This is a genomic window from Mesorhizobium sp., assembly GCF_004963255.1.
GTDB lineage: Bacteria > Pseudomonadota > Alphaproteobacteria > Rhizobiales > Rhizobiaceae > Mesorhizobium.
Genome location: NZ_SUGA01000017.1, coordinates 32,680 through 87,597, shown reverse-complemented (window position 1 = coordinate 87,597; position 54,918 = coordinate 32,680). Strand labels below are relative to the sequence as shown.

The 54,918-nt window shown below is 63.1% G+C and carries 59 protein-coding genes and 1 tRNA gene (1 of these 60 only partly in view); 14 read left to right on the top strand and 46 right to left on the bottom strand.

The genetic code is table 11. The features are described from left to right. From E5X34_RS18745 to E5X34_RS18730, 4 genes are all read left to right on the top strand, one after another. Positions 1-467 carry the 3' portion of a glycerophosphodiester phosphodiesterase gene (locus tag E5X34_RS18745; RefSeq protein ID WP_292567708.1) on the top strand. Its footprint begins 262 nt before the window's first position, so only the last 467 of its 729 coding nucleotides appear in the window; the start codon falls outside the window, past its left edge; it ends in the stop codon at positions 465-467. Positions 468-520: 53 nt separating this feature from the next. Further along, on the top strand, positions 521-1,735 hold the full coding sequence (locus E5X34_RS18740) for a GNAT family N-acetyltransferase (RefSeq protein WP_292567706.1): 1,215 nt from the start codon (positions 521-523) through the stop codon (positions 1,733-1,735). A gap of 171 nt (positions 1,736-1,906) precedes the next feature. After that, positions 1,907-3,580: a sulfatase-like hydrolase/transferase gene (locus E5X34_RS18735; protein WP_292567704.1), complete on the top strand. Its 1,674-nt coding sequence runs from the start codon at positions 1,907-1,909 to the stop codon at positions 3,578-3,580. Between the two features lie 65 nt (positions 3,581-3,645). Next, positions 3,646-4,074, top strand: coding sequence for an HIT family protein (locus E5X34_RS18730; RefSeq protein ID WP_292567702.1), 429 nt, complete (start codon positions 3,646-3,648; stop codon positions 4,072-4,074). 12 nt (positions 4,075-4,086) lie between these two features. Here E5X34_RS18730 and E5X34_RS18725 read toward each other — a convergent pair whose 3' ends face one another. The 6 genes from E5X34_RS18725 to E5X34_RS18700 all read right to left on the bottom strand — a co-directional run bounded on the left by E5X34_RS18725 (position 4,087) and on the right by E5X34_RS18700 (position 9,435). Beyond that, entirely contained in the window at positions 4,087-4,437 is a 351-nt protein-coding gene (locus E5X34_RS18725) for an AzlD domain-containing protein (RefSeq protein WP_292567770.1), read from the bottom strand. Then, positions 4,434-5,171: an AzlC family ABC transporter permease gene (locus E5X34_RS18720; protein WP_292567699.1), complete on the bottom strand. Its 738-nt coding sequence runs from the start codon at positions 5,169-5,171 to the stop codon at positions 4,434-4,436. Before E5X34_RS18720 ends, E5X34_RS18725 begins: the two co-directional genes overlap by 4 nt. Positions 5,172-5,337: 166 nt before the next feature. After that, positions 5,338-5,964 (bottom strand): chloramphenicol phosphotransferase, encoded by a 627-nt coding sequence (locus tag E5X34_RS18715; protein ID WP_292567697.1) that lies wholly within the window; start codon positions 5,962-5,964, stop codon positions 5,338-5,340. A 65-nt stretch (positions 5,965-6,029) separates the two neighbouring features. After that, a complete protein-coding gene (clpA, locus tag E5X34_RS18710) occupies positions 6,030-8,495 on the bottom strand; it encodes an ATP-dependent Clp protease ATP-binding subunit ClpA (RefSeq protein WP_042642578.1) in 2,466 nt (821 codons plus the stop codon). Between the two features lie 6 nt (positions 8,496-8,501). Continuing rightward, a complete protein-coding gene (gene clpS / locus E5X34_RS18705; RefSeq protein WP_040972327.1) occupies positions 8,502-8,828 on the bottom strand; it encodes an ATP-dependent Clp protease adapter ClpS in 327 nt (108 codons plus the stop codon). 277 nt (positions 8,829-9,105) lie between these two features. After that, positions 9,106-9,435, bottom strand: coding sequence for a phasin family protein (locus tag E5X34_RS18700; RefSeq protein ID WP_042642580.1), 330 nt, complete (start codon positions 9,433-9,435; stop codon positions 9,106-9,108). Between the two features lie 288 nt (positions 9,436-9,723). Here E5X34_RS18700 and E5X34_RS18695 point away from each other — a divergent pair, with 288 nt between their 5' ends. Further along, positions 9,724-11,148, top strand: a complete 1,425-nt coding sequence (locus E5X34_RS18695) for a D-alanyl-D-alanine carboxypeptidase family protein (protein ID WP_292567695.1) — start codon at positions 9,724-9,726, stop codon at positions 11,146-11,148. A gap of 42 nt (positions 11,149-11,190) precedes the next feature. On the opposite strand, the gene E5X34_RS18690 is transcribed toward E5X34_RS18695, so the two are convergent. The 4 genes from E5X34_RS18690 to E5X34_RS18675 all read right to left on the bottom strand — a co-directional run bounded on the left by E5X34_RS18690 (position 11,191) and on the right by E5X34_RS18675 (position 14,142). Continuing rightward, positions 11,191-11,889 (bottom strand): molecular chaperone DnaJ, encoded by a 699-nt coding sequence (locus E5X34_RS18690; protein ID WP_292567693.1) that lies wholly within the window; start codon positions 11,887-11,889, stop codon positions 11,191-11,193. 100 nt (positions 11,890-11,989) lie between these two features. Further along, positions 11,990-12,424, bottom strand: a complete 435-nt coding sequence (locus E5X34_RS18685) for a DUF1489 family protein (RefSeq protein ID WP_292567691.1) — start codon at positions 12,422-12,424, stop codon at positions 11,990-11,992. A gap of 73 nt (positions 12,425-12,497) precedes the next feature. After that, positions 12,498-12,713 carry a hypothetical protein gene (locus tag E5X34_RS18680; protein WP_292567689.1) on the bottom strand — a complete coding sequence of 72 codons (216 nt, stop codon included), beginning with the start codon at positions 12,711-12,713 and terminating at the stop codon, positions 12,498-12,500. Positions 12,714-12,738: 25 nt separating this feature from the next. Next, a complete protein-coding gene (locus tag E5X34_RS18675) occupies positions 12,739-14,142 on the bottom strand; it encodes an L-serine ammonia-lyase (RefSeq protein WP_292567687.1) in 1,404 nt (467 codons plus the stop codon). A 178-nt stretch (positions 14,143-14,320) separates the two neighbouring features. On the opposite strand from E5X34_RS18675, the gene E5X34_RS18670 reads away from it, so the two are divergent. Continuing rightward, complete coding sequence (locus tag E5X34_RS18670) at positions 14,321-15,040, top strand: DUF599 domain-containing protein (RefSeq protein WP_292567685.1); 720 nt, start codon at positions 14,321-14,323, stop codon at positions 15,038-15,040. Here E5X34_RS18670 and E5X34_RS18665 read toward each other — a convergent pair. The 5 genes from E5X34_RS18665 to E5X34_RS18645 form a co-directional block, all read right to left on the bottom strand. After that, positions 15,013-15,810: a YdcF family protein gene (locus E5X34_RS18665; protein ID WP_292567683.1), complete on the bottom strand. Its 798-nt coding sequence runs from the start codon at positions 15,808-15,810 to the stop codon at positions 15,013-15,015. The two genes, E5X34_RS18670 and E5X34_RS18665, sit on opposite strands and share 28 nt — an antisense overlap. Before the next feature lie 30 nt (positions 15,811-15,840). Further along, the gene (locus tag E5X34_RS18660; protein ID WP_292567681.1) at positions 15,841-17,406 is read right to left on the bottom strand and encodes an amidase family protein; all 1,566 of its coding nucleotides are present in this window, start codon (positions 17,404-17,406) and stop codon (positions 15,841-15,843) included. Then, a complete protein-coding gene (locus E5X34_RS18655) occupies positions 17,406-17,864 on the bottom strand; it encodes a GNAT family N-acetyltransferase (protein ID WP_292567679.1) in 459 nt (152 codons plus the stop codon). The genes E5X34_RS18660 and E5X34_RS18655 overlap by 1 nt, the downstream gene beginning before the upstream one ends. Before the next feature lie 3 nt (positions 17,865-17,867). Beyond that, positions 17,868-18,155, bottom strand: a complete 288-nt coding sequence (gene gatC / locus E5X34_RS18650) for an Asp-tRNA(Asn)/Glu-tRNA(Gln) amidotransferase subunit GatC (protein WP_292567677.1) — start codon at positions 18,153-18,155, stop codon at positions 17,868-17,870. Positions 18,156-18,299: 144 nt separating this feature from the next. Beyond that, a complete protein-coding gene (locus tag E5X34_RS18645; RefSeq protein WP_292567675.1) occupies positions 18,300-19,007 on the bottom strand; it encodes a metal-dependent hydrolase in 708 nt (235 codons plus the stop codon). Between the two features lie 115 nt (positions 19,008-19,122). Between E5X34_RS18645 and ruvX the strand changes: the two genes are divergently transcribed. Further along, positions 19,123-19,605, top strand: a complete 483-nt coding sequence (gene ruvX, locus E5X34_RS18640; RefSeq protein WP_292567673.1) for a Holliday junction resolvase RuvX — start codon at positions 19,123-19,125, stop codon at positions 19,603-19,605. Here ruvX and E5X34_RS18635 read toward each other — a convergent pair. The 3 genes from E5X34_RS18635 to E5X34_RS18625 form a co-directional block, all read right to left on the bottom strand. Further along, positions 19,547-19,888: a DUF6105 family protein gene (locus E5X34_RS18635; protein WP_292567671.1), complete on the bottom strand. Its 342-nt coding sequence runs from the start codon at positions 19,886-19,888 to the stop codon at positions 19,547-19,549. The two genes, ruvX and E5X34_RS18635, sit on opposite strands and share 59 nt — an antisense overlap. Then, positions 19,888-20,448, bottom strand: a complete 561-nt coding sequence (locus E5X34_RS18630; protein WP_292567669.1) for a hypothetical protein — start codon at positions 20,446-20,448, stop codon at positions 19,888-19,890. The genes E5X34_RS18635 and E5X34_RS18630 overlap by 1 nt, the downstream gene beginning before the upstream one ends. 169 nt (positions 20,449-20,617) lie before the next feature. Further along, complete coding sequence (locus E5X34_RS18625; RefSeq protein WP_292567667.1) at positions 20,618-22,246, bottom strand: DNA alkylation response protein; 1,629 nt, start codon at positions 22,244-22,246, stop codon at positions 20,618-20,620. Between the two features lie 161 nt (positions 22,247-22,407). On the opposite strand from E5X34_RS18625, the gene E5X34_RS18620 reads away from it, so the two are divergent. From E5X34_RS18620 to dprA, 4 genes are all read left to right on the top strand, one after another. After that, the gene (locus E5X34_RS18620; protein ID WP_127304812.1) at positions 22,408-23,388 is read left to right on the top strand and encodes an aspartate carbamoyltransferase catalytic subunit; all 981 of its coding nucleotides are present in this window, start codon (positions 22,408-22,410) and stop codon (positions 23,386-23,388) included. After that, complete coding sequence (locus E5X34_RS18615) at positions 23,385-24,671, top strand: dihydroorotase (protein ID WP_292567665.1); 1,287 nt, start codon at positions 23,385-23,387, stop codon at positions 24,669-24,671. Before E5X34_RS18620 ends, E5X34_RS18615 begins: the two co-directional genes overlap by 4 nt. Before the next feature lie 184 nt (positions 24,672-24,855). Then, on the top strand, positions 24,856-25,437 hold the full coding sequence (gene plsY, locus E5X34_RS18610; RefSeq protein WP_292567663.1) for a glycerol-3-phosphate 1-O-acyltransferase PlsY: 582 nt from the start codon (positions 24,856-24,858) through the stop codon (positions 25,435-25,437). Further along, positions 25,434-26,561 carry a DNA-processing protein DprA gene (dprA, locus tag E5X34_RS18605; protein WP_292567661.1) on the top strand — a complete coding sequence of 376 codons (1,128 nt, stop codon included), beginning with the start codon at positions 25,434-25,436 and terminating at the stop codon, positions 26,559-26,561. The genes plsY and dprA overlap by 4 nt, the downstream gene beginning before the upstream one ends. A 30-nt stretch (positions 26,562-26,591) precedes the next feature. Here dprA and E5X34_RS18600 read toward each other — a convergent pair whose 3' ends face one another. After that, a complete protein-coding gene (locus E5X34_RS18600; protein WP_292567659.1) occupies positions 26,592-27,734 on the bottom strand; it encodes a hypothetical protein in 1,143 nt (380 codons plus the stop codon). A 95-nt stretch (positions 27,735-27,829) separates the two neighbouring features. Further along, the gene (locus E5X34_RS18595; protein WP_292228938.1) at positions 27,830-28,036 is read right to left on the bottom strand and encodes a hypothetical protein; all 207 of its coding nucleotides are present in this window, start codon (positions 28,034-28,036) and stop codon (positions 27,830-27,832) included. A gap of 224 nt (positions 28,037-28,260) precedes the next feature. On the opposite strand from E5X34_RS18595, the gene E5X34_RS18590 reads away from it, so the two are divergent. Beyond that, positions 28,261-28,578: a hypothetical protein gene (locus E5X34_RS18590; protein ID WP_292567657.1), complete on the top strand. Its 318-nt coding sequence runs from the start codon at positions 28,261-28,263 to the stop codon at positions 28,576-28,578. Between the two features lie 897 nt (positions 28,579-29,475). On the opposite strand, the gene E5X34_RS18585 is transcribed toward E5X34_RS18590, so the two are convergent. Next, the gene (locus E5X34_RS18585; RefSeq protein WP_292567655.1) at positions 29,476-30,201 is read right to left on the bottom strand and encodes a hypothetical protein; all 726 of its coding nucleotides are present in this window, start codon (positions 30,199-30,201) and stop codon (positions 29,476-29,478) included. 109 nt (positions 30,202-30,310) lie between these two features. Then, a tRNA-Lys gene (locus E5X34_RS18580) sits at positions 30,311-30,386 on the bottom strand. 280 nt (positions 30,387-30,666) lie between these two features. Here E5X34_RS18580 and E5X34_RS18575 point away from each other — a divergent pair. Next, positions 30,667-31,119, top strand: coding sequence for a BA14K family protein (locus E5X34_RS18575; protein WP_292567653.1), 453 nt, complete (start codon positions 30,667-30,669; stop codon positions 31,117-31,119). A gap of 142 nt (positions 31,120-31,261) precedes the next feature. Here the strand turns inward: E5X34_RS18575 and E5X34_RS18570 are convergent, their stop codons facing one another. The 16 genes from E5X34_RS18570 to E5X34_RS18495 all read right to left on the bottom strand — a co-directional run bounded on the left by E5X34_RS18570 (position 31,262) and on the right by E5X34_RS18495 (position 47,926). Continuing rightward, positions 31,262-31,738, bottom strand: a complete 477-nt coding sequence (locus tag E5X34_RS18570) for a DUF6882 domain-containing protein (RefSeq protein ID WP_292567651.1) — start codon at positions 31,736-31,738, stop codon at positions 31,262-31,264. 21 nt (positions 31,739-31,759) lie between these two features. Then, positions 31,760-33,253, bottom strand: a complete 1,494-nt coding sequence (gene glpK, locus E5X34_RS18565) for a glycerol kinase GlpK (protein WP_292567649.1) — start codon at positions 33,251-33,253, stop codon at positions 31,760-31,762. A gap of 91 nt (positions 33,254-33,344) precedes the next feature. Further along, positions 33,345-35,072: an ABC transporter substrate-binding protein gene (locus E5X34_RS18560; protein ID WP_292567647.1), complete on the bottom strand. Its 1,728-nt coding sequence runs from the start codon at positions 35,070-35,072 to the stop codon at positions 33,345-33,347. A gap of 78 nt (positions 35,073-35,150) precedes the next feature. Further along, positions 35,151-35,438: a DUF2160 domain-containing protein gene (locus E5X34_RS18555; RefSeq protein ID WP_126082598.1), complete on the bottom strand. Its 288-nt coding sequence runs from the start codon at positions 35,436-35,438 to the stop codon at positions 35,151-35,153. Between the two features lie 2 nt (positions 35,439-35,440). Beyond that, complete coding sequence (locus E5X34_RS18550) at positions 35,441-36,349, bottom strand: carbohydrate ABC transporter permease (protein ID WP_042642626.1); 909 nt, start codon at positions 36,347-36,349, stop codon at positions 35,441-35,443. 3 nt (positions 36,350-36,352) lie between these two features. Beyond that, entirely contained in the window at positions 36,353-37,219 is an 867-nt protein-coding gene (locus tag E5X34_RS18545; RefSeq protein ID WP_042642628.1) for a sugar ABC transporter permease, read from the bottom strand. Then, entirely contained in the window at positions 37,220-38,317 is a 1,098-nt protein-coding gene (locus tag E5X34_RS18540) for an ABC transporter ATP-binding protein (RefSeq protein WP_292567644.1), read from the bottom strand. It lies immediately after the preceding gene. Positions 38,318-38,327: 10 nt separating this feature from the next. Then, the gene (locus E5X34_RS18535; protein WP_292567641.1) at positions 38,328-39,407 is read right to left on the bottom strand and encodes an ABC transporter ATP-binding protein; all 1,080 of its coding nucleotides are present in this window, start codon (positions 39,405-39,407) and stop codon (positions 38,328-38,330) included. 39 nt (positions 39,408-39,446) lie between these two features. Then, positions 39,447-40,973, bottom strand: coding sequence for a glycerol-3-phosphate dehydrogenase (glpD, locus tag E5X34_RS18530; RefSeq protein WP_292567638.1), 1,527 nt, complete (start codon positions 40,971-40,973; stop codon positions 39,447-39,449). 127 nt (positions 40,974-41,100) lie between these two features. Beyond that, the gene (locus E5X34_RS18525) at positions 41,101-41,868 is read right to left on the bottom strand and encodes a DeoR/GlpR family DNA-binding transcription regulator (protein ID WP_292567635.1); all 768 of its coding nucleotides are present in this window, start codon (positions 41,866-41,868) and stop codon (positions 41,101-41,103) included. A gap of 125 nt (positions 41,869-41,993) precedes the next feature. Then, complete coding sequence (locus tag E5X34_RS18520; protein ID WP_292567632.1) at positions 41,994-43,406, bottom strand: pyridoxal-dependent decarboxylase; 1,413 nt, start codon at positions 43,404-43,406, stop codon at positions 41,994-41,996. Between the two features lie 92 nt (positions 43,407-43,498). Then, positions 43,499-44,230 carry a peptidase gene (locus tag E5X34_RS18515; protein ID WP_292567629.1) on the bottom strand — a complete coding sequence of 244 codons (732 nt, stop codon included), beginning with the start codon at positions 44,228-44,230 and terminating at the stop codon, positions 43,499-43,501. Between the two features lie 32 nt (positions 44,231-44,262). After that, a complete protein-coding gene (locus E5X34_RS18510; protein WP_292567768.1) occupies positions 44,263-45,057 on the bottom strand; it encodes a transglutaminase family protein in 795 nt (264 codons plus the stop codon). Positions 45,058-45,077: 20 nt separating this feature from the next. Next, a complete protein-coding gene (locus E5X34_RS18505) occupies positions 45,078-46,019 on the bottom strand; it encodes an alpha-E domain-containing protein (protein ID WP_127863866.1) in 942 nt (313 codons plus the stop codon). Positions 46,020-46,108: 89 nt separating this feature from the next. Further along, positions 46,109-47,521, bottom strand: a complete 1,413-nt coding sequence (locus E5X34_RS18500; protein ID WP_292567625.1) for a circularly permuted type 2 ATP-grasp protein — start codon at positions 47,519-47,521, stop codon at positions 46,109-46,111. 168 nt (positions 47,522-47,689) lie between these two features. Beyond that, entirely contained in the window at positions 47,690-47,926 is a 237-nt protein-coding gene (locus E5X34_RS18495) for an Lrp/AsnC family transcriptional regulator (RefSeq protein WP_027166286.1), read from the bottom strand. A 211-nt stretch (positions 47,927-48,137) separates the two neighbouring features. On the opposite strand from E5X34_RS18495, the gene E5X34_RS18490 reads away from it, so the two are divergent. After that, on the top strand, positions 48,138-48,557 hold the full coding sequence (locus E5X34_RS18490) for a DUF4864 domain-containing protein (protein ID WP_292567623.1): 420 nt from the start codon (positions 48,138-48,140) through the stop codon (positions 48,555-48,557). Positions 48,558-48,605: 48 nt separating this feature from the next. Here the strand turns inward: E5X34_RS18490 and E5X34_RS18485 are convergent, their stop codons facing one another. From E5X34_RS18485 to E5X34_RS18450, 8 genes are all read right to left on the bottom strand, one after another. After that, complete coding sequence (locus tag E5X34_RS18485) at positions 48,606-50,081, bottom strand: hypothetical protein (protein WP_292567621.1); 1,476 nt, start codon at positions 50,079-50,081, stop codon at positions 48,606-48,608. A 122-nt stretch (positions 50,082-50,203) separates the two neighbouring features. Next, complete coding sequence (locus E5X34_RS18480) at positions 50,204-50,929, bottom strand: SDR family NAD(P)-dependent oxidoreductase (RefSeq protein WP_292567619.1); 726 nt, start codon at positions 50,927-50,929, stop codon at positions 50,204-50,206. Between the two features lie 170 nt (positions 50,930-51,099). Continuing rightward, the gene (tgt, locus tag E5X34_RS18475) at positions 51,100-52,230 is read right to left on the bottom strand and encodes a tRNA guanosine(34) transglycosylase Tgt (protein WP_292567615.1); all 1,131 of its coding nucleotides are present in this window, start codon (positions 52,228-52,230) and stop codon (positions 51,100-51,102) included. Continuing rightward, entirely contained in the window at positions 52,223-52,492 is a 270-nt protein-coding gene (locus E5X34_RS18470) for a hypothetical protein (protein WP_042642648.1), read from the bottom strand. The genes tgt and E5X34_RS18470 overlap by 8 nt, the downstream gene beginning before the upstream one ends. Next, positions 52,482-53,570, bottom strand: a complete 1,089-nt coding sequence (queA, locus tag E5X34_RS18465; protein ID WP_292567610.1) for a tRNA preQ1(34) S-adenosylmethionine ribosyltransferase-isomerase QueA — start codon at positions 53,568-53,570, stop codon at positions 52,482-52,484. Before queA ends, E5X34_RS18470 begins: the two co-directional genes overlap by 11 nt. Further along, positions 53,570-54,019: a DMT family transporter gene (locus tag E5X34_RS18460; RefSeq protein WP_126060694.1), complete on the bottom strand. Its 450-nt coding sequence runs from the start codon at positions 54,017-54,019 to the stop codon at positions 53,570-53,572. The genes queA and E5X34_RS18460 overlap by 1 nt, the downstream gene beginning before the upstream one ends. A gap of 10 nt (positions 54,020-54,029) precedes the next feature. Then, a complete protein-coding gene (locus E5X34_RS18455; protein WP_042642653.1) occupies positions 54,030-54,542 on the bottom strand; it encodes a peptidylprolyl isomerase in 513 nt (170 codons plus the stop codon). Positions 54,543-54,572: 30 nt separating this feature from the next. Continuing rightward, positions 54,573-54,918: peptidylprolyl isomerase (locus tag E5X34_RS18450; RefSeq protein WP_292567606.1), on the bottom strand; the 346-nt coding region annotated here is incomplete at its 5' end.

The window sequence follows — 54,918 nt, the reverse complement described above, 5'->3', positions numbered from 1 at the left end:
CCAAGGACCATGTGCCGACGCTGCAGGAAGCGCTCGACCTGATCGACGGCCGCGTGCCGCTGGTGGTCGAACTGAAAGGCGTTCCCGGCCATGACGCGGGCCTGGTGGCAGCCGTCGGCCGGCTGCTCAAGCGCTACAAGGGCAAGGTGGCCATCATGTCGTTCGATCACTGGCTGATCCGCGACTTCGCCAGGGACGCGCCGGGCATCCCCGGTGGGCTGACCGCCTATGGCAAGGACAACCAGCTGATCGAGGCGCATTTCGCCATGCTCGCGCATGATCTCGCCTTCACCTCCTACGCCGCGGGCGACCTGCCCAACCCCTTCGTCAGCTTCGTGCGCGAGAAGCTCAAAATGCCTGTCATCACCTGGACCGTACATGACCAGCCGGCGGTCGACCTCACCTTCAAATACGCCGATCAGATGACCTTCGAGGGTTTCGAGCCGGACCTGGTGAAGGTCGCCTGAGGAATGCCCGAAACGTGACTTGCAGCGTCCTTGAGGACGCTTAAATAAGCCCCATGGATCAAGGCGACGACGATGATGGACAGGCAGCGAACGCGGATTATGCGATCCGCGTCGCGGCAGGCATCGGCGCGTTCACCTGCGAGGAATGGGACGGCTTTGCCGGCACCACGCGCGGCGATAAAGAAAACGGCTACAACCCGCTGGTTTCATTCGCCTTTCTGAGCGCCTTGGAAGATTCCGGCTGTGCTGTTCGGCGCACCGGCTGGCAAGGTCATCACCTTAGACTTGAAACGGCGCAAGGCAGGCTTCTCGGCGCTGTTCCCTGTTATCTTAAATCGCACAGCCAGGGCGAATATGTCTTCGACCATGGCTGGTCGGACGCCTTCGAGCGCGCCGGCGGCCGCTACTATCCCAAGCTGCAATGCTCGGTGCCGTTCACGCCGGTGACCGGCCCTCGCCTGCTCGTCAGCAAAGGCGAGAATGAAGGTGCGGTACGGGCAGGCCTGGCGGAGGGGTTGAAACTCTTGACCGACAAGCTCGGCGTCTCTTCCGCGCATGTCACCTTCGCAAACGAGCCCGACGTCGCGACGCTGGAAGCGGCGGGCTTCCTGCATCGCACCGACCAGCAGTTCCATTTCTTCAACGAAGGCTTTTCGACTTATGACGACTTCCTCGCCACGCTTGCCTCACGCAAGCGCAAGGCGATGAAGAAGGAGCGCCGCGAGGCGCTTGTCGACGGCATCTCAATCGACTGGCTGACCGGCAAGGACATCACCGAAAGCGCCTGGGACGATTTCTTCGCCTTCTACATGGATACCGGCGGCCGCAAATGGGGCCGGCCCTATCTCAACCGGCAGTTCTTCTCGCTGATCGGCGAGCGCATGGCCGACGACATCCTTCTGGTGATGGCCAAGCGAAATGGCCGCTACATCGCCGGCGCCATCAACTTCATCGGTTCCGACGCGCTCTACGGCCGCAACTGGGGCTGCATCGAGGACCACCCTTTCCTGCATTTCGAGGTCTGCTACCACCAGGCCATCGACTTCGCCATCGAGCGCAAGCTCAAAGTGGTGGAGGCAGGCGCGCAGGGTGAGCACAAGCTGGCTCGCGGCTACCGTCCCGTGACCATGCATTCGGCGCACTACATTTCGCATCCCGGCTTGCGCAATGCCGTCGCCGATTATCTCAGGCGCGAGCGGCGCGAGGTCGAGCGCATGGGCGAGTATCTCGAAGAGCACACGCCCTTCCGCAAGGATCTCGGCGAATAAGCGGCCCGGCTGTCACTGCGGCTTTCCGGCGACCGGAACCAGGAATGAAAAGCAGGCGACCAGGAACAGCACGGCGCCGTGCGCGCCAGAAGACGCCGGCTGTTTACCGGATCGGTGGAATCCGCTAGTCAATCGCCAGGGGTATTGGTGCGCGAGCACCGCGGGGTTGGCATGCTGCTTTTGGCATCTTGGGGCGTCGGGCAATGGCTCGGTGTGGCGGGGCTCGTGGCCGCGCCGTTGTTGACCGCCTGGCTCGAAGGCAAGCCGGGAACATGGCCGATCGGTTATTCCACCTTCTTCCTTCTGTTTGCGTTCCTGCATCTGCTATTCCCGTGCAAGGTCGTCGCGCTTTGGATGACGCTCGTGCTGACGGCCATCATCGGCATCGCTTCGAAGCTCAAATATCGCTATCTCGGCTTCAATCTTCTGGCCGGAGATCTCTATCATCTGGCCGTAAGCAGCTGGCGCAGCGTCTTTGTCGACCACGCCCGCATGGCGATCCCTGCCCTCTTCGCCGGGGCGGCGATCGTTGCGGCGGCCGTGCTTGTCGACATGACTGTGGCGGAACAGGCGACGCCGCTCTCGATGCGTCTCGCATTGTTCGCCGTGGCGGTCCTGGTCTACATGGCAGTCTACCGGCTGAGCGGCGGAGCGCCTCGCTTCCGCTTCGACCTGCTAACCAGGGATCGCGCGCATCTTTCCGCTTTCGTGGCGTCATGGCTCGGCGCTGGGCCTTCGCGACGGCCGGGCTTCGTCGATATCACGCCCGATCCGCTGCCGCTTCTGCCGCCTGTGCCGGCAAGGCGGGAGAACGGCGAGGCTCGGCCGCACATCTTCATGATCCTGCATGAATCGACCTTTGATCCGAGGCATCACGGTGTGCCGATCGGCCGTTCCTTCGAACGGTTCTTCTCGCCCACGAACAGCCTGTCGGGGGCTTTGCATGTCGATGTTTTCGGCGGCAGCACGCTGCAGACCGAATTTTCGGTGCTGACCGGCCTGTCCTCGCTTTCCTTTGGGAACGACAGCCGCTTCGTCTTTCATCTGCTGGCCGGGCGGGTGCGCCACTCGTTGCCGTCGGTGCTTTCCGGCATGGGGTATCACGTGTCGCATGTGAGCTGCGACCGTCCCAACTTCGTCAACTGCGATCGCTTCTACAAATCGATCGGGTTCGAGGAGGTAACCTATGCCCCGACCTTGCCGCCGCCCTTCGATCTGGAGCGCTGGCGCCGGGAGCGTCATGACGAACAGCTTTACAGCCAAGCGCTGAGCCGGATCGCGGACCGCTTGGAAGGCGAGAAACCCTGTTTTCTCTCGATAATGACGCTGATGAATCACGGCGATCATCGTCGCCGTATTTTCCCCCCCGAGCTTCGAGCCGAAGTCCGACGTGAAGCCGTCGCGCTGACGGGCAATGAGAATTACGGCGAATATGCCGTGCGACTGGCTGAAAGCGTCGAGGCCTACGCCGCGTTTCGCGAGAAGCTTGAAACCGCGCTGAATGGTCGGCCGGCCATCATCGTGCGTTATGGCGATCACCAGCCCTCATTCACGGCCGCCCTCACCGGCCTGCCGCCGTCCGACAGGGCCTTGCACAAAACCTTCTACGCGATCGAGACGATCAACAGCGCGTTGCCCGGCGATCTGGCGGCCCCCGCCATGCTCGATGCGGCGTTCCTGTCGACATTGACGATGTCCGCCGCGCGTCTGCCGCTCGATCCGGTATTCGCGACCAGGACAGCCCTTCTGGCGGACTGTGCCGCGCCCTATTTCGCGAGCGAATCCGTGGGCAAGAAACGCTTCCACCGGGCTCTCGTCGAAGCGGGCATGGTCGATCTCGCCTGAACGCCTTGCCGCCCGTCTGCGGCTTCGCTACACCGGACGGCGAATGCAATTGGGAGTGTCACCCCATGGCCGAAGCCTATGATCCCGGCAACATCTTCGCGAAAATCCTGCGCGGCGAGATCCCCTCGCACCGCGTCTATGAGGACGATGCAATCGTCGCCTTCATGGATGTGATGCCGCAGGGCACGGGCCACACGCTGGTGGTGCCCAAGGCGCCGTCGCGCAACATGCTCGACGCGGATCCGGCGACGCTCGGCCCGCTGTTCGCGGTCGTCCAGAAGATAGCCGTGGCGGTGAAAAAGGCCTTGGACGCCGACGGCGTCACCATCATGCAGTTCAACGAGCCGGCTTCCGGGCAGACCGTCTACCATCTCCATGTCCACGTCGTGCCACGCTTCGAGGGCGTGCCGCTGAAGCCGCATTCCGGCCAGATGGAGAAGCCGGAGGTGCTGGCCGAGAACGCCGGTAAGATCCGGGCGGCGCTGGGTGGCTGAGACGGGGCGAAATCAGAAGTTCAGATAAAGTCCCGCCAGCAGCAGAGACTCGGCTGTGGCGATACCGACGACCATGCGCTTTCCCGACACCAGATAGCCCACGAAACCCAGAGCCGCCGCCGCTATCCTCAAGTCAAGCGAAGTGTGCGCAAGCGCGCCGCCTGGAAAGACAATCAGGTTGCCGATGACGGCTGCAACAAGCGCCGTCGCCATGGTGCGAACCAGTACCAACAGGTCTGAATCTTCGGAGAGCTTGCCGCCAAGATAAACGCCGAGGAAGCGCCAGATATCCGTCGCGGCGAAACCGGCGACGAGAATGAACATATATGGCCACCACCAGGCGCCGCTAGAAAAGTAACTCACGCCGCGCGCACCTTGCGCCGCCACAATTGCAAGCCATAGGCGACCGTGCCGCCGATCAGTCCGGCAACCAGCAAATCGATCTGCGGCAACACTATGTGGAAGACCGGTCCGAGGACGAGGCCCAGGACCATTGCGACATGCCCTGCCCGTTCGCGTGCGGAACCCCACAACGAGGTCAGGAAATACATCGGCGTCAACATCAGCAGCGCGGCCGAAACGGCGGACGGCAGCGCATCCGCCACTGCATAGACGACGGTCACGACGATGACATTCGTCGTCACCAGCGTGCCGCCGAGGCCGGCATAGTAAGTCGTACGCATTGGAGGCGGGACGCGCTTGAGGCGCTCCATGGCCAGCACCCAGGAGGTCACGGCCACGAAATGCGCCAGGAGGTAGAGCACGCATTGCCGGGTTTTCCCGGTGCGCATCTCGGGTGCCAGCGCCATCACCATCGGCATAAGACGTATGGCGGACAACGTGACGGCGAACATCGCCGCCGGCAGCGCCGCTCCAGATCCGATCGCGCCCACCAGCACGACCATGGATGGCAGCGCCCACACCGTTCCGGTCATGAAAGCCGCCTGTGCCATCGTGACCCCGGCGTCCTTCGCCAAGGCGGCAAAGCCAATGAACGAGCTGACGAGGATCAGGCCAGGCAGGGAAAAGGCCGCGCGGACACCACGCAGGAACCAGGTGGAACGAAGCGCTGCGGCGTCCGAGGTCCAAGTCGACATGTGCCGGCCATAGCATGCGCGGCCATAGGATGCGACCGCAGCGAAAGCGGCGCATCGTCTTTCCATTGATCCAGCAGAATCCGTTGGCGGTTGGAGGACGTCGGCCACGCGCAGCCACAACCCTTGCCGGCAAGACCCGTGCGGCGTTGGGAAGTTGCCCTTTACTTCAGCCAACCGGTAGTTGCGCGAGGATCCGAAATGCCGATGGCTCCGGTCCGCTGGACAGGTGCAGCCGAATTGCCTCAGCGCAATCCTGCGGGCTCAGCGGCGACGTATCGACTTCCAGATCGTAGATACCGGGTTTGTGCACCTCCTCCTGCCAGAGGCGGACAGGCAGCGGCACGGGATCGTCGTCCGTTCCGACGACATAGGGTGTATCGGTCTCGCTTGTGGCGCGCCTTCGCAGAACCACCTCGATCGGGCATTGGACGCCGACGAACAGGACCGGCAGGCCGGCCAAGCGCCGGGCACATTCGGGAAGGATGTTCAGGGGCCTAGAATAGGCGTCGTGGTGACCGACATCGACGACGACATTGAGCCCCAGCCGGCTGTGGGCCGCGATTGCGTTGTAAAGCGCCGCGTAGAGCAGCGGCACGAAAGCCTCGATGTCGGGGCGTTCGCCGCCGGGGCGCAAGCCGATGCCGGGGCGCAGCCGCGGCGGTGTACCATGGGCGTACGCATCGACGCCAAGATTGATCCAGACACCCTCGAATGTCTCCTGGATCGCAGCGGCGACGCTCGACTTTCCCGAGCGCGGTGCCCCGTTGAGGATGATGATCTGTCCGGCGTCCAAGCAGCGCTCCCTTCAACGAAAAAGGCCCCGTTGCCGGGGCCCTTTGTATTTCAAGCGAGCGCCGATCAGCCCTTGCGCGGCAGTTGCGGCACAAGGCTGCGCTTGTTGCCGTCCTTGCCCTTCGGCTCCGGCTTCTGCGCCACCGCCTTCTTGGGCGCAGGCTTCTTGGCCACCGCCTTCTTCGGCTTCGGCGCGTCTTCCGGCTCTTCCTTCTTCGGCTGCACGGGCGACTCGTCGGCGAGCGATTCGAGCTTCAGGCCGGATTCGCCGGTCTCCTTCTTCTCGACGGTGACGCGCACCGTGCCGCCCTTCTTGAGCTTGCCGAACAGCACTTCGTCCGCCAGCGGCTTCTTAATGTGCTCCTGGATGACCCGGCCGAGCGGACGCGCGCCCATGCGCTCGTCATAGCCCTTGTCGGCCAGCCATGCGATCGCGTCCTGCGACAGGTCGAAGGTGACGCCACGCTCGGAGAGCTGGGCCTCGAGCTGCATGACGAACTTCTGCACCACCTGATGGATCACCGGCACCGGCAGCGAGCCGAACGGGATGATCGCATCGAGACGGTTGCGGAACTCCGGCGTGAACAGCCGGTTGATCGCCTCGACGTCGTCGCCTTCGCGCTTGGTCGAGCCGAAGCCGATCGCCGCGCGCTGCGCATCCGACGCGCCCGCATTGGTGGTCATGATCAGGATCACGTTGCGGAAGTCGATCTGCTTGCCGTTATGGTCGGTCAGCTTGCCATGGTCCATCACCTGCAACAGGATGTTGAACAGATCCGGATGAGCCTTCTCGACCTCGTCGAGCAGCAGCACGCAATGCGGGTGCTGGTCCACGCCGTCGGTGAGCAGGCCGCCCTGGTCGAAGCCGACATAGCCGGGAGGCGCGCCGATCAGCCGCGAGACGGTGTGGCGTTCCATATATTCCGACATGTCGAAGCGGATAAGCTCGACGCCGAGCGAGGCGGCAAGCTGCTTGGCTACTTCCGTCTTGCCGACGCCGGTCGGACCCGAGAACAGGTAGGAGCCGATCGGCTTCTCCGGTTCACGCAGGCCGGCGCGCGCCAACTTGATCGCCGAGGTGAGCGCGGTGATCGCGGTGTCCTGGCCGTAGACGACGCGCTTCAGCTCGACGTCCAGACCCTGCAGCACCTTCTCGTCATCGGCCGAGACCGTCTTCGGCGGGATGCGCGCCATGGTGGCGATCGTCGCCTCGATCTCCTTTATGCCGATCGTCTTCTTGCGCTTGGCCTCCGGCACCAGCATCTGCGAGGCGCCGGTCTCGTCGATCACGTCGATCGCCTTGTCCGGCAACTTGCGGTCGCTGATGTAACGGGCCGACAGCTCGACCGAGGCTTTGATCGCCTCGCTGGTGTAGCGGACCTTGTGGAACTCCTCGAAATAGGGTTTGAGGCCCTTCATGATCTCGATGGCGTCCTCGATGGTCGGCTCGTTGACGTCGATCTTCTGGAAGCGCCGTACAAGCGCGCGGTCCTTCTCGAAGAACTGGCGGAACTCCTTATAGGTGGTCGAGCCGATGCAGCGGATCGCGCCGGACGACAGCGCCGGCTTCAGGAGGTTCGATGCATCCATCGCGCCGCCCGAAGTGGCGCCGGCCCCGATCACGGTGTGTATCTCGTCGATGAACAGCACCGCGCCCGGGTAATCCTCGAGCTCCTTCACGACCTGCTTCAGCCGCTCCTCGAAGTCGCCGCGATAGCGGGTGCCGGCCAACAGCGTGCCCATGTCGAGTGCGAAGATGGTGGCGTCCTGCAGCACTTCCGGCACATCGCCTTCGACGATGCGCTTGGCAAGGCCCTCGGCGATCGCCGTCTTGCCGACGCCGGGGTCGCCGACATAGAGCGGGTTGTTCTTGGAGCGGCGGCACAGCACCTGGATGGTGCGGTTGATCTCGCTGTCGCGGCCGATCAGCGGGTCGATCTTGCCGGCGCGGGCCTTGTTGTTGAGGTTGACGCAGTAGGCCGTCAGCGCGTCCTGCTGCTTCTTCTTGCCGTTTTCCTCCTGCGGCTCGGCGCCGTTCTGGCCGCCCTGCTCGTCCTCGGCGCCGCGCGGGGTGCGCGATTCCGAAGCGCCCGGGCGCTTGGCGATGCCGTGCGAGATGTAGTTGACCGCGTCATAGCGGGTCATCTGCTGTTCCTGCAGGAAGTAGGCGGCGTGGCTCTCGCGCTCGGCGAAGATGGCGACGAGCACGTTGGCGCCGGACACTTCCTCGCGGCCGGACGACTGCACATGGATCACGGCGCGCTGGATGACGCGCTGGAAGCCTGCCGTCGGCTTGGAATCCTCGTCGTAACCGGTGACGAGGTTGTCCAGCTCGGTGTCGATATAGGTGAGCACGGTGTGCTTGAGCTCGTCGAGATCGACGTTGCAGGCGCGCATGACGGCGGCCGCCTCTGTGTCGTCAATCAGGGCAAGCAGCAGATGTTCGAGCGTCGCATACTCATGATGCCGCTCGTTGGCGAATGTCAGCGCCTGATGTAGCGCCTTTTCCAGGCCTTGGGAGAAAGCCGGCATGTTACCTCACTTCTTCTCCATCACGCATTGCAGCGGATGCTGATTCTGTCGGGCGAAATCCATGACCTGGGACACTTTGGTCTCGGCCACCTCGAATGTGTAGACGCCGCACTCGCCCACTCCATGATTGTGAACATGAAGCATGATGCGTGTGGCGGCCTCGCGGTCCTTTTGGAAAAAACGCTCCAGGACGTGAACGACGAACTCCATGGGAGTGTAGTCGTCGTTCAGAATGAGAACCCGGTAGAGGCTGGGCTTTTTGGTCTTGGTCTTGGTGCGCGTGATGACAGCGGTACCGCGACCGGGATCGTTGCGGTCCCCGTCACTTTGCATTCGCACCACGCCTGCCGTGGCAGTCAAACCGATCGTCACGTAGTCCAGCCTTTTCGAATCCTCATGCGAGTTCAACATGTAGGTTCTCGATGGACGATTTTAAGCCCTTCTGTTTAGCTGACAATATGGCTAGGTGGGCAAACCTCAGCGAATTTCTCAATCGTGAATGCGGCAATGTGCATCGGGTTGCGATCGGCCACGAAAAAACCCGGCCGCGCTACCGCGACCGGGTCCTTTTCACAGGCCGGCTGGGCGTATCGGATATGATCCGGCGAAATTACTTCGCCTTGGCAACCACCGATTCGAACGGCTTGTAAGCCTCCTTGGCGAGCTCGGCATAGAGATTGCCGATCTTGCTGGCCTCGGCCACGAAGCTCTCATAGCTCTGCTTGGCGTAATCGGTCTGGATCTCGATGGCCTTCTCGATCGACTTGGCCGCGAACAGCTTCTCGAAGGCGGCGCTGCCGGCCTCGAAGCTCTTCTTGGTGTATTCGCCGGCTTCGGTGGCGATCGCCTGCGCGCCCTTGGTGAGCGAGGCAAAGCTCTTCAGCCCGGTGTCGGCAAACTCCTTGCCGTATTTCGTGAAGTCCTCATAGGTCTGGGTCATTTCATACTTCCCTTGGTTGAAACGCCCTTTTTGCCCCGGGCGCCCTTGTGCAATGCACCTTAATATATTGTGCAACGCACAAAAGTCAAGAATCCCTTGTTGCGCAGGGGCTCCAGCGCCGCCGGCCGGTAAAATTCGATTAAAGAGAAGCTCGATTTGCCGAAAAATGGTGAACGCGGCGGTTACCATAAACGGATTGGTAACGCTGACCGCGATAGCTTGGCCGGAAGTGAGGCAGGCATTCCCGTAGCCGCCTCCGGGGCAACGAAAATTTCAGGGTAAGTAACGGTGCGTCAGGCGTTGTCGGGGCTGGTCTCCAAATCCTCATTCTCCTTCAAGGCAGTCATGGTCGCCGCGCTGGCGATGACGATCGTCGCCGCCGATGTCGCGTCGGCCCTTGCCGCAAAGTCCGCGGCCATTGTCGTGGATGCCAAGACCGGCAAGGTGCTCTATTCGGCCGACGCCAATGGCCGGCGCTATCCGGCTTCACTCACCAAGATGATGACGCTTTACCTCACCTTCGAGGCATTGGCGAAGGGCCGGATCAGCAAGAACACGCCTGTTCCATTTTCCGCGCATGCCTCCGCTGAGGCGCCTACCAAGCTTGGCGTGCGCGCCGGCGGCTCGGTTCCGGTCGAGACCGCTATTCTCTCGATCGTGACGAAATCGGCCAATGACTCGGCAACCGCGCTTGGCGAGATGCTCGGCGGCAGCGAAGACAATTTCGCCCGCATGATGACCGCCAAGGCGCGCCAGCTCGGCATGAACGGCACCGTCTTCCGCAACGCCAACGGTCTGCCCGACCCCGGCCAGTTCACCACCGCGCACGACATGGCCATGCTTGGCATCGCGCTGCGCGAGCACTTCCCGCAATATTACGGCTATTTCTCGCAACGCTCGTTCCTGTATGGCCGCCAGCGCATCAACGGCCACAACCGTCTGCTCGGCCGCATCAAGGGCGTCGACGGCATCAAGACCGGCTACACCCGCGCCTCGGGCTACAATCTCGTATCCTCCGTCGCAGACGGCGACCGCCGCCTCGTCGCGGTGGTGATGGGCGGCGCTTCCGGACGCAGCCGCGACAACCAGATGGCCGCGCTGATCACCACCTATCTGCCGCGCGCCTCGACGCGCGGCGGCGGCGATCTCATCGCCAAGGGCAACGACAACCCGATCAAGACGCTGGCCAAGGTCTTTTTGCCCAAGCATGACGCACCGACTCCGGACGAAAAGCCGGCGACGGACGACACTGTCGTTGCCTCGGCCGATGACGTCCAGGACGACACCCAACAGGTCGCCGAAGAGACGAAGCCCGTGATCCAGGTCAGGAAGGTTAAGACGGTTGCGGTGGCCGCCATGGCGCCGGCTGCCACGCCGCAGGAGACCACATCGCAAGCGGTCACGGCCTATGCCGAACCGACACCCGCCGCGCCGGCGATCGATCCGGTGAAGACCTCGTCGGTGCCGTCCGGCTGGGTGGTTCAGGTTGCTTCCTCGCCCACCAAATCCGGAGCTCAGAGCCTTCTCGATCAGACCGTCAAGCAGGCGCCGAAGGTCCTCGCAGATGCTTCCGGCTTCACCGTCGCCTTCGACAAGGACGGCGTCACCTATTACCGCGCCCGCTTTGGCGGCTTCGACTCGAAGAATGCCGCCTGGAAGGCCTGCGATGCCCTGAAGCGCAAGAAAATCTCGTGCTACGCCGTCGAGCAATAGGCGGCTGTTCAATCTCCCGGAAGGTACCGGCGTCGAAGGAGACTAATCGTGATTGGAGAGCAGGACGTCCTTGGCTTCATTGATCCGCGCCGCCAGGACAGACGTGCCGCCGACATCGGCATTCAGGCGCTGCATCAGGCGGCGGTGCGCCTTGCGGATATCCGCCGCGGCGGCCCCCGCTTCAAGACCAAGGACCTTGTAGGCCTCCTCCTTAGTCATGGCGCCCGCACCTGGCGCAACACTCAGCCCTTCGCCACCGTGCGGCTGCGCGTCCTTGCGCCAGACGGGAAAACGGCCGTCAAGATACGTCTCTAGGAGCTGACGACTCTCTGGATCGGGGCTGAGCTCGCCATAAAGCTGGCGCAGATCCGTCAGCCCCATCGCGCCAAGCATCTTGCCTTCATAGCGCCCGGCCAGAACAAGTCCCTCGAGCCTGCCGCTGTCATGGTCGAGGTCCATTTCGAGCGCGGCGGTGCGCACCGTCGAATGCTTGGAAGCGGCGGCCCGCGCCGGAGGCCGTCTCGTGCGAATCCAGCCGACCCAGGCGAGCGCCGCGAGCAGAAGCAGTCCGCCGATGAGGCTGCGGCCGAAGACCAGCATTGGCGCGCCGACCAGCCCCAGCAAAGCCGGCCCGAGCGATCGCAGACCGTCGGCCATCCTCGCCGCATCAGCACGCACAAAGAGCAACGCGGCGCCAAAAAGCACCACAAGGATTGCCGCCAATGCGAGGATCACACCCATCGGTTTGCGCCGCCATACGGATGACTGAGCATGGGAAATAGGATGGGACCTAGGTCCGGCGCTTGCAAGCCCCACGCTGGGCGAGCCGAAGGGCCAGCGCTTAGAGCAGGCCGAGTTCGGCGAGTTCGAGCCTCAGCTTCGGCGGCATCTCGGCGAGTGCCGCCCTGCCCTTGCCGAGATCGGCCGGCACATCGGCGGGCTTGAGGTAACGCCAGCCCTGGAAGGCGCGCCGCGGCTGCCAGTCGGTGCGCACGACCTCGGGATCGAGCACCAGATGACAGCGGCCGATACCTTCAGCGTCGGTGAAGGGCCTGATCTCGGTGATCAGCTGCCGGCACTGGACGCTGCCCTTGATCACCCAATAGAGCGAGCCGCCGTCCGTGATCTCGCTGCCGCGCGTCGGTACCATGCGGGTGGTGTGCCAGTGCTCGGCTGGTTCGCCGGCGCGGCGCCGCTCGTCGAGGCGGAAGGCGATCCACTCTTCGAGGTCCTCGACGCTGTCGCAGCCGACGCACAGTTTTAGGAGATTGAGCATGGTCGCAATCTAGCGACGGCATGATGAGCGTTCAACGCCCCGAGAAGTTTTGCACAGGCGAGAGGTTGCCGGCTCAATGGTCTCGCGCCGCCGTCTTGATGCCCTTCTCCCTGCAAATTTGGTGGAAGATAGCCAAAGATCTCGCCCCTTCCACGCAGAGCTGCTCGAGGTTCTGAGCATAGAAATCAGCGCCGCCAACAAGTCCGAGAAACTCGCCCCTCAGCATTCCAATTTTCGGATCGAAGACCACTAGCGCCTTATGACCATCGATTTCGATTGAGTGCTTCATCGTTTCGCCAACGCCTCCATTGGACTCAGCACTCCACCACGTTCACCGCCAGACCGCCGAGGCTGGTTTCCTTGTACTTCTCGTTCATGTCGAGGCCGGTCTGGCGCATGGTCTCGATCGCGGCGTCGAGCGGCACGAAATGCGTCCCGTCGCCCTTGATGGCCAAGGAGGCGGCGGTGACTGCCTTCACCGCGCCGAGCGCATTGCGCTCGATGCAGGGCACCTGCACCAGACCGCCGACCGGATCGCAGGTCATGCCGAGATGATGCTCGAGCGCGATCTCAGCGGCGTTCTCCACCTGCTCAGGGCTACCCCCCATGACGGCGCAAAGACCGGCGGCGGCCATGGCCGAGGCAGAGCCCACCTCGCCCTGGCAACCGACTTCGGCGCCCGAGATCGAGGCGTTGGACTTGATGATGCCGCCGACGGCGGCGGCCGTCAGCAGGAAATCGCGGATGCTCGGCTGGTCCGCCTCGGGATGGAAATGCAGCCAATAGCGCAGCACCGCCGGCAGCGTGCCGGCCGCGCCATTGGTCGGCGCCGTCACGACGCGCCCGCCGGCGGCGTTCTCCTCATTGACCGCCATGGCGTAGATCGACAGCCAGTCATTGGCCAGCAAAGGATTGGGCCGGTTCTGCTGCCACTGTTCCTGTAATTTGTCGTGCAATTGCCGCGCACGGCGGCGCACCTTCAGTCCGCCGGGCATGATGCCGTCCTGCGACAGGCCGCGGTCGATGCAGCCTTTCATCGCGCCCCAGATCGCGTCGAGGCCCGCATCGAGCTCCTCGCGCGACATGTGCTTTTCCTCGTTGGCGCGTTTCATCTCGGCGATCGAAAGCCCGCTCTTTGCCGCCATCGCCAGCATCTCGACGGCATTCTTGAAGGGATACGGCACTCGTCTGCCCTCGGTCGTCACCGAACCCTTGGCTTTCATGCGCTGCAATTCTTCCTCGGAAACGACGAAACCGCCGCCGATCGAATAGTAGATGCGCTTGAGCAGCAGCCGGTCGGACACGTCATAGGCATAGAAGGCCATGCCGTTGGCGTGGCCGGTCAGCGGCGTCTTGCGGTCGAGCACGAGGTCCTTGGCGGGATCGAAACGGTATATCGGATGCCCCAGCGGCGAAATCCGTTTTTCCGCGCCGATGCGGGCGACGATGCCGTCGGCCTCGTCCGGATCGACCGTCTGCGGCGTCTGGCCGGCCAGGCCGAGGATGACGGCGCGGTCCGAGCCGTGGCCGATGCCGGTATAGGCGAGCGAGCCATGGAGGCTGGCGCCGATGCGATCGACTTTGACGCCTGCCGGCCGCGGCCAGTCGCCGGCCAGGATCTCGTCGAGGAAGCGGCGCGCAGCCGTCATCGGCCCCATCGTGTGCGAGCTCGAAGGGCCGATGCCGATCTTGAACAGGTCGAAAACCGAAAGGAACACGGGCCGTTGTCTCCTGAGCGCCGGTCAGAAACTTACATATAGGAATTCCCTGGATGTTTCCGCTGTTTTGCAAGTCGCGGCGCGGCGGCTGCCGACCTTGTTTGCTCCGCCAGCGACATCACCTTGCCGGCACCTGCTGCCCGTCGAAGCGCCGGCGTCGCCTGTGTTACAAGAACGCATGGGCGACTCACTCCATCTCTCAATGGCAGATCTGGCGGCTTTGACCTTCTTCCTGGTCGTCTGGGTGCTGCACACGCTCGCCTCCGACGGCAAGCTGATCAGCCGCGTCTCGCTGACGACCGCCATGAATGCCCAGCGCGAGGCCTGGATGCGCAATATGGCCGAGCGCGAGATACGCATTGTCGATACCGCTATCATGGGCGGCCTGCAGCAAGGCACCGCCTTCTTTGCCTCGTCTTCCCTGATCGCGCTCGGCGGCTGCTTTGCTTTGCTCGGCGCCTCCGACCGCGTGCTTGAGGTTCTGGCCGACCTGCCCTTCGGCGCGGCTGCGTCACGTGAAGCTTTCCAGACCAAGGTGTTCGGCCTGGTGCTCATTCTCGCCTTTGCCTTCTTCAAATTCGGCTGGGCCTACCGGCTGTTCAACTATTGCTCGATCCTGATCGGCGCGGTGCCGACCCCGCATGGCCCGGCCTCACGCAATCCGGTCAGCGAAACCGCGGTGTGGCGGGCGACGCGCATGAACGTGCTCGCCGGCAAGCACTTCAACGCCGGGCTGCGCGCCGTCTTCTTCTCGATCGGCTATCTCGGCTGGTTCGTCGACCCGGTGGTCTTCGTGATGTCGACGCTGGTGCTTCTGGCGGTGCTGGTGCGCCGCCAGTTCTTCTCGGCGGCGCGGCAGGCAGTGCTCGGTCAGCCGCCCGGTCCGGGAAAGAGCTGATCGATCCTGCCGGACAGCCGGTAGGCGAAAAGCCCGATCCATTCGCGGACTGCGACGGTGGTCGCCTGTATGGAGTCCATCGGATTGTCGCGGTAGAAGCCAACGCCTTCCTTGCCCGAGGTGCGATAGTCGACGGGCCACGGAATGGTCGCAAAGCCCGCCTTGTCGAACAGCGCCTTGGCGCGCGGCATGTGGAAGGCCGATGTGACCAGCAGCCACGTCTCGCCAAGCTTCGGCTCGACCAGTTTTCGCGAGAAGACCGCATTCTCATAGGTGTTGCGCGATTTGTCCTCGAGGATCAGGCGATCGGCAGAAACCCCGAGCGCGCCAAGCAGGCGCGGCGCCGTGTCGGCATCGCCCTCACCGTCGAGGAAAAGCGAGCCATTGCCGCCGGACACCACGATCTTCGCCTGCGGAAAGCGCCTGGCGAGGATCGCCGTCTCCACCATGCGGTCGCCGCCGCTGTTCAGCTCATAACCGCCGCGCGCGAGATTGATGGCGCCCTCGAAGCCGCCGCCAAGCACGACGATGCCATCGACCTTCTCGGGCAATGGCGGCTTCGGAAAGCGCTCTTCCAGCGGGTTGAGCATCATCGCACCGACCGACGTCCAGGCCGAAAGAACCAGGATAGCGATGCCGAGCACGCTGCCCGTCGTTGCCAGCCAGCGACGTCCGAACAGCGCCGCCGACAGTCCGGCAAGCAGCAGGAAGATCGCCAGATTGATCGGCTGGCCGAAGAACCAGAAGATTTTCGACAGATAGTAGAACATCCCTCACCCTCTGTGAGATGAGGTATGAGCCTACCACCACTTTTCCGGCTGAAATTTGCCCGCCGCCTGCTCGATAACATGCGCCGTCTGGAACAGCGTTTCCTCGTCGAACGGGCGGCCTATGAGCTGCAGGCCGAGCGGCAAACCCTTGCCATCGAGACCGGCCGGCACGGAAATGCCGGGGAGGCCGGCCATGTTCACCGTCACGGTGAAGATGTCGTTGAGGTACATCTTGACCGGATCGGAGGCCATGTCCTCGTCGGCGATGCCGAAGGCGGCCGACGGGGTTGCAGGCGTCAGGATGACGTCGACGCCGGTGGCGAAGACATTCTCGAAGTCGCGCTTGATCAGCGTGCGCACCTTCTGCGCCTGCAGATAGTAGGCGTCGTAATAGCCGGCCGACAGCACATAGGTGCCGATCATGATGCGCCGCTTGACCTCGCGGCCGAAGCCGGCGGCGCGGGTCTTCTCATACATGTCGATGATGTCCTTGCCGGGCGCGCGCAGGCCGTAGCGCACGCCGTCATAACGGGCGAGGTTCGACGAAGCCTCGGCTGGCGCCACGATGTAATAAGCCGGCAACGCATATTTGGTGTGCGGCAGCGAGATGTCGACGATCTCGGCGCCGGCATCCTTCAGCCAGGCAATGCCTTTCTGCCAGAGCGCCTCGATGTCTTGCGGCATGCCATCGACGCGGTATTCCTTCGGAATGCCGACCTTCATGCCCTTGATCGGCTTGCCGATCGCAGCTTCATAGTCCGGCACCGGGCGGTCGACCGAGGTCGTGTCCTTTGGATCGACGGAAGCCATGGACTTCAGCAGAATCGCGGCGTCGCGCACGTCGCGCGCGATCGGCCCGGCCTGGTCGAGCGACGAGGCGAAAGCAACGATGCCCCAGCGCGAGCAGCGCCCATAGGTCGGCTTGATGCCGACCGTACCGGTGAAGGCGGCGGGCTGGCGGATCGAGCCGCCGGTATCGGTCGCGGTTGCGCCGGCGCAGAGAAACGCGGCCACGGACGACGCCGAGCCGCCCGACGAGCCGCCCGGCACCAACTGGGCGTTGTCGAGCGTGCGCTGGGTCTTAGTGCCGCCGGCGGAGACGAAGCCGCCATCGCCCTGATGCGTCGTCGGCATCACCACCGTGTCGAGGCGCGAACGCCGCCACGGATTGATGACCGGCCCGTGATAGGAGGTCTCGTTGGACGAGCCCATGGCGAACTCGTCCATGTTGAGCTTGCCGAGCATGACGGCGCCGTCGGCCCACAGATTGGACGTTACGGTTGACTCGTAGCGCGGCCTAAAACCGTCCAGCACATGGCTGCAGGCCTGGGTGTGGATGCCTTCCGTCGCGAACAAATCCTTGATGCCGAGCGGAATGCCTTCCAGCGCGCCGCCCTCGCCCTTGGCTAGCTTGGCATCCGAGTTCCTTGCCATGTCACGCGCCTTGTCGGCGGTCACAGCTACATAGGCATTGAGCACAGGATTGGCGCGATCGATCGCCGCGAGATAGGCCTCGGTGATCTCGGCCGCGGTGATCTCCTTGCCGCGCAGCTTGGCGCGGGCCTCGGAAATGGTGAGATGTGTGAGATCGCTCATCAGGCAAGGCTCTTTTCGTAAAACACCGACCATTCGGAGTCGGGATAATCCAGCACCGGTCCGCAACGCGTGAATCCGGCGCGCTCATAGACGGTCCAGGCGGCGGGATGGCGATCGCCGGTTTCGAGCACCAGGCGCGTCAGCCCTTCCTGCCGGGCAAGCGCCTCGACCCGCCCGACGATCTCGGCGCCGATCTTCATGCCGCGATGCGAAGGCCGCGTATACATGCGCTTGACCTCGCCGGTCGCCTCGTCGTGGCGCTTCAGCGCGCCGCAACCGACGGCAAGGCCGTTGTCGCGCGCGATGAACACCGTCGTGTCCAAGCCGGCCATCTGCTCGACCGTCAGGTGATAGCAATGCTCGGCCGGCGTCAGCTCGAGCAGCGCGGCGTTGAGTTCGGCGACCAGCGCGCGCACGTCGTCCTGCAGAGGCGTCTCGACGGCGATCTCGACAGCCACGGCCTACTCCACCACCTTCGGAACGAGGAAGAAGTTCTCTTCCGTCGCCGGCGCGTTGGCGACGATGTCGGCGGGCTTGTTGCCGTCGGTGACGACATCCTGGCGCTTCTTCATCTCCATCGGCGTGACCGAGGTCATCGGCTCGACGCCCGAGACATCGACCTCGTTCAATTGCTCGACGAAGCCAAGGATGGCGTTCAATTCGCCGGTCATGCGCTGGGCATCCTCCTCGCTCACCGCGATACGGGCAAGGCGCGCGACGCGCTTCACGGTCTGAAGATCAACGGACATGTTCTTTTCGCCTCGGGAAAACCAGTGCGGGCTATAGCGGCGCGGCGCTCAGCGCGCAACATGGATCATGTTGGCCCGATCCGCCCGGAGATGCTCAGGGGCCGCCCAAGGCAGTGCGACCCCATCGCAGAAGAGCGAAGCGCCTTAGATCGTGATCGCCTTGCCAATCTCGGGCAGCGCCACGTTGACGCCCGAGCCTTCCATGCCGGCGACGAATTTGTCGGCGGTCTGGTCGATCATCGGGAAGGTGCCGAAATGGCAGGGAATGACGGTTTCGAAACCGAAGAACCGGCGGCAGGCAAGGGCCGCCACCGCGCCCCCCATGGTGAAGCGGTCGCCGATCGGCACGATGCCGATCTTGGGCTCGTGCAGCTCGTTGATCAGCCCCATGTCGGAGAAGATGTCGGTGTCGCCCATGTGGTAGAGCGTCTTGTCTTCGGGAAAATGCAGGACGAGCCCACCCGGATTGCCGAGATAGGTGTTGGTGCCACCTTCGCCGCCGAAGGAGGACGAATGCAGCGCCTGGACGAACGTCGTGGTGAACGGCCCGCAATCGACGGTGCCGCCGATATTGCCCGGATTGATCTTGTCGCCGCTGACGCCCTGGCCGACGAGATACATGCAGATCTCGAAATTGGCGACCAGCATGGCGCCGCTTTTCTTCAGCACTTCGACCGCGCCGCTGACATGGTCGCTGTGGCCATGGGTCAGGAGAACATGCGTGACGCCTTCCGCCGGCCCCTCCCAGCCGCCCTTCCAGGACGGATTGCCGACCAGATAAGGGTCGATGAGAATGGTGGCGTCCTTGGTCTCGACGCGGAATGCCGAATGCCCGTACCAGGTCAGTTTCATGAATGCTTCCTCGATTTTCCCGTTGCCGGAAGATAGAACGCTGGTGGCAAATTGAAAGTGGCGCCCCACTCCTAAACGTCAAAAGGATGTGACGCCTGGATGTCAGGAAAAGCCGTTGGGCATTGTTTCGATCGAAGAACTGCCGGAGCGTCTCGCCGACGGCAAAACGCTCGCCGGGCTCGATCTCGGCGACAAGACGATCGGCGTGGCGGTCTCCGATCGCGGGCTGTCCTTCGCCCATCCGCGTCCGGTCATCCTGCGCAAGAAATTTTCGCTCGATGCCGCCCAACTTATCGCTCAGCTCGCGAAGGACAATGTCGGCGCCGTCGTGCTTGGCCTTCCCGTCAACATGGACGGCTCCGAAGGCCCTCGTGCGCAAAAATCGCGCGCCTTCGTCCGCAACATGGCGCCGCTTTCGGACCTGCCCTTCGTGCTGTGGGATGAACGGCTGTCAACGGTGGCGGCCGAGCGGACGCTGATCGAGATGGATTTCTCGCGCAAGAAACGCGCCGGCAAGATCGATTCGGCGGCCGCCGCCTTTATTCTGCAGGGAGCCCTGGACCGGCTTCAGTCGCTTGGGCGAGACGGTCTTCGCTGACCGTGCCTTGCCGGCGCTGCCTTATCCATTCGGCGATGTTGCGCCGGCGGCGGAAGGCCCACAGCCCCATGAGCAGGAAGAAGTCGAAAACGCAGGTCCGCGCCACCATGCCCGGAATGATGGCCGGGTCGACACCGAGCATCTGGCCATAGAGCTGGAAGGCGAAATCGTGCACCTGCCGGCTCAGCATCGCGTAGCCGAAATTCATGTCGTTCGCCGACAGGAAGAACCATCCCCAGAAGATGGCCATCGGAGCAGCCCAGAGTGTGAATATCGTGCGCATCAGCGCCTGCCTCCAGGCTTGTTTTCCGGACGGCCTGATATGCGCGAAAGCAAGGAGCTGTGCGCGGCCCCCATCGCCATGCGCGAGGCGGCGCGAACATCGCCCTGGGGCAAATTCATTGCGGCGGCAAGGGCGGAGCGGCGTTCGGCCGTCACCGCGACATAGGAGGCAAGCAGTGCCGTCATCTGAATGCCGACAATCACGAACAGGCCGTCGATGCCTTGCGCCACGCCGCCGATGAGAATCAGCGAAAGCAGCGACGATGCGAAGATGAAAGCGAGCCGCGCAACGCTTTCGCCTGCGTCCGGCCTTGCCGCGCCGTTGAGCAGCGTTTCGACAAAGGCCCAGCAGAACAACACCGCGACGGTCAGGAGCGCGACCGAAAGCGGCGCGACCACGGCGACATTTTCAAGCTGCGGAAACCGGCCGCCCTGGATCGAGAGGCCAAGCACGCCAAGCGCCGCTGTTATGCCCCGGCTGCCGTCCATGCAGACATAGGCAAGCAGGGCAAAGACCACCGCCCAATGCAAGGCCAGAACTGAGCTCAACACGTGCCGCATACGCATCCTGCTTCGCGGAGCCCGGGCCATGGTTAACCCTTCCCTACTCCAGCAAGCGGAGATTGGGCTTTGCGAAGGTCCGCCGCAATGGAAACCATTTGTTAAGGTTAACGGCTATCCACAGGCCGGCATTTGGCGGATGACGTCATGCTCTACCGCCAGAGCTGGATCAGGTCACCGGCGGATAGAGCGTGTCGATGATGATGCGCGCGTCGTGGCGCGTATCGAGCATGCCGTAGGTGGTGCGCCACTGGCCGCCGAGCCGGGTTTCGACGAAGGCATCGGCGATCCGCCCTGCTCCCAGCCTGCGCAGCTCCGCCGCGGCGGCCGAAAGCGCGAGCTGTTCCGTCAACAGGCGCGCCGACCCTTGGTCGGTCGCGGCGACCTGCATGGCCGCCTTCAGCACGCCGATCGTGCCGCGTCCGCCGGTGCCGAGATCGCGGTCGATCCCGGCCAGCACTTCCTCGAACAGGCCGGGCGCGCGGCCAAGCACGCGCAGCACATCGAGCGCCATGACATTGCCCGAGCCCTCCCAGATCGCATTGACCGGCGCCTCCCGGTAGTAGCGGGCTAGCGGCGCTTCCTCGACATAGCCATTGCCGCCAAGGCATTCCATCGCCTCGTAGAGCAGCGCCGGCGCGATCTTGCAGACCCAGTATTTGACCACAGGCGTCATGGCCCGGGCAAAGGCCGCCTCGCCGCGATCGCTGGCCGCCTCGTCGAAGGAGCGCGCCAGCCGGAACGACAGCGCCGTGGCCGCGGCGACGTCGAGCGCCATATCGGCCAGAACCCGCTGCATCAGCGGCTGGTCGATCAGGTTCGAGCCGAACACCTGGCGATGGCGCGTGTGGTGCACGGCCTCGGCAAGGCCCGCCCGCATCAGCGCCGACGAAGCGACCGCGCAGTCCAGCCTCGTCAGCGTCACCATGTCCATAATGGTCTTCACGCCGGCGCCCGGATCGCCGACCATCTCGCCGATGGCATTGACGAACTCCACCTCCGACGAGGCGTTCGAGCGGTTGCCGAGCTTGTCCTTCAACCGCTGGAAGCGGAAGCCATTGCCGGAACCGTCGCCCAGGATGCGTGGCACGAGGAAGCAGGACAGCCCCTCCGGCGCTTGTCCGAGCACAAGGAAGGCGTCCGACATCGGCGCCGACATGAACCATTTGTGGCCGGTGAGCCGATAAAAACCGCTGCCGGTGCGCTCCGCCCTGGTGGTGTTGGCGCGGACATCCGTGCCGCCCTGCTTCTCGGTCATGCCCATGCCGAGCGTCAGTCCGGTCTTCTGCACCGGCGGCTTCTGTGTCTGGTCGTATTTGCGCGTCGTCACGCGCGGCGCCCATTCGCGGAAAAGTTTTGGGCTCGCCATCAGCGCTGCCAGCGAGGCGCTGGTCATGGTGATGGGGCACAGATGCCCGGTCTCGAGCTCGGCGGTCAGATAGAAGCGCGCCGCCCTTACCTGATGGCGGCGGCCGATCTCGGCATCGCCGTTCTCCCAGACTGAAGAATGCAGGCCGCCGGCAACCGAGCGGCGCATCAATGCGTGATAGGCCGGATGGTATTCGACAAGGTCGAGGCGTCGGCCCTGGCGGTCATGCGTGCGCAATTTCGGCGTGTCGGTGTTGGCGAGGCGGGCAAGCTCCTGCGCCTCCTGCGTCATCACGAACCGGCCGAGCCCGTCGAGATCCTTGCGCACGGGATCCGAAAAACGTTCGGCAAGCTGGATGAGCAACGGATCGCCCCGCCAAGCGTTGCCGCCTGTCAACGGCGGCGGCTGGTTGATCACCTCGTCGGTCACGCGTCTTCCTTACATCCCCGGCCGCGATCACGAATCCGAGGCCATCCGGCCTTATAGCCCAAGCGTTGCGGCACGCGCGACGAAAATACCGGGGAGAACGCCCGCAATCCAAAGCTGGCGCTTGCGGCGGGCCGGACCGCACCCTATAGCAGCGCCTTGAGATGACCGACGCTTCGTCCCTGCCGCTCTTTCCCCACCGCCACCTTCTGGGCATCCGCGATCTTTCCCCCGCCGATATCGAGCTGTTGCTTGATCGTGCGGACCAAGCCGTGGCGATCTCGCGGCAATCGGAAAAGAAGACCTCGACACTGCGCGGCCGCACCCAGATCAACCTGTTCTACGAGGCATCGACCCGCACGCAGTCGTCCTTCGAGCTCGCCGGCAAGCGGCTCGGCGCGGACGTCATGAACATGTCGGTGGCGAGCTCCTCGGTGAAGAAGGGCGAGACGCTGATCGACACGGCGATGACGCTGAATGCCATGCGGCCGGATATCCTGATCATCCGCCACCAGTCGGCAGGCGCCGCCGCCCTGCTCGCCCAGAAAGTCGGCTGCTCGGTGGTCAATGCCGGCGACGGCGCGCATGAGCATCCAACCCAGGCGCTGCTCGACGCGCTGACCATCCGCCGCGCCAAGGGCCCGCTGTCGAAGCTGATCGTGGCGATTTGCGGCGACATCCTGCATTCGCGCGTCGCCCGCTCCAACATCATGCTTCTGAACGCGCTCGGCGCGCAGGTGCGCGTCGTCGCGCCCTCGACGCTGCTGCCTTCCGGCATTGATCGGATGGGCGTCATCGTCGCGCGCTCGATGGCCGAGGGGCTGAAGGACGCCGATGTCGTGATGATGCTGCGCCTGCAGCGCGAGCGCATGGAAGGCGCCTTCGTGCCGTCGATCCGCGAATATTTCCGCTATTTCGGTCTCGATGCCGAAAAGCTGAAAGCCGCCAAGGACGATGCGCTGGTTATGCATCCCGGTCCGATGAACCGCGGCGTCGAGATCGCCTCCGAAATCGCCGACGGACCGCAAAGCGTCATCCAGGAACAGGTGGAGATGGGGGTCGCCGTGCGCATGGCGGTCATGGAAGCGCTGCTCGACCCCCGTCGGAATTATGAGGGCCGCAACCATGAGGGGCGCGGCGCATGAGCGTGACGGTCTTCAGCAAGGCGCACATTGTCGACCCGTCGCGCGGCATCGACGAGATCGGCAGCGTCATCGTCGACGGCCGCAAGATCGCCGCGGCCGGAAAGGCGGCATTGAACCAGGGGGCGCCGGAAGGCGCCACCGTCATCGACTGCGCCGGCAAGACGATCATTCCAGGCCTTGTCGACGCGCGCGTCTTCATCGGCGAACCCGGCGGCGAGCATCGCGAGACCATCGCCTCGGCAAGCGTGGCGGCGGCGGCCGGCGGCGTCACCTCCATCGTCATGATGCCTGACACCGACCCGGTGATCGACAATGTGGCGCTGGTCGAATTCGTGCTGCGCACCGCACGCGATACAGCGAGCGTCAACATCTTCCCCGCGGCCGCGATCACCAAGGGCCTCGAAGGCCGCGAGATGACCGAGTTCGGCCTGCTGCGCGAGGCCGGCGCCGTCGCCTACACCGACGGCCGCCACACCATCGACAACGCGCTGGTGATGCGCCGCGCGCTGACCTATGCCCGCGATTTCGGCGGTGTGATCGCGCATGAGACGCAGGATGCCGACCTCGCCTCATCCGGCGTCATGAACGAGGGGCTCTACGCGAGCTGGCTCGGCCTGTCGGGCATTCCGCGGGAGGCCGAGCTGATCCCGCTCGAACGCGACCTGGCGCTGGCGCGGCTGACCGGCGGCGCCTACCACGCGGCAAAAATCTCGTCGGCGATGGCGGTCGGCGCGGTGAACCGGGCCAAGACGGACGGCGCCAATGTCACGGCGGGTGTGGCCATCCACAATCTTTCGTTGAACGAGAACGATGTCGGCGAATACCGCACCTTCTTCCGTCTGACCCCGCCCCTGCGGGCCGAGGATGACCGGCTGGCGATGATCGAGGCGATCAAGGACGGCACGATCGACATCATCGTTTCCTCGCACGACCCGCAGGACGTCGACACCAAGCGCCTGCCCTTCGCCGACGCGGCCGCCGGCGCAATCGGGCTGGAGACGCTGCTTGGCGCGGCGCTTCGGCTCTACCACAATGGCGACGTGCCGCTGCTCAGGCTGATCGAGACGCTGTCCACGGCGCCAGCAAGACTGTTCGGCCTGCCGGGCGGCACACTGCAGCCGGGCGCGCCGGCCGATCTCGCGGTCGTCGATCTCGACGAACCGTGGATCGTCAGCGAAAGCGGCCTGCGCTCGCGCTCGAAAAACACCTGTTTCGAAGGTGCGCGCCTTCAGGGCAAGGTCCTGCGGACGGTGGTCGCGGGCCGCGCGGTCTTTTCCGCCTAGGCTATCCGACGCGTTGAGCGCTGCCAAATCTGCCAGGCACGGAGTTGCTTGGCGAACCCTCTCGACTCTACCATTATGCTCGACTGATGCCCGCGCAGCGCCAGCTATTGCAAATCAGAGTTGCATAACGCAAATTGCATCAATCTTAAGGCGAGAGAGCCAAAGAAGGAATACGGGGGAAACAATGGGAGATGCAATCGCGCTCGTCTTCGGCTATCTGCTCGGCTCGATACCGTTCGGACTTCTGATCACTCGCGCGGCCGGTCTCGGCGACGTCCGCAACATCGGTTCCGGCAATATCGGCGCGACCAATGTGCTGAGGACAGGCAACAAAGGGCTCGCCGCCGCCACGCTGCTGCTCGACGCGCTGAAAGGCACCGCCGCCGCCCTCATAGCCGGCCATTTTTCGCCGGACTTCGGACTTCTGGCTGGCTTCGGCGCCTTCCTCGGCCATCTCTTCCCGGTCTGGCTCGGCTTCAAAGGCGGCAAGGGTGTCGCCACCTATCTCGGCGTGCTGCTCGGCCTTGCCTGGCAGGGCATGCTCGTCTTCGCCGTGGGCTGGCTCGCGATGGCCTTTCTGTTTCGATACTCCTCTCTGGCCGCACTGGCGGCGGCGGTCATTGTGCCGGTCGCGCTTTATTTCATCAGCACGCCACAGATCGCCGGCCTGTTCGCCGTGATGAGCCTGATCGTCATCATCAAGCACCATGCCAACATCTCGCGGCTGCTGGCCGGCACCGAAGGCAAGATCGGGGCGAAGGGATGAGCGCTCAAGCCGCCGGCCCGCGCCTCAGCGACCGGCAGCGGCTTGCCTGGCTTCGGCTGATCCGCACGCCCAATGTCGGTCCGGCTTCGTTTCGCGAGCTGATCAACCGCTTCGGCTCGGCCGAAGCAGCGCTTGAAATGCTGCCCGAATTGATGATCTCTGGCGGCGCCAATCGTATCGTCCGCATCCCCTCCGTCGCCGAGGCGGAAGCCGAGCTGGACGCAGCCCGCCGCGCCGGCGCCCGCTTCGTCGGCATCGGCGAAGCCGATTATCCGCCCTTGCTGAAGACCTTGGACAATCCGCCGCCGCTGCTGGCGGTGAAAGGCGAAGGCGCGGTCTTCCGCATGCCGGCAGTGGCGATTGTCGGCGCCCGCAACGCGTCGCTGGCCGGCATCAAGATGGCGCGCATACTGGCCGCCGACCTCGGCCGCGAAGGTTACGCCATCGTTTCCGGCCTGGCGCGCGGCATCGATACGGCCGCGCACAAAGGCAGCGTTTCGACCGGAACCATCGGCGTGCTGGCCGGCGGGCTCGATGTCCCCTACCCGCCCGAGAATGCCGGACTGTGCGACGAGATCGCCAATCGCGGCGGCGCGATCGTTTCGGAAATGCCCTTCGCCTGGCAGCCGCGCGCCCAGGATTTCCCGCGCCGCAACCGCCTTGTTGCCGGCATGGCGCTCGGCCTCGTGGTGGTCGAAGCCGCGCAACGTTCCGGCTCGCTGATCAGCGCACGCCTCGCCAATGACATGGGCCGGCTGGTCTTTGCCGTGCCGGGCTCGCCGCTCGACCCACGCGCCGCCGGCTGCAACGCGCTGCTCAAGGACGGCGTCACGCTGGTCACCGAAGCCGCCGACGTGCTCAGCGCGCTGGCGCCGCTTGCCGGCACCCGCCCTCCAAGAACCGCGCCGCTTGCCGAAGCGCCCGACATCTCGGCCCTGCCGCCGCCCGGTGAAAACGACCGCGCCGATGTGCTGGAGGCGCTGGGACCCACGCCGACAGGCATAGATGAGATCATCCGCCACACGGGACTGAGCGCCGCGCAGATTGCCATGGTGCTTCTGGAACTCGACCTCGCCGGACGAATCGAGCGTCACGCTGGCGGGAATGTATCGCTCATCGCATGACTTTGGCGCACGCGGGCTGAGCCAACTTCCCTACCGAAACAGATATTTCGACACTTCCGGATTGCCGCGGCGCCACATCACATTGTCGAGGAAATAGTGGTGCACGTTGATGAAGATCAGCACGATGAAGAAGAACAGCGACGAACCGAGCACCTGTTTGTCGTAGGGGACCAGAGCGGTCAGCACGAAGGGGATCAGCCAGAAGCCGAGATAGCCGAGCGCGCCGCCGCCGATGATGAAACCGAGGACCCGTAACCTGTAGCGAGGCCCGAGCACCGATAGGATTTTCGGCTCCGGGTCGCTCGCGGCATCCGAGACGTCTCGCTCGACATTGGTCTGGTAGCGCCAGACCACGGCCAGGTATTGCAGCGAGTGCAGCGCCGGCACCACCAGCAGCCAGAGCGGGTTTATCCTCGCAATCAGGATCCAGAGATAGAGCGATGCGACATAGGCAACGATGCCGTTATACGGCAGGCCTCCATTCTTTCGCCAACGTCTGGCCAGCATAAGGAGCGTGGCCGCGGTCGATCCGACGGCCGCCAGCACCGCAATATCGGTAATCCAGGACGGCGCGGCAAAAGTGTAATACTGGAGTCCGTAATACTGCCCCTGCGTCACAGCCGTATTCGTCTGCAGCCAGGCCAGGATCCACACCGCGTAGCTGTTGACGAGCAGCACCTTCTTATCCCGGTCATCGAAGAATTTGCGCTTCAGCACGGCATCGACCATCAGCATGCCGTAGCCTTGCTTGACGTAGTGCCAGCCGACGAAGAAGAACATCGCATTGGCCGCGAAGCCGAGCAGCCGCGTGTTCGACGTCGCCGCGCCATAGGCGAAGAACAGGGCCATGATCACCGGAACGATGACGCCGGCGAAAATGTAGCGAAGCTGCAGGCTCCTATCGTATCCCTCGCCACGCGCCTTGCGGCCGAAATTGCGATAGAAGATCTGGTAGGAATGGGCGAAATGCGGGTAGTTCACCACATAGGCCACGACGACCATCGTCGCGGCTAGCGCACCCTCATAATCGCGCGGCACGAAGAATAGCACCGGCAGGATTAGAAACGCGCTGCCGCCGAGCATGAGGAAATCGGCGACCGGGCCGAAGAGATATTTGCCGGGCGGCGTCGCCGCTTTACGGGCGGTGGTCTCTACCGAAAGGTCAAGTGCCATCCTGGAGCCTCCCTCGGAGGCCCGAGTTTAACCATGACCCTGTCCAGGAACAAGGCAACGCGGCAGGATCTCCATTGTCTCAGGAAGTCACACCGTCAGGCTGAGGCGGTCGAAGCGATCTTCACCAGCCGCTTCCTGGCCTCCGCGACCCGTTGCTGTTCCGACCTTATGCGGTCGCACAGCACAAGATTGATCCCGACGCCGCATTCCTCGTCCAGCAGTTGTTTTGCGTGATTAAGCGAAATCTCCGCGCGCTTGACGCGTTGCCTGGCCCTGGCCAGCTCCAAGTTCAGTACGTCCACTGTATCCGCATCCCGATTTGCGGTCCCTTCGGCAAGGAAACAGCCGTGCCTGGCTTTTTGTTCCGATTGCCGGGGATGCTGACGGGGCGCCTGATTTCGACCAAGGCGCAAGTTAGCCCGCTGCTCAATGGGGGGCGGGCTATTCCTTATGCGGAACAACATACCTGGCAGCCTTCCCGCCACGCGAAACGATAACTGTCGTATAGCCGGCTGGCAGCGAGCCTGTGACGATCGGATCGACGACTTGGCATCGGCCGACCATTCTTCCGATGGGAGCCCGCGCGAGCTCTTTTGCCAAGGAAGAACGGCATTCGCTGAGGGATGAGAACACACGAGACGAAGCCGCATTGACCGATTTGCAGACCGGCGCATCGCCTTGGCTGCACAAAAGCAAAACCATGACCGCTGCTGTCGATGAGTCCATGTTCGAAGCTCCTTTTTCGGAGCTTCAACGTCAGCGAAATCGCTTTGTTTCACATTTTGCTAAAATACCGGGGAGCGGCTGGCGACTCTGGCTCCCCGGGCCTTTGATCCCCACATGAAGCCGGTGAACGTGTCGCTATGATGATCACAGTTTTGGCTTTCGACATTCCTAGCTAAGCTATTTCAGCGTCGAGCAAGGCGGGCACTTGCAGGCGGTCTGAGCCTGTAGGCGGCCCGGACCATGGAGCAGTCCGCGATGACTCGGGTTCGCCAGAATTCGCCTGACATTGGCAACGACATTCGCCGCGAAACCCACCCTGGATACATGAACATATTCAGATACCGAGCTGGCAAGGGGCACGAAATCTTCCCGGATCCACTTCGCCCAAATCTGTGGGGCACCGAGACGTTAGGCGGCGATTGGAACGGGCGACTTCTAATCGTGCTTAAAGAGTTTGCGCCACTCCACGATCTGTTGGAGCGAACAGATGGACGACCCTTATATAGCCATCGGCCGGACTTCAAGACGAACAACACCTTGTCGGCTTGCTCCGGGAGGCCGCCAACGTTCGACTGAACATCGATTCGCTTGTCAATCGGGATTGCGGTCTGCTCATCGCGAGTGCGAACTTTTTGCTGCCAATTGGAAGCAAACGAAGTGGTTCGACTGTTCCGGATGTTGTGCTCGCCAAGAGTTGGCCGGCGCTGCAATTCACGATTCAGAACATGCGAAGCCTGACCGACATCGCGCTCTGCGGCGTCGAGGCGTTTCGCACGTTTGAGGCCAATGGTAGTCTCCGGGGCGATCGCCTTGCTATTCAGGCCTCGCGGCGCCCTGTTCAATGGCGCAAATATCGCGTCCACTGCACTACCCACACACAGCCGACAGCAATCAACACGCGAAAGGATAGTCGTCATCCGCACTGGAGCGGGTGGGAGATTGCTCGTAGGGATTGGGTGGCCATCTTGCGGGCGGCCTTTGGCCCGGACGAGGCGGGTCCTATTGAAGGCAGCTCTTAGGCGATACCGGCCCCTGTGAGCGTGCGGTCCAGTTCGAAGGCTATTTGGCGCATAGTCGGCAAATGCGGAAATGGCTCCAGAGGCGACCAGCCCGGTTTGCCCGCCTGGTCTGTCATGACGGTCATGTCTGCGATGTTTTCGAACCAAACGGGGCGCCGAGAAAACTCGACATAGGCTTCGTCGGTCAGTTGCGGATCGACATGACCGCCCCCATCCTGATTTCGTAGGGAAAATACCAAACGACGTCGGTTCATCGACGCGCCTCTCGGCGACTGAAAGATGGGCTCCTTTTCCCACCAATCGTGGAACTGGAGTTTCCTCTCGGCCATCGGCCCTTGGTCGAGCACTGGCTCCCAACTGCTCTTTCCGCCACCTACCATACGCATAAGGGCCAGCGGTTCTTCCGGCAAAAGATTGTCGGGCCTAGTCGGCGTCGCAAAACTAGAAAACCTAAGTCCGCTGCGCAGACCGAGTTGTGTGAGCAGGCTTTTTTGAGAGCCATCATGCACAAGAATGAAGACTGGTACCGCCAACCGAACCGCCTCAGCGTGTTGTCCCGCGTCATAGGCGGCAGCCGACGTGCGCATAAACGAGACTTGATCTTCCAGCGCTTGCTCAATCTCTTTGCGGGGGCGTACCCAGCCGGGATTACTTTTCGGTTTCCTAGACATCCCTTTGCATAGCCGCAAAAGATATCCGATCAAAGGTTCGCGCTCACGCAAGGCAACAGATGCCCTTTGACTCTTGAGGAATACCCGACGGCGGCTCAGCGAGCCCGCCCTGCCAAAATCTTCACCTACGCTTGGCGAACTTTCTAGCGTCTGAAATCTTTGGTGAGCGCGATGGGATTCGAACCCATGACCTACTGATTAAAAGTCAGTTGCTCTACCGGCTGAGCTACGCGCTCCCGCGGGCTCGAAACGCCGCCCTCGAAATTGCGCGGAACATAGGGAGAGTGCCGCGACCGGTCAACCGGAAAAAGACGAGCGTCCAAGGCGGATTTTTGAACGGGTTCGAACGGACGCCGAGAGGTTGGTTGCGAGCGATTTTCGATGCCCGCGCCAATGATCCGGGTCCGCATTGCTTCAGAGAGCTCCACAACAACGGGTTGAGATTGAAAGGGGAACAATTTGCAACCCGGACCCGTTTCGCAGCAGGGACGTCGATCAACCTCGAGGAGAAGAGTAATGAACAAGATCGCATCGGGCCTGCTGGCAACCGCTCTCTCGGCGTCGTTCATCGCGGCGGAGATGGTGCCGGTCAACGCTCAGCCGGCTTATGTGCCGCAACCGCAGGCCCTGTCGGATGTCCAGACCGTGCAGTATCGGGATTGGAGAAGGCACCGCGGCTTCAACCGGGATTTCTCGCGTCGTGGTGACGCTGTCTACTGGAACGGCCATCGCGGCTATCGCGAATACCGCCACGGCTATCGGCGTCATGGCGACTATTGGTTCCCGCTGGCTGCTTTCGCCACCGGCGCGCTGATCACCGGCGCCATCGTCAACAGCGAGAACAACCGCGTCCGCCGCGGCGATGCGCATGTGCAGTGGTGCTATGACCGCTACCGTTCGTATCGCGCCTCGGACAACACATTCCAGCCCAACAGCGGCCCGCGACGGCAGTGCGTGTCACCCTACTGACGGCCTCCAGTCGGTACCAAAGCAATTCCAGGAAAATGCGTAACGGTTTTCCGTCCGCAATTGCGGAAAGCACATATTTTGACCGAGCCCGTGCCTTGATAGGCGCGGGCTCCCTCGCTATGCCTCGTGGCGACGGACCATGTCAGTTCGCCCACCGTATGGTCTTGAAGACCAGATAGAGAGCGCCGCCCTCTCCCCGCGAGGAGCGATAAGCTCCAAGCGCGTTGCAAACCCGAACCATCGCTGCCGTCAGTTCCCAGCCGAGCGCATCCAAATCGCCGCTCGCATCGTCCACATAGGCCTGGGCCAGGTCGCCCACGCCCTTTTTCTCCCCGAACGCCCGCACCAGCTTCGCGTCGCCGAGAAGTTCGCCCGGCAAGTTCGAATTCCCCCAAGCCCAGAGCCAATTGCCCGCCTTGGCGCTGGTAGAGCCCGCAATCTGGATTTCCGAGATAACCTTGGCGCCTGCTTTGTCGGAGAAAATCAGCTTTCCGGCCGCCAGATCGTAGTTGTAGCGCATCCAGTGGCCGAGGCGGAAATCCTGCTCCAGGCGTGCGTTCTTGGCGGAGAGCTGTTCAAAAGCCTCATCGCGCCAAGCAGGATACCAATCCGGTTGCATTCTCCCCCGGCCCAGTGATCGTTACTGCGCGCTCAGCGTCCTGCGCACCGCATCCCGCCATCCGGCGAGCTTCGCCCCGCGCGTAGCCGCATCCATCTCCGGCTTGAAGCGCCGCTCCAGCGCCCAGCTCCTGGCGAATTCCTTCGATTTCGGCCACACGCCGGCCCTCGATCCCGCGAGCCACGCCGCGCCCAGGGCGGTCGTCTCCAAGATCGTCGGGCGGTCGACCGGCGCGTCGAGAATGTCGGCCAGCCGCTGCATGGTCCAGTCGGACGCCACCATGCCGCCGTCGACACGAAGCACCGTCTTCGCGGAAGCGCCTTTCCAGTCCTTGCGCATGGCATCGAGCAGGTCGCGCGTCTGGAAGGCGACGGATTCGAGTGCGGCGCGCGCGAACTCGGCCGGGCTGGAATTGCGCGTCAGGCCGAAGATCGCGCCGCGCGCCTCCGCGTCCCAATGCGGCGCGCCAAGACCGACAAAGGCCGGGACCAGATAGACTTGTTGCGCCGGATCGGCGGTCGCCGCCAGCGCGCCGCTTTGCTCGGCCTTGCCGATCACCTTGATACCGTCACGCAGCCACTGCACGGCGGCGCCCGCGATGAAGATCGAACCTTCCAGCGCATAGGTGGTCTTGCCGTTCAACCGGTAGGCGATCGTGGTCAGAAGCCGGTTCCTGGAGCGCACAAGGTCGGCACCGGTGTTGAGCAGCGCGAAGCAGCCGGTGCCGTAGGTGGATTTCATCATACCCGGCTCGAAACAGGCCTGGCCGATGGTCGCCGCGTGCTGGTCGCCGGCAACGCCGAGGATGCGCATCTCGGCGCCGAACAGGCTCTTTTCGGTGACGCCGAAGTCGTCGGCGCAGTCCTTAACCTGAGGCAGGATCGCGGCCGGTATGTTCAGGATCGAGAGCAGCTCTTCGTCCCAGACATTCTTCTCGATGTTGTAGACCAGCGTGCGCGAGGCATTGGTGGCGTCGGTCGCGTGCACCTGGCCGCCGGTCAGCCGCCAGATCAAGAAACTGTCGATCGTGCCGGCGAGCAGTTCGCCCTTCTCGGCGCGCTTCCTGGCTCCTTTCACCTTGTCCAGCATCCAGGCGATCTTGGTGCCGGAGAAATAGGGGTCGAGCAGCAGCCCGGTCTTTTTCGTGAATTTTTTCTCGAGCCCCTGCTTCTTCAGCTTCTGGCAGAGCGGCGCCGTGCGGCGATCCTGCCAGACGATCGCGTTGTGGATCGGCTGGCCGGTCGCCTTGTCCCAGATCACGACCGTCTCGCGCTGATTGGTGATGCCGATCGCGGCAACATCCGAAGCGGTACGGCTGGCGGACTTAAGCGCCGACTTCACCGTGGCGAGAACGCTTGCCCAGATGTCTTCCGGATCATGCTCGACCCAGCCGGAGGCCGGATAATGCTGCGCGAATTCCTGCTGGCCGGTACCCGCGACCTTCATCTTGTCGTCGAACAGGATCGCTCGGGTCGAGGTCGTTCCCTGGTCGATCGCCAGCACAAAACCGCTCATTCCATTCCCTCCACTACTCATGCAACAGGGGAGACGGCCAAGCCGCCTCCCCTGCATTTCTTACGCGGGCGAACGCGCCCACGTCATGCAGTTACTTCTGCCAGCTCTTCACCAGCTCGTCGTAGTTGATGGTGATCGGCTTTTCCTTCTCGTTCTCGATCTTCAACTGAGGCGCGAGATTGCCCTTCTTGACCGCATCGGCGTTCCAATAGGCGAGGTCATGCTCTTCGGCCATCTTCGGGCCGATGTCGCCCTGGACGCCCGATTTCTCGATGCGGCTCATGACCTTTTCCTGCTCGGCGCAGAGCGAATCCATCGCTTCCTGCGCGGTCTTGGCGCCCGACGAGGCATCGCCGATCGCCTGCCACCAGAGCTGCGCCAGCTTCGGATAGTCAGGCACGTTGGTACCGGTCGGCGACCACTGGACGCGGGCCGGCGAACGGTAGAACTCGATCAGGCCGCCAAGCTTCGGAGCGCGCTCCGTGAAGCTCTTGTCGTGGATCGTGCTCTCGCGGATGAAGGTCAGGCCGACATGGCTCTTCTTCACGTCGACGGTCTTCGAGGTGACGAACTGCGCATAAAGCCAGGCGGCCTTGGCGCGATCGGTCGGCGTCGACTTCATCAGCGTCCAGGAACCCACGTCCTGGTAGCCGAGCTTCATGCCATCCTTCCAGTAGACGCCATGCGGCGACGGCGCCATGCGCCATTTCGGCGTGCCGTCGTCGTTCATCACCGCCTTGGCGCCGGCGTCGACCATCGAAGCGGTGAAGGCCGTGTACCAGAAGATCTGCTGGGCAACCGCGCCCTGGGCCGGAACCGGGCCGGATTCGGAGAAGGTCATGCCCTGAGCTTCGGCCGGAGCATAGGCCTTCAGCCAGTCGAGATATTTCTGGATCGAGTAGACCGCCGCCGGTCCATTCGTGTCGCCGCCGCGCGCGGTGCAGGAACCGACCGGGCGCGAATTCTCGTCGACCTTGATGCCCCATTCGTCGATAGGCAGGCCGTTCGGAATGCCCTTGTCGCCGTTGCCGGCCATGGAGAGCCATGCATCGGTGAACCGCCAGCCGAGCGACGGGTCCTTCTTGCCGTAGTCCATGTGGCCATAGACCTTCTTGCCGTCGATCTCGCGGCCGGTGAAGAACGCGGCGATGTCCTCATAGGCCGACCAGTTGACCGGCACGCCGAGGTCGTAGCCGTACTTGGCCTTGAAGTCTGCCTTGTTCTTCTCATCGTTGAACCAGTCGTAGCGGAACCAGTAGAGGTTGGCGAACTGCTGGTCGGGAAGCTGATAGAGCTTCTTGTCCGGCGCCGTCGTGAATGACGTGCCGATGAAGTCCTTCAGGTCGAGATTCGGGTTGGTGACGTCCTTGCCGTCGCCCGCCATCCAGTCGGTCAGGTTGCGCACCTGCTGGTAGCGCCAGTGCGTGCCGATGAGGTCGGAGTCGTTGACCCAGCCGTCATAGAGGTTCTGTCCCGTCTGCATCTGGGTCTGGATCTTCTCGACGACATCGCCTTCCTGGATCGTGTCGTGCGTGACCTTGATGCCGGTGATGGCCGAGAAAGCGGGCGCCAGCACCTGTGACTCATAGGAATGGGTGGCGATGGTTTCCGACACCACCTTGATTTCCATGCCGGCGAACGGCTTGGCGGCGTCGATGAACCACTGCATTTCCTTTTCCTGATCGGCGCGCGAAAGCGTCGACAGGGGGCCTATCTCCTTGTCGAGAAAGGCCTTTGCCTCGTCCATCCCGGCGTAGGCGTGCCCCGCTCCAAGCAATAGGACAAGGGCGGTCGTCGATGTAAGAAATTGCCGTCGCATGTGTCTCCTCCAGTCTTAGGTTTTGAAGTGTGATCCGAAGTGGCCGCCAGCACGCGGCCGCTCCGACTGTTTCCCCCTCTATACGTATCGGAACACGCCAATGGCGTAGACTACGGAGAGAGCGAGAGCCCACCACAGGTTGGGCCCAACCAGACCCAGCCAAGCGAGATGGATGAAGGCGCTGCCAAGCAGCGAAAGGAAGAGGCGATCGCCGCGCGTCGTCTCGAAACGCAGGACGCCGATACGCGGATTGCCGCCCGGCGAGACGTATTCCCAGGCCGCCATGCCGCACAGCAGCAGCAGGATGGTTCCGAAGAAGGCCGCTGTCGGCCAGGTCCACGCCATCCAGGAGAAGTCGAGATTCATGGTCACACCCTCCCCAGGGCGAAGCCCTTGGCGATGTAGTTACGGACGAACCAGATAACGACCGCGCCGGGGATCAGCGTCAGCACGCCGGCCGCGGCGAGCAAACCCCAGTCCATGCCGGCGGCCGAGACGGTGCGGGTCATGGTTGCGGCGATCGGCTTCGCGTCAGTCGTGGTCAGCGTGCGCGCGATCAGGAGCTCCACCCACGAGAACATGAAGCAGAAGAAACAGGCGACGCCGATGCCGCTCGCGATCAGCGGCATGAAGATCTTCACGAAGAAGCGCGGGAAGGAGTAGCCGTCGATATAGGCGGTCTCGTCGATCTCCTTCGGCACGCCGGACATGAAGCCCTCGAGGATCCACACCGCCAGAGGCACGTTGAACAGGCAGTGGGCGAGCGCCACGGCGATATAAGTGTCGATGAGCCCGAAGGCCGAATAGAGCTGGAAGAACGGCAGCGCGAACACCGCCGGCGGCGCCATGCGGTTGGTCAGCAGCCAGAAGAACAGATGCTTGTCGCCGAGGAAGCGGTAGCGCGAGAAGGCATAGGCCGCCGGCAGCGCCACCGCCACCGAGATCACCATGTTCATCACCACATAGGTGATCGAGTTGATGTAGCCCGAATACCAGGATGCGTCGGTGAAGATGGTGCGGTAATTCGCGAGCGTCGGATTGTGCGGGAACAGCGTCAGCGACGACACGATCTCGGCATTGGTCTTGAAGCTCATATTGATGAGCCAGTAGATCGGCAGGAGCAGCACGACGATGTAGAGCGTCGGTACGATCCACCACCAGCGCGATTCCTCGCCGCGGCGGCGCATCAGCTTCGCCACCTCGTCCTGCGACAGCGTGCTGCCGACTTCGGTGATCGCAGTTTCGCTCACGCGTGTCGTCTCATTGGCGCCTGTCATCTGTCAGCGCTCCGCGTCGTAGTTGGTCATCACGGTGTAGAACACCCACGACAACAACAGGATGATCAGGAAGTAGACCAGCGACATCGCCGCTGCCGGTCCGAGGTCGAACTGGCCGAGCGCCGTCTTGACGAGGTCGATCGACAGGAACGTCGTTGAATTGCCGGGGCCGCCGCCGGTGACGACGAAGGGCTCGGTGTAGATCATGAACGAGTCCATGAAGCGCAGCAGCACGGCGATCAAAAGCACGCGCTGCATCTTCGGCAGTTGGATGTAGCGGAACACTGCCCAGCGCGAGGCACCATCGATCTTGGCCGCCTGATAGAAGGCATCCGGAATGGAGACCAGGCCGGCATAACAGAGCAGCACCACCAGGCTCGTCCAGTGCCAGACATCCATGATGATGACCGTGACCCAGGCGTCGAACGGGTCCTGGACATAATTGTAGTTGAAGCCCAGCGCATTGACGTAATAGCCGAGCAGGCCGATGTCGTTGCGGCCGAACACCTGCCAGATCGTGCCGACGACATTCCACGGGATCAACAGCGGCAGCGCCATCAGCACCAGGCAGACCGGCACGCCCCAGCCCTTCTTCGGCATGTTGAGCGCGATGAAGATGCCGAGCGGCACTTCGATCGCCAGGATGATGAAGGAGAAGATCAGGTTGCGCACCATCGCTTCCCAGAAGCGGTCGGAGTGCAGCAACTCCTCGAACCACTCGGTGCCTGCCCAGAAGAAGACGTTGTTGCCGAACGTGTCCTGCACCGAATAATTGACCACGGTCATCAGCGGGATGACGGCCGAGAAGGCCACCAGCACCAGCACCGGCAGGACAAGGAACCAGGCCTTGTTGTTCCAGGTCTTGTCCATCTAGGCCCCCATCTCGACGCGCGCCATCTCAACCAGCCAGGAATCGGCATAGATGTTGATGCCGGCCGGATCGAAGCGGACTTTCGGCTCGGCAGGCACCTCGTCGTCCTCGCCGATCACCGCGGCGATCTCCCTGCCTTCCAGATTGGCGCGCACGACCTTGTGGCGGCCGACGTCCTCGACCTTGGAGACCTGCACCGCCATGCCTTCGCGGCCGAGCCGCACATATTCGGGACGGATGCCGAGCTCGACGGCGCCTGCTTCGGCCTTTCCGGTAGCGGTATGGGGCACGCCCGGAAGCTCGATGCGCTGCGCGCCGAGCTTCGCCGTCCTGCCTTCCAGCGCGACCGGCAGCACGTTCATGCCCGGCGAGCCGATGAAATAACCGACGAAAGTGTGGCGCGGCCGCTCGAAGAGTTCGGCCGGCGTGCCGATCTGCACGATCTCGCCGTCATACATGACCACGACCCGGTCGGCGAAAGTCAGCGCTTCGGTCTGGTCATGCGTGACATAGACCATGGTGTAGCCGAAGCGGCGATGCAGCTGCTTCAATTGCGAACGTAGCACCCACTTCATGTGCGGGTCGATCACCGTCAGCGGCTCGTCGAACAGGATGGCGTTGACGTCCGAGCGCACCAGGCCGCGGCCGAGCGATATCTTCTGCTTCTGGTCGGCGGTGAGCCCGCGCGCCTTCTTCTTCGCCAGCGAAGCGAGATCGATCATGTCGAGCGTCTCGCGGACCTTGCGGTCGACGTCCGCCTCCGGCACGCGGCGGTTGCGCAGCGGGAAGGCCAGATTGTCGTAGACGGTCATGGTGTCGTAGATGACCGGGAACTGGAACACCTGCGCGATGTTGCGCTCCTGCGTCGACAGATTGGTGACGTCCCGGCCATTGAACAAAAGCTGGCCGTGCGAGGGATGCAGCAATCCCGAAATGATGTTGAGCAAGGTGGTCTTGCCGCAGCCCGACGGCCCAAGCAGCGCATAGGCGCCGCCATCCTCGAAGGTGTGATGCACCTCCTTCAGCGCGAAATCCGAATCCTTCCGAGGATAGGGCAGGTAGGAGTGGCGGATATGGTTGACGTCGATGCGCGCCATCTGATCCTCCTCAGGCCGCCAGCTTCGACGCCGTCACGGCGCGGCCGTTGTGGTCGAACACCAGGATGTGGCGCGGGTCGATAAACACCTCGACCTCGTCGTCCGTCTCGAAGTCGAGAATGCCATGCGCAAGCATCACCCAGCGCGCATCGGCGAAGTCGAGATGGACGAAGCTTTCCGAGCCGGTGATCTCCGTGATGGTGACCTTGGCCCGCACCGGCACCGCGCTGGCGTTCGGCCGCTCCAGCGACAGGTGATGCGGCTGGAAGCCGATCGTGTAGCTGGCATCCGCAATGCCGGCGAGTTCCGGCGGCACCGGCAGCTTGACGCCGCCTTCGAGCAGGAAGTCCGCGCCCTTCTTGGAGAGCACGATGGTGTTGAGCGGCGGGTCGGCGAAGGTCCTTGCCGTCACCAGGTCGACCGGCTTGCGGAAAACCTCGACGGTTGAACCGAATTGCGTGACGCGGCCCTCCGAAAGGGTCGCCGTGTTGCCGCCCAGCAAAAGCGCCTCGTGCGGTTCGGTCGTGGCATAGACGAAGATCGTGCCCGCGGCGGCGAAGATCTTCGGCAATTCGGCGCGCAATTCCTCGCGCAGCTTGTAGTCGAGATTGGCGAGAGGCTCGTCGAGCAGCACCAGGCTGGCGTTCTTGACGATGGCGCGCGCGAGCGCCGTGCGCTGCTGCTGGCCGCCCGAGAGGTTGAGCGGGGTGCGGTCGAGGTAAGGGGTGAGCTTGAGAAGCGCGGCGGCATTGCGCACTTCCTTGTCGATCCTTGCCTGGTCCACGCCTGCAACCCTGAGCGGCGACGCGATGTTCTCGTAGACCGTCATCGCCGGGTAGTTGATGAACTGCTGGTAGACCATGGCGACGTTGCGCTTCTGCACCGGCTGCCCGGTAACGTCCTTGCCGTCGAACCAGACCGAGCCGGACGTCGGCGCGTCGAGACCCGCCATCAGCCGCATCAGGCTGGTCTTGCCGGAAAGCGTCGGCCCCAGCAGAACATTCAGCGAGCCGTGCTGAAGCGTCAGCGACACGTCGCGGATATGCTCCTGCGCACCGATCGTCTTCGTCACGTTCCTCAGTTCCAGCATCACGCCTCCTCCCAGGCCTTGCGCTTCAGCAGTCGATCGTCATTCCGCCGCCGCGACGTGAAGGCGGCTCAGCCCTCGCATGAATTCTTCCAGTGCCGCCGTCTGCTCGCGGCTGAAATGCAGGCCGCGCTTGGTGCGTCGCCACAGCACGTCCTCGGCGGTGACCGCCCATTCGTTTTCGGCGAGATAGCGAACCTCCACCTCGAAAAGATCGGCGCCGAAATTGCGGCCGAGATCGGCATTCGACTTGGCGAGGCCGAGCAGCTTCTCAGCGCGCGTGCCGTAGAGCCGCGTAAACCGGCGTGCCAGCCTCTGGTCGAGGAACGGATAGGTCTTTTTCAGCCTGGCGACCTGCGCGTCGAAACCGGTGGCCGGAAAATCACCGCCCGGCAGCGGCGCGTCATGCGTCCAAGGCTTGCCGCGCTTGCCGAGAAAGCCTTCGATCTTTTCAAGCATCGATTCGGCAAGCCGACGGAAGGTCGTGATCTTGCCACCGAAGGCGTTGACAAGCGGGGCGACGCCCTCCCCGCCATCGGCCTTCAGCACATAATCGCGCGTCGCTTCCTGCGCCTTGGAGGCGCCGTCGTCATAGAGCGGGCGCACCGCCGAATAGGTCCAGACGATGTCGGAGCGCTTCACGGCGACCGCGAAATATTCGCTTGCCGCGGCGCACAGATAATCGATCTCGGCGTCGGAGATCTTCACATCGTGCGGGTCGCCTGGATAGTCGCGGTCGGTCGTCCCGATCAGCGTGAATTCTTCCTCGTAGGGAATGGCGAAGATGATGCGGCCATCCTTGTTCTGGAAGAAATAGGCGCGCGGATCGTCGAACTTCTTGGCGACGACGATGTGGCTGCCTTGGACAAGACGGACATTATGGACTTCGTTCTGGCCGACGGCTGTCTGCAGAACGTGATCGACCCACGGGCCGGCGGCGTTGACAAGAAGCCGCGCGCGAACCTCTTCGGTGTCGCCGGTCAGCACGTTCTGCACCTTGATGGTCCAGGTCGGACCGTCGCGGCGCGCGCTGACGACCTTGGTTCGGGTGCGGATGATCGCGCCTCGGTCGGCGGCGTCACGAGCGTTCAGCGCCACCAGGCGAGCGTCATTGACCCAACCATCCGAATATTCGAAAGCTTTGCGGAACAATGGCTTGAGCGGCTTGCCTGCCGGATCGCTCGCCATGTCCAGCGTCTTCGTCGCGGGCAGCAGCTTGCGCCCGCCGATGTGATCGTAGAGGAAGAGCCCGAGCCGGATCAGCCAGGCGGGCCTCAGGCCCTTGGCGTACGGCAAAACGAAGCGCATCGGCCAGATGATGTGCGGCGCGTTCTTCCACAGAACCTCGCGCTCCATCAGCGCTTCGCGCACCAGCCGGAACTCGTAGAATTCGAGATAGCGAAGCCCGCCATGGATAAGCTTGGTCGAGCCGGAGGACGTCCCGCTCGCCAGATCGTTCATCTCGGCAAGGTAAACCGAAAATCCGCGGCCAACGGCGTCGCGGGCGATGCCGCAGCCATTGATGCCGCCGCCAATGACGAAAATGTCATGGATCGGGGATGTGTCCAAAAGTTCCTCCAACGATTTCGCATTGCACCATTTTTGTGTTTTTACGAAACCGTGACGGAATTATTTCGAACTCAAAGCGAATGTCAAACGAAATTTCATGGCTGCGTGAAACAGCCATGAAGCGCCGCTATTCGAGCGCCGTCTCGATCAGCCGGACCTCGGTCTCCTCGCAAATCCGGCGAATTGAGGGGATGTCGCAACGATCGGTGATGAAGGTATTCACCTGCGAAAGATGGCCGATCCGGACTGGCGCCGTGCGCTCGAACTTGGTCCGGTCGGCGACCAGGATGACGTGGCGCGCATTGGCGATGATCGCCTGCGCCACCTTCACCTCGCGGAAATCGAAGTCGAGCAGCGCACCGTCATGATCGATGGCCGAGGCGCCGATGACGGCATAATCGACCTTGAACTGGCGGATGAAATCGACGGCCGCTTCACCGACGACACCGCCGTCGGAACCGCGCACCACGCCGCCGGCGATCACCACCTCAATCGTAGGATAGATGCGCATCCTATTGGCAACATTGATGTTATTGGTGATGACCATCAGCCCGTTATGGTCGAGCAGCGCCTTGCTGACGGCCTCGGTGGTAGTGCCGATATTGATGAACAGCGAAGCATTGTCCGGGATCAACCGCGCCGCCGCGCCGCCGATCGCCTCCTTCTCGTCGGCCGCGATCTTGCGCCGCGCCTCGTATTCCATGTTCTCGATCCCGGACGGGAACAGCGCGCCGCCATGGATCCGGGTGAGCAGCCGCTGATCGCACAAATCGTTGAGATCCTTGCGGATGGTCTGCGGCGTCACATTGAAATGCGTCGCCAGATCCTCGACCAGAACCCGGCCGTGGTCTTTCGCCATCTGGATGATTTCGGCGTGGCGTGGCGAAAGAAACATCCGGCGTCCTCCATTTTCGTTTTTCTCCTCTATATCGGAAAACGAAAGCGAAGAAAAGGTATGAGCCGGCTAACGAAAATCACCTGATTGCAAAAGGCAAACCAGCGCAGAACGCGTCCGCCGCCTCAGGACGGGCGCCGGGCAATCTCGGTTATGACGTCGAACGCGGCGTCGACATCGGCCGCCGTCGACTCGAACTGCCCCGCCTGAAAGCGGATCGCGACGCGCCCGTCGACCCGCGTTTGCGTCAGATAAAGGCGGCCGTCGGTGTTGATGGCGTCCACGAGGCGCAGATTGTGCTCGTCCTGATCGGTACCCGATGGCGCTTTGTGCCGGAATGAGAACAGCGACAGCATCGGCTCGCTGACGAGCTCGAAATCCGCTTCGCCGGCCAGCCGCGCGGCAAGTCCTTCGCTCCAGGCGACATGATTGCGGATCATGGCGCGCAAGCCCTCGAGGCCATAGGCCCGCAGCAGGAACCAGAGTTTCAGCGCGCGGAAACGGCGCCCGAGCGGCACCGACCATTCCGAATAGTTGATGATGCCATCGTGCCCCAACGTCTTCAAAAACTCCGGCTTTATGGCCAGCGTGCGGACCAGGTCTTCCGGCTGGCGAATGAACTGGATCGAGCAGTCGAACTGTGCGCCGAGCCACTTATGCGGATTGAAGACGATGGAATCGGCGCCTTCGACGCCCGCCCAGAAATGCCGGTATTCCGGGCAGATCATCGCTGATCCGGCCCAGGCGGCGTCGACATGCAGGTAAAGCCCGTGCCGCTTTGCGGCCGCGGCCACCGCGGCGATGTCGTCGGTACCGCCAATGCTGGTGCCGCCGACGCAAGCGATGATACCTGCGGGTAGCAGGCCGGCCGCGCGATCGGCGACGATTGCGGCATCAAGCGCGGCCGGATCCATGGCGCGAAAACGTCCTGAGACGGGGATGCGCACGAGATTCTCCTCGCCGATGCCCGAGACCCAGATGGCGCGGTCGATCGAGGTATGGACCTGGTCGGAGGAATAGACGCGCAGCCTGCCCTGGCCGGCCAGCCCCTTTTTGTTGCCCTGCCAGTCGAGCGCCCGCTCGCGCATGGTGAGCACCGCCGCAAGCGTCGCCGACGAGGCCGAATCCTGGATGACGCCGGAAAAGCCCTCGGGCAAGCCAAGCGCCTGGCGCATCCAGTCGACGATGCGCGTCTCGAGCTCGGTCGCCGCCGGCGAGGTCTGCCACAGCATGCATTGCGCGGCCATCGCCGAGACCAGATACTCCGCCACGACCGAGACCGGCGCCGCATTGGCGGGGAAATAGGCGAAGAAGCGCGGATGCTGCCAATGCGTCATGCCCGGCACGATCTTTTCTTCGAAATCGGCGAAGATCTTCTCCATCGATTCAGGCATTTCGGGCGGCGAAGCCTCGATGCTCCTGAAGATCTCGCCCGGCGCGATTGCCGGACGCACCGGACGGTCGCGCAGGCCGGCGCGGTAATCGGCGCCCCAGTCGGCCGCCCGCCTCGACCAGTCGCGGAAAGTTTCGTTGTCCATCTATCCTCCAGAGCCCAGCCGCAATGCGGCCGGCAAGCTAGCTTCGCGATTGATTAACATGTTAAGCGCGCACCGGCCGCGAAGTGCGGACCCTAACCGGGAAAATCCGGCAGGCTGGCAAAGGCCGCCTTCAAGGCGTTCGACCAGCCGTCGGAGATGGTGCGGTAATAGGGATCGTCCTGGCCGATGCGCCTGTTGAGCCCGACCTTGAAGCTGTCGTTCTCCAGGAACAGCAGATCGAGCGGCAGCCCGACCGAAAGGTTCGATTTCAGCGTCGAGTCGAAGGACACCAGAAGCAGCTTCACCGTCTCGGCCAGGCTCATGGCGCGGTCGTAGGCGCGGATGATGATCGGCTTGCCGTATTTCGTCTCGCCGATCTGGAAGAAAGGCGTGTCATCGGTCGACTCGATGAAATTGCCTTCCGGGTAGATCATGAACAGCCTGGGCGGACTGCCCTTGATCTGCCCGCCCAGGATGAAGGAGGCGTTGAAGTAGGAATCCGCCTTGTCGCCGTTCGGCGAGGCATGTTCGATGACTTCCTTGACCGTATCGCCGACGAGCCGCACCGTCTGATACATGGACGGCGTTTCGAGCAGCTTCGGGTGACGGTCGCCAACGGCCTTGTTGCGCTCGTCGAGCAGGCTGACCACGGCTTGCGTCGTGGCAAGGTTGCCCGCCGACATCAGCACGATCACGCGCTCGCCGGGCTCTTCCCAGACGTGCATCTTCTTGAAGGTCGAGATCGAATCCATGCCGGCATTGGTGCGCGTGTCCGACATGAACACGAGCCCGCGATCGATCTTGAGGCCGACGCAATAGGTCATGATTCTTCTTTAACAGCGAATCTCGTCGGAAATTACTGCTCTACCGTGACGGTGACGGCAAGCTTCTCTTGCGCCTGCCCCAGCAGTATCCCCGAGACAGGCGAGGCGTCGCGATAGTCGCGCCCCGTCGCCACCCGCACATAGCGTTCGTCGGGAGAAATACCGTTGGCCGGATCAAAGGCAACCCATCCGAGCCCCACCACATAGGCCTCGGCCCAGGCATGGCTGGCGGCCTGCTCGACGGCGGCATCCGTCATCAGATAGCCGCTGATATAGCGGGCCGGAAAGCCAAGCGCGACGGCCGCGGCGATGAAGATATGGCTGTGGTCCTGGCAGACGCCTGACTGGAGCGCCAGGGCCTCTTCGGCCGGCGTCACGACGCTGGTCGCGCCTGGCTTGTAGGCAACGCGTTCGTGGATCGCGCCCATCAGCGCGTGGAGCCGCTCGATCTCCGTCCCCTGCCCGACCTTGCCGGCCAGTTCACGAATGCCCTCGCCGGCGGCGGTGAGCGGCGTCTGCTGCGTGAACAGCCAGAGCGGCGCGTAGCCTTGATGCGGGCCCGTCACGCCCGCCGTGTCATGCGTCGTCACCTCTCCCCGCGCCTCGACGACGATGGCGGTGTGGCCGCTCTCAGCGCTCACCAGCCGCGTGTCGTTGCCGAAATGATCGGTAAAGCGCACCTCCTCGCGCGCGCCTTCGACCTTGATCGCCCAGGAGCCGACGGTCTGCGTACGCCCGCTCAGGGGCAGCAGGCGCAGCCGCTGCAGCAGATATTGCACCGGCGCATCGTAACGGTACTCGGTGCGATGGGTGATCTTGAGCCGCATGACGCCGCCTTCAGCCCTGCTCAATGGAACCGGTAATCCTGGGCGATCTCGTCGCCCAGCCTGGTGTTGTCGCGAATGAACTCTGCCAGGAACTCGTGCAGGCCGTGATCGAATATGTCCTTGATCGAGCCTCGTTTGAGCAGCGCCTGGATCTTCTCGGCCGTGGCGTGGCAGGCATGGCGCTCGCCATAGTCGTCGGCGAGGAATTTCAGGTGCTCGCCGAGGAAGCGATAGCAGAAGGTCAGTGAGCGCGGCATGCGCACATTGAGGATCAGATAGTCCGCGATATTCGTCGGCTTGTAGTCGGCCTCATAAACCCAGCGATAGGAGCGATGCGCCGACACAGAGCGCAGGATCGACTCCCACTGGTAATTGTCCAGCGTCGAGCCGACCCAGGACAGCGAAGGCAACAGCACATAATACTTCACGTCGAGGATCCGCGCTGTGTTGTCGGCGCGCTCGACATAGGTGCCGAGCTGCGAGAAATCGAAGATCTCGTTGCGCAGCATCGTGCCGTAGAACGAGCCGCGGATCAGCGCCGTCTCGCGCTTGATGGCATCGAGCACCGTCGGCAGGTCGCGCTCATCGATCGGCCTCGCCAGCATGCGCTTCAGCGACATCCAGGCTTCGTTGATGCTTTCCCAGGTCTCGCGCGTCAGCGCCGTTCGCACCATGCGGGCATTGTTGCGTGCCGTCTCGATCGACGACATCGTGCTCGACGGGTTCGAGGTGTCGCGCAGCAGGAAGTCGGAGACGTTGGCAGCGGTATAGTCCTGGTATTTCTGCGAGAACGCATAGTCGGAGCCGGCGCTGAGCAGCACCGAATTCCATTCCTCCGACGCGTTCTGCGTGCGCGTCAGCGCCATGCGCAGGCCGGCATCGACGAGGCGCGCCATGTTTTCGGCCCGCTCTATATAGCGGTTCATCCAGTAGAGACCGTTTGCGGTGCGGCCGAGAAGCATGTCAGGCCCCTGGGGCTAGCGAATAGGGAGTAGCGAATAGCGAATAGGGAAGAATGCGTTTCATCAGTGCTGCGTCCCCCCTGCCCGGCTCAATCATCCAGGACCCAAGTGTCCTTGGTCCCGCCGCCCTGTGAAGAGTTGACCACCAGCGAGCCCTGCTTCAGCGCGACTCGGGTCAGACCACCCGGCACGATCTGGATTCGGTCCGAAACCAGGACGTAAGGCCGAAGATCGACATGGCGCGGCGACAGGCCCTTTTCGGTCAGGATCGGACAGGTCGACAGCGCCAGCGTCGGCTGGGCGATGTAGTTCGATGGCTTCGCCTGCAGCTTCTTGGCGAACGCCTCACATTCCTTCTTGGTCGCGGCCGGGCCGACCAGCATGCCGTAGCCGCCGGAGCCGTGCACTTCCTTGATCACCAGCTCGCTGATGTGCTCGAGCACATATTTGAGGCTGTCCGGCTCCGAGCAGCGCCAGGTCGGGATGTTGCCGAGAATGGCCTTGCGGCCGGTGTAGAACTCGACGATCTCCGGCATGTAGGAATAGATCGCCTTGTCGTCGGCGATGCCGGTGCCGGGCGCGTTGGCGATGGTGATGTTGCCGGCGCGGTAGACATCCATGATGCCCGGCACGCCGAGCGCGGAGTCCGGGCGGAAAGTCAGCGGATCGAGGAAAGCATCGTCGACGCGCCGATAGAGCACGTCGACCTGCTTGTAGCCTTCGGTCGTGCGCATCGCGACATGGCCGTCAACGACCCGCAGATCCTGCCCCTCCACCAGCTGCACGCCCATCTGATCGGCGAGGAAGGCGTGCTCGAAATAGGCCGAGTTGTAGGAGCCTGGCGTCAGCACCGCGATGGTCGGCGCGCCCTTGGCGCTTTGCGGCCTGACCGCTGCGAGCGACTGGCGCAGGAGCTGCGGATAATTCTCGACCGGCCGCACCTTGATCTTCTGGAACAGCTCCGGAAAGAGCTGCATCATCGTCTCACGGTTCTCCAGCATGTAGGAGACGCCCGACGGCGTGCGGGCATTGTCCTCCAGCACGTAGAACTCGTTCTCCGATATGCGCACGATGTCGACGCCGATGATATGGGTGTAGACGCCGGCAGGCGGCTTCACCCCGATCATCTCGGGCAGGAAGGCTTCGTTCCTGGCAACGAGATCCCTCGGCACGCGCCCGGCCCGCAGAATCTCCTGGCGGTGATAGATGTCATCGAGAAAGGCGTTCAGCGCCTGCACGCGCTGCTCGATGCCTTGCGTCAGCCGGCGCCATTCGTGGCCGGAGAGGATGCGCGGCACGATGTCGAAAGGGATCAGCCGCTCGGAAGCTTCCTGCTCGCCATAGACGGCAAAGGTGATACCGGTCTTGCGGAAGACACGCTCGGCGTCCTGCATTTTCTGGGTAAGCCTGGCCGGGTCCTGCTCCTTCAGCCAGCGATCGTAAGCCTCATAAGGTCTTCTCAATCCGGAAACTTCCGGAAGCATTTCGTCAAACGCTGCCAATCGCGTACTCCCCTCTGAGACCATTTCACTGGCCTAGAAGGAGAAAATCAAGCGCAATCGATGATTTAGGAAGCCGTGACGGCCACTCTATGCAAATTGCCTAAATTTAAGGCACAGGCGGCAAGGTCGGGTCAGCCCCTGCTTGCCGACGGGGCATCGCCCGACCGATCAAAATGCCCGGAAGGTCACGATGGTGAAGGTGTCCTTGATTCCGGGCAGGATCTGTACCCGCTCGTTGACGAAGTGACCGACGTCCTCCTCGTCGTCGACGTAGAATTTGGCAAGCAGGTCGTAGTTGCCGGCGGTCGAGTAGATCTCGGAGGCGATCTCGGCATCGGCAAGCGCGCTGGCGACCTCATAGGCCTTGCCCAGATCGCATTTAATCTGCACGAAAAATGCCTTCATTGCCCGGTCCTGCCGCCTGCATCGTGAATAAGCGGCCCTTGTGGCAGACTGCCGCCCGGCTTTCAAGCTTCACGCGCCGCGCAGCTCAAAGAGTGGCTGATCCCGCCTGCCGGCGCTGAAATGGCGCAATCTTCGCAGCTCGGTGAAACCACGCCATGCCGCAATGCGTATTTTAGATAGCGTTCGCCAAGCGAATTCCGGGAGACAGCCCATGCGCCGAGCACTGTTCGCGTTAGCTCTTGTTCCAATGCTGATGACCTCGCTTGCGTTCGCCGGCGATGCGGAGGTCAAGGCCGCGCAGACGGTCATCGACAGCCAGTTGAAGGCCTTCATCGCCAATGACGGCGCCGCCGCCTACAGTTTCGCCGCGCCCAATGTGAAGCAGATCTTTCCGACCGTCGACACCTTCATGAACATGGTGACCAACGGCTACGCGCCGGTTCGAAAGCCCCAATCCTATTCCTTCGGCAGGGCCGAGCAGACCGGGCCCGGCTCGATCGTCCAGCAGGTGCTGATCGTCGGGCCCGACGGCAAGGATTACGAGGCGGTCTACACGCTGCAGCAGCAGGCGGACGGCAGTTTCAAGATCACCGGCTGCAGCTTGCGCGCCTCGACCTCGGTCAGCACCTGAGCAATTCCGGAAAGGCGCGCGACGGCCGGAATTTGGCCGGGCTCGTTCTCAATCCCGGCGCTGATACAATGTCCAGGCCAGGCCCGAAAGACCCCAGCTCGTTGAGGCGTCGACACGCTCATAGGCCGACCTGCAGGTCGGCACGGCCTCGACATATTGCGGCTGCCGGTCGATAGGCCCCTCGAGGATCAGCCAGGACGGACGCTCGTCGCATATTTTGTCTAGGGAGACAAACGATGCCTGGCGCCCAAGGCGTTTGGCAAAATAATCGACGGTCATCACGGTCCGGAATTCCTGGTTGCTGGCGTAATTCGCCGCGCCGTCACGCGTCATTCTGACGACCATCGCTGCGTAGGACCCCCGCCCATATTCGTAGAATGGCATCAGAAGCGTCGCCGTGCCTGCGAGGATTGCCACTGTCGTGACCGCCGCGCACAGACGGTACTTGCCACCGGCGGCGAAACCACGCCCAAGCAGCTCCCCCGCCCACAGCAGCATCAATGTTGCGGGGACGAGGAAGTAACGCTGGAATTCGGCATTGGGTAATCGCGCCAATGCCATGACCATCGGCAATCCGACGATCGCGAGGACGTAGAGGCTGGCCCGCCGGTCGCGCCAGATGGCGGCACTGACGCAGACGAGCCCACAGGCGGCAGCGATGCAGGGCCAGTCGCCGATCCAATCCGGCACGCCAAACAGATAGCGGATCATTCCGCCATAGCCCTGCGCGAAGGCCTGAAGCGAGAATGGCAAGGCACCACCGATCCTGAAGCCAAACAGCAGCCTGCCGATGAGCATGCAGGCGGCTAGCGGCAGCACAGCCAGGAAGGCCGGCGCGAAAATCTGACCGAGATCCACATTGACCCGCTCGAAGCTGCCTGTGCGGCGCCAGATGAGCCAGGCGGTCCAGGCTACAAGGACAGCAACGGTTTCCACCATGATGAGATGGGACAGAAAGCCGAGCAGGACGACCTCTGCGAACGCGATGCCCGAACCCTTTCCGTCGAGCCGGCGCTCGAGGAACAAAACGGCAAGAAGCGAGAACAAGACCAGGCCGGCATAGCCTCTCGCTTCCGAGCCATAGTGAACCATCGGATAGCTGATGGCGAACAGCAGGCTTGTGACGACAGCGGCCCACCGTCCGCGAGCAGCCGCCGCCGCGGCAAAGACTGCGCCGACGCCAAGCGCTATCGAAAGCCCGCGCTGAAGCAGTGGCGTCGCATCGGCGCCGACCAGGTAGAGGTAGATGGAATTGAGGAAATGATTGTTGTCGTGATTTATGCGCCAGAATATCTGGTCGATCGAGGTGAGCGGCTCAAGCAGTGCCAGGCTCCAGATCTCGTCGACCCAGAGGTCGCCCCGCGCGCCGAGCACCCGCAGCACGAGGCCGGCCACCCCGATGATCGCGACGGCGAGCAATACCGCTCCAGTCCATTGTTGGACGGCGGCTGCAGGCTCGCGGGGGCCGTTAGCACGGTTGGTTTGTGCCTCGCCCGACACCGAGGCTTGTTCCGAGACGACCAAGGTCTGCGCCTTTGCCTGAAATCATCCCGGCAATCTATACAATCGCAGTCGTTTCAAAATGGTTCGCGCACGCTCAAGCGGAGGCTTGAGGGTCTCGGGTCTCTCAGCACATAAACCGGTGTTCAGTAGCGAGCCCTGCCGCCGGACATGTCGAATACCGCGCCCGTGTTGAAGCTGACGGCATCGGAGCAAAGCCACAGCACCAGCGCCGCGACCTCGTCGACGGCGCCAAGGCGCTTGAGCGGACTTGCGCCGATCATGTCGCTGACGACTTGATTGCCAAGTCGCCTGATAAGATCGGTATCGATAGGCCCCGGCGCGACGCAATTGACGCGAATATCGGTGTCATTAACTTCGCGCGACAAGGCTTTGGTGAAGGCGATGATACCTGCGCTCGCCGCCGAATAGGCTGCAAGATTAGGCAATCCCTCCTTGCCGGCCAGCGACCCCATATTGACGATGCGGCCGCTGCCGGTCTTGCGCATGAACGGCAGAACCTGATGTGTGACCTCAAACGTGCCGATGAGGTTGACTCCGACGATGCGCTGCCACTCGGCCGGCTCGACAGCCTCGAAGCTACGATAGGGCCCGAGATAGCCCGCATTGTTGACGAGAATATCGACCCGGCCGCTCTCGGCGATCACTTCGTTCAGGGCTTTTCCGATATCCACTGCCTTGGTTACATCCACCGTTTGGCTGCGGGTTCCGTCGAGTGGCGCTGGATCGGCATCCCATACCCAGACGTCGCATCCTGATCGCGCCAGTTGCATGGCCACGGCCTTGCCGATGCCCCTCGACCCGCCGGTCACGATCGCCGTTTTGCCGGCGAAATCGAACGTCACAGCCATGGCTGATCCCTCAAGACAGGATTCTGCTCCCAGGCAGAACGTCCGTCAATCGGCGGGACCAGCGGCTAGAGCATGTCTCCTGAAAGTGGGAACCGGTTTCGGATAAAGACATGTGTAAAGTTAAAGACCAAAAGCGCATGCAGCGAATCCGAAGGATCGCGACGCGCTTTTTAGATCGCCTTGATGTCGCCCCTCGCCCAGCCTTCGGCGATCTCGGCGGCGCGCGCTTCAAAAGCCTGCGCCTCGATGGCTGCCCGGATGTCCTGCATCAGCTTCTGATAATATGAGAGATTGTTCCAGGTCAGCAGCATCGCTCCGAGCGACTCCTGCGAGCGGACCAGATGATGCAGATAGGCGCGCGAATAATCGCGCGCCGCCGGGCAATCGCTTTCCTCGTCGAGCGGCCGCGGATCGTCGGCGTGGCGGGCATTCCTGAGATTGACCTTGCCGCGGCGCGTATAGGCGAGGCCATGCCGGCCGGCGCGCGTCGGCATCACGCAGTCGAACATGTCGATGCCGCGCGCCACCGATTTCAATATATCGTCCGGCGTGCCGACTCCCATCAGGTAGCGCGGTCTGTCGGCCGGCAATTCCGGGCAGGTAATGTCGAGCATCTCCAGCATCACCGATTGCGGCTCGCCCACCGCCAGCCCGCCGACGGCATAGCCTTTGAGGTCCATCGCCTTCAGCGCCTGCGCCGAACGCACGCGCATCGGCGCGCTGTCGCCGCCCTGGACGATGCCGAACATCGCCTTGCCCGGCTGGTCGCCGAATGCCGCCTTGCATCGCTCGGCCCAGCGCAGCGACAATTCCATGGCGCGCTCGATCTCCTTGGGCTTGGCCGGAAGTGCCGTGCACTCGTCGAGCTGCATCTGGATGTCGGAATCGAGCAACCCCTGGATCTCGATCGACCGTTCCGGCGACATTTCATAAGGCGCGCCATCGATATGCGAGCGGAAGGTGACGCCCTGCTCGGTCAGTTTCCTGAGCTTCGACAGCGACATGACCTGGAAGCCGCCGCTGTCCGTCAGGATCGGATATGGCCAGCGCGCAAACTCGTGCAGGCCGCCAAGCCGGGCGACGCGCTCGGCGCCGGGCCGCAGCATCAGATGATAGGTGTTGCCCAAAATGATGTCGGCGCCGACGCCGCGCACCTGATCCATATACATGGCCTTGACGGTGCCGCCGGTGCCGACCGGCATGAAGGCCGGCGTGCGGATTTCGCCGCGCGGCATCGAGACAAGGCCGCGCCTGGCCCTGCCGTCGCTGGCAAGCACCGTGAAGGAAAAAGTCTCAGCCATTGAATTCCTTGTCGTGCACCGGCGCATCGGGCGCCTGCTCGTCGAGTGACTGCCGGTAGCGGATGCAGCCGCGCATGAATTTCGGCCATGGCGGCACGGCGATCGACGGCTCGGTCTTTTCCGGCAAAAGGTCCCAGAGGTCGGGATGATGCCAGCACAGATCATGCCCGGTCGTATCGCGATGCGCGCGGATACCGGCGCGCAGCTTTCTCACTTCCGCGATCAGCCTGTCGCGGTCCATGCCGCCGAGATCATCGTCCATCGCTCGTCTCCGCTCGGTAAAGCAGGCTGGCGTCGCCATAGGAATAGAACCTGTAGCGGTTCTCGATGGCATGCGCATAGGCCGAGCGCATCGTCTCCAGGCCGCTGAAGGCCGAGACCAGCATGAACAGCGTCGAGCGCGGCAGATGGAAATTGGTCATCAGCATGTCGGCTGTGCGGAAGCGATAGCCCGGCGTGATGAAGATGTCGGTCGGTCCGGACCAGGGTTCTATCCTGCGGTCCGCGCGAGCCGCGCTCTCCAGAAGCCGCAGCGATGTCGTACCGACGCAGATGATCCGCCCTCCTCGCGCCTTGGCCGCGTTGAGCGCCGCCGCCGTCTCGGCACTTACCGAGCCGGTCTCCGCATGCATCTTGTGGTCGGCCGTGTCGTCGGCCTTCACCGGCAGGAAGGTGCCGGCGCCGACATGCAGCGTGACGAAGCGGCGCTCGATGCCCTGGGCGTCGAGCGCGGCAAACAGTTCCGGCGTGAAATGCAGCCCGGCGGTGGGGGCAGCGACCGCGCCCTCTTCCCTGGCATAGATGGTCTGGTAGTCGGCACGGTCGCGCTCGTCGTCATCGCGCTTCGAAGCGATATAAGGCGGCAGCGGAATGTGGCCGACGGCATGCAGCGCCTCGTCGAGGAACGGCCCGGAAAGGTCGAAACCGAGCAGCGCCTCGCCAGCCTCGCCCTTTTCGAGCACCGTCGCGTCGAGCTGACCGAGGAAGCAGGAACTGCCGTCATGACCGAAATGGATGCGGTCGCCGGCCGCGATGCGCTTGCCCGGCCGCATGAAAGCCTGCCAGCGATCCGGCGCCACGCGCATATGCAGCGTCGCCTCGACCTGCGCCACCGCCTCGCCGCGCTTGCGCAGTCCCTTCAGTTGCGCCGGGATGACCTTGGTATCGTTGAACACCAGCACGTCGCCTTGCCTTAGCAGCGAAGGGAGGTCGCGGACGATGTGGTCCCGCAATGGTTCGCCCGGCTCGACGACCAGCAGCCTGGCGCTGTCGCGCGGTTCCGCCGGGCGAAGCGCGATGCGCTCCTCCGGCAGGTCGAAGTCGAACAGGTCGACACGCATCAGAAAAGCCGGATGAGCAGCGCCCCGGCGAGCAGCATTACCGCGCCGGCGACGCGGCCAAGCGAGATTTCGCGCACCGCGACGCCAAGGAAGCCGACGCGGTCGATCAGCATGCCGGCGAGCAACTGCCCGGCGACCAGGAAGGCCATCAGGGCCGCGGCGCCGATGCGTGGCGTGAGAATGGTGGAGAGCGTGACATAGAAGCCGCCGAGCATGCCGCCGGCGATGAACAGCCAGGGCGCCGGCGCCTTCCAGTCGAGCGAGATGCCCTGCAGCCTCACCACCGCGAAGGCAATGATGCCAAGGACGATGGCGCCCGACAGGAACGAGAACGCCGCGGCGGCCACGGGAAGGCCGAGGCCGCGCGCAAGTTGCGAATTGATCGGCGCCTGGATGGCGATGAAGGCGCCGGACAGGATGCCGAGCAGGGACCAGACAGCGCCCATCATCGTTATGCCCTTACTTGACGTCGGCCGCGACCTTCAGCGACACGATCTTGTCGGGATCCTGCACCGGCTCGCCGCGCTTGATCTTGTCAACATTTTCCATGCCCTCGATGACCTGTCCCCACACCGTGTACTGGCGGTTGAGGAAGGCGGCATCGTCGAAGCAGATGAAGAACTGCGAATTCGCCGAGTTCGGGTTCTGGGCGCGCGCCATCGAGCAGGCGCCGCGGCCATGATTGGCGTTGGAGAATTCGGCTTTGAGGTCCGGCTTGTCGGACCCGCCCATTCCCGCGCGCGACGGCGCATAGGTGGGCTTGCTCGAATTGCCGAACTTGACGTCGCCGGTCTGCGCCATGAAGCCGTCGATGACGCGGTGGAACACGACGCCGTCATAGGCGCCCTCACGCGCCAGTTCCTTGATGCGGGCGACGTGGCCGGGGGCCAGTTCGGGATACATTTCGATGACGACCTTGCCCTTGGTCGTTTCCATGATCAGCGCGTTCTCGCGATCCTTGATCTCAGCCATGTCAGAAATCCTTTTTGAAAATTGAGGGGTTTATTTGCCGTCGGCGGCGATGCGAACCTTGATCATGCGGTCGGGGTCGCTGACCGTGCCGTTGTCGGCCTCGTCGCCCTTCTTGATCTTGTCGACGAGGTCCATGCCACCCTCCACCTTGCCGACGATCGTGTACTGGCCATCGAGGTTCGGCGCCGGCGCGAACATGATGAAGAACTGCGAGTTGGCCGAATTCGGGTCCTGCGAGCGGGCCATGCCGACCACGCCGCGGGTGAACTGCTCGCTCTGCGAGAACTCGGCCGGCAGGTCGGGAAGATCGGAACCGCCGGTGCCGACGGCTTGCGGGTCGAAGCCCTTCTTCATGTTGCCGAACTTGACGTCGCCG

What these genes read in the sequence shown, in the direction of transcription:
- E5X34_RS18505 (WP_127863866.1), bottom strand. Translation starts at nt 46,019, where the DNA reads ATGCTTCTCGGCCGCACCGCAAACGGTCTCTACTGGATGAACCGCTAT.
- E5X34_RS18600 (WP_292567659.1), bottom strand. Translation starts at nt 27,734, where the DNA reads ATGGCACTTGACCTTTCGGTAGAGACCACCGCCCGTAAAGCGGCGACG.
- E5X34_RS18555 (WP_126082598.1), bottom strand. Translation starts at nt 35,438, where the DNA reads ATGAATCTCGACTTCTCCTGGATGGCGTGGACCTGGCCGACAGCGGCC.
- E5X34_RS18560 (WP_292567647.1), bottom strand. Translation starts at nt 35,072, where the DNA reads ATGCGACGGCAATTTCTTACATCGACGACCGCCCTTGTCCTATTGCTT.
- E5X34_RS18660 (WP_292567681.1), bottom strand. Translation starts at nt 17,406, where the DNA reads ATGAGCGATCTCACACATCTCACCATTTCCGAGGCCCGCGCCAAGCTG.
- clpS (WP_040972327.1), bottom strand. Translation starts at nt 8,828, where the DNA reads ATGCAAAGTGACGGGGACCGCAACGATCCCGGTCGCGGTACCGCTGTC.
- E5X34_RS18700 (WP_042642580.1), bottom strand. Translation starts at nt 9,435, where the DNA reads ATGACCCAGACCTATGAGGACTTCACGAAATACGGCAAGGAGTTTGCC.
- E5X34_RS18480 (WP_292567619.1), bottom strand. Translation starts at nt 50,929, where the DNA reads ATGGCTGTGACGTTCGATTTCGCCGGCAAAACGGCGATCGTGACCGGC.
- E5X34_RS18685 (WP_292567691.1), bottom strand. Translation starts at nt 12,424, where the DNA reads ATGCTCAATCTCCTAAAACTGTGCGTCGGCTGCGACAGCGTCGAGGAC.
- E5X34_RS18680 (WP_292567689.1), bottom strand. Translation starts at nt 12,713, where the DNA reads ATGAAGCACTCAATCGAAATCGATGGTCATAAGGCGCTAGTGGTCTTC.
- E5X34_RS18515 (WP_292567629.1), bottom strand. Translation starts at nt 44,230, where the DNA reads ATGACCTATTGCGTCGGCCTCAAGATCGATCGCGGGCTCGTGTTCATG.
- E5X34_RS18550 (WP_042642626.1), bottom strand. Translation starts at nt 36,349, where the DNA reads ATGACAGGCGCCAATGAGACGACACGCGTGAGCGAAACTGCGATCACC.
- E5X34_RS18575 (WP_292567653.1), top strand. Translation starts at nt 30,667, where the DNA reads ATGAACAAGATCGCATCGGGCCTGCTGGCAACCGCTCTCTCGGCGTCG.
- E5X34_RS18720 (WP_292567699.1), bottom strand. Translation starts at nt 5,171, where the DNA reads ATGTCGACTTGGACCTCGGACGCCGCAGCGCTTCGTTCCACCTGGTTC.
- E5X34_RS18670 (WP_292567685.1), top strand. Translation starts at nt 14,321, where the DNA reads ATGGGCGACTCACTCCATCTCTCAATGGCAGATCTGGCGGCTTTGACC.
- clpA (WP_042642578.1), bottom strand. Translation starts at nt 8,495, where the DNA reads ATGCCGGCTTTCTCCCAAGGCCTGGAAAAGGCGCTACATCAGGCGCTG.
- E5X34_RS18570 (WP_292567651.1), bottom strand. Translation starts at nt 31,738, where the DNA reads ATGCAACCGGATTGGTATCCTGCTTGGCGCGATGAGGCTTTTGAACAG.
- E5X34_RS18490 (WP_292567623.1), top strand. Translation starts at nt 48,138, where the DNA reads ATGCGCCGAGCACTGTTCGCGTTAGCTCTTGTTCCAATGCTGATGACC.
- E5X34_RS18690 (WP_292567693.1), bottom strand. Translation starts at nt 11,889, where the DNA reads ATGGGTGTGATCCTCGCATTGGCGGCAATCCTTGTGGTGCTTTTTGGC.
- E5X34_RS18540 (WP_292567644.1), bottom strand. Translation starts at nt 38,317, where the DNA reads ATGGCGCGCATCGACGTCAACCATATCCGCCACTCCTACCTGCCCTAT.
- plsY (WP_292567663.1), top strand. Translation starts at nt 24,856, where the DNA reads ATGGGAGATGCAATCGCGCTCGTCTTCGGCTATCTGCTCGGCTCGATA.
- E5X34_RS18665 (WP_292567683.1), bottom strand. Translation starts at nt 15,810, where the DNA reads ATGTTCTACTATCTGTCGAAAATCTTCTGGTTCTTCGGCCAGCCGATC.
- gatC (WP_292567677.1), bottom strand. Translation starts at nt 18,155, where the DNA reads ATGTCCGTTGATCTTCAGACCGTGAAGCGCGTCGCGCGCCTTGCCCGT.
- E5X34_RS18620 (WP_127304812.1), top strand. Translation starts at nt 22,408, where the DNA reads ATGACCGACGCTTCGTCCCTGCCGCTCTTTCCCCACCGCCACCTTCTG.
- E5X34_RS18510 (WP_292567768.1), bottom strand. Translation starts at nt 45,057, where the DNA reads ATGCGGCTCAAGATCACCCATCGCACCGAGTACCGTTACGATGCGCCG.
- E5X34_RS18495 (WP_027166286.1), bottom strand. Translation starts at nt 47,926, where the DNA reads ATGAAGGCATTTTTCGTGCAGATTAAATGCGATCTGGGCAAGGCCTAT.
- E5X34_RS18730 (WP_292567702.1), top strand. Translation starts at nt 3,646, where the DNA reads ATGGCCGAAGCCTATGATCCCGGCAACATCTTCGCGAAAATCCTGCGC.
- queA (WP_292567610.1), bottom strand. Translation starts at nt 53,570, where the DNA reads ATGCGTGTCGACCTGTTCGACTTCGACCTGCCGGAGGAGCGCATCGCG.
- E5X34_RS18520 (WP_292567632.1), bottom strand. Translation starts at nt 43,406, where the DNA reads ATGGACAACGAAACTTTCCGCGACTGGTCGAGGCGGGCGGCCGACTGG.
- E5X34_RS18535 (WP_292567641.1), bottom strand. Translation starts at nt 39,407, where the DNA reads ATGCTGGAACTGAGGAACGTGACGAAGACGATCGGTGCGCAGGAGCAT.
- E5X34_RS18630 (WP_292567669.1), bottom strand. Translation starts at nt 20,448, where the DNA reads ATGCGGCACGTGTTGAGCTCAGTTCTGGCCTTGCATTGGGCGGTGGTC.
- E5X34_RS18635 (WP_292567671.1), bottom strand. Translation starts at nt 19,888, where the DNA reads ATGCGCACGATATTCACACTCTGGGCTGCTCCGATGGCCATCTTCTGG.
- E5X34_RS18460 (WP_126060694.1), bottom strand. Translation starts at nt 54,019, where the DNA reads ATGATGGGCGCTGTCTGGTCCCTGCTCGGCATCCTGTCCGGCGCCTTC.
- dprA (WP_292567661.1), top strand. Translation starts at nt 25,434, where the DNA reads ATGAGCGCTCAAGCCGCCGGCCCGCGCCTCAGCGACCGGCAGCGGCTT.
- E5X34_RS18645 (WP_292567675.1), bottom strand. Translation starts at nt 19,007, where the DNA reads ATGAAACTGACCTGGTACGGGCATTCGGCATTCCGCGTCGAGACCAAG.
- E5X34_RS18455 (WP_042642653.1), bottom strand. Translation starts at nt 54,542, where the DNA reads ATGGCTGAGATCAAGGATCGCGAGAACGCGCTGATCATGGAAACGACC.
- E5X34_RS18470 (WP_042642648.1), bottom strand. Translation starts at nt 52,492, where the DNA reads ATGGACGATGATCTCGGCGGCATGGACCGCGACAGGCTGATCGCGGAA.
- E5X34_RS18545 (WP_042642628.1), bottom strand. Translation starts at nt 37,219, where the DNA reads ATGGACAAGACCTGGAACAACAAGGCCTGGTTCCTTGTCCTGCCGGTG.
- glpK (WP_292567649.1), bottom strand. Translation starts at nt 33,253, where the DNA reads ATGAGCGGTTTTGTGCTGGCGATCGACCAGGGAACGACCTCGACCCGA.
- tgt (WP_292567615.1), bottom strand. Translation starts at nt 52,230, where the DNA reads ATGGCTGAGACTTTTTCCTTCACGGTGCTTGCCAGCGACGGCAGGGCC.
- E5X34_RS18615 (WP_292567665.1), top strand. Translation starts at nt 23,385, where the DNA reads ATGAGCGTGACGGTCTTCAGCAAGGCGCACATTGTCGACCCGTCGCGC.
- E5X34_RS18740 (WP_292567706.1), top strand. Translation starts at nt 521, where the DNA reads ATGGATCAAGGCGACGACGATGATGGACAGGCAGCGAACGCGGATTAT.
- E5X34_RS18525 (WP_292567635.1), bottom strand. Translation starts at nt 41,868, where the DNA reads ATGTTTCTTTCGCCACGCCACGCCGAAATCATCCAGATGGCGAAAGAC.
- E5X34_RS18735 (WP_292567704.1), top strand. Translation starts at nt 1,907, where the DNA reads ATGCTGCTTTTGGCATCTTGGGGCGTCGGGCAATGGCTCGGTGTGGCG.